The 57671-nt window shown below is 62.3% G+C and carries 50 protein-coding genes and 1 riboswitch (1 of these 51 cut by a window edge); of the genes, 28 read left to right on the forward strand and 22 right to left on the reverse strand.

All coding sequences use genetic code 11. From position 1 onward, the window contains the following. From GR197_RS15415 to GR197_RS15450, 8 genes are all read left to right on the forward strand, one after another. On the forward strand, positions 1 to 1278 hold the 3' portion of the coding sequence (locus GR197_RS15415; protein ID WP_164011002.1) for an LLM class flavin-dependent oxidoreductase. Its footprint begins 120 nt before the window's first position; the window shows 1278 of its 1398 coding nt (coding positions 121–1398); its start codon lies beyond the left edge, outside the window; it ends in the stop codon at positions 1276 to 1278. Between the two features lie 124 nt (positions 1279 to 1402). Next, positions 1403 to 3013, forward strand: a complete 1611-nt coding sequence (locus GR197_RS15420; protein WP_164011004.1) for an ABC transporter substrate-binding protein — start codon at positions 1403 to 1405, stop codon at positions 3011 to 3013. 40 nt (positions 3014 to 3053) lie between these two features. Next, positions 3054 to 4043, forward strand: a complete 990-nt coding sequence (locus GR197_RS15425; protein ID WP_164011006.1) for an ABC transporter permease subunit — start codon at positions 3054 to 3056, stop codon at positions 4041 to 4043. Beyond that, complete coding sequence (locus GR197_RS15430) at positions 4040 to 4873, forward strand: ABC transporter permease (protein WP_164011008.1); 834 nt, start codon at positions 4040 to 4042, stop codon at positions 4871 to 4873. The genes GR197_RS15425 and GR197_RS15430 overlap by 4 nt, the downstream gene beginning before the upstream one ends. Beyond that, entirely contained in the window at positions 4870 to 5664 is a 795-nt protein-coding gene (locus tag GR197_RS15435; RefSeq protein WP_164011010.1) for an ATP-binding cassette domain-containing protein, read from the forward strand. Before GR197_RS15430 ends, GR197_RS15435 begins: the two co-directional genes overlap by 4 nt. Further along, positions 5661 to 6443: an ABC transporter ATP-binding protein gene (locus tag GR197_RS15440; protein WP_164011012.1), complete on the forward strand. Its 783-nt coding sequence runs from the start codon at positions 5661 to 5663 to the stop codon at positions 6441 to 6443. The genes GR197_RS15435 and GR197_RS15440 overlap by 4 nt, the downstream gene beginning before the upstream one ends. Positions 6444 to 6454: 11 nt before the next feature. Then, positions 6455 to 7549, forward strand: a complete 1095-nt coding sequence (locus GR197_RS15445) for a pyridoxal-phosphate-dependent aminotransferase family protein (protein ID WP_164011014.1) — start codon at positions 6455 to 6457, stop codon at positions 7547 to 7549. A gap of 70 nt (positions 7550 to 7619) precedes the next feature. Next, positions 7620 to 8483 carry a glycerophosphodiester phosphodiesterase gene (locus tag GR197_RS15450; protein WP_164011016.1) on the forward strand — a complete coding sequence of 288 codons (864 nt, stop codon included), beginning with the start codon at positions 7620 to 7622 and terminating at the stop codon, positions 8481 to 8483. Here the strand turns inward: GR197_RS15450 and GR197_RS15455 are convergent. From GR197_RS15455 to GR197_RS15485, 7 genes are read right to left on the reverse strand one after another with little or no spacing between them, the layout of a single operon-like run. After that, a complete protein-coding gene (locus GR197_RS15455; protein ID WP_164011018.1) occupies positions 8480 to 9301 on the reverse strand; it encodes an inositol monophosphatase family protein in 822 nt (273 codons plus the stop codon). The genes GR197_RS15450 and GR197_RS15455 overlap by 4 nt on opposite strands. Continuing rightward, entirely contained in the window at positions 9301 to 10305 is a 1005-nt protein-coding gene (locus GR197_RS15460) for a LacI family DNA-binding transcriptional regulator (protein WP_164011020.1), read from the reverse strand. The genes GR197_RS15455 and GR197_RS15460 overlap by 1 nt, the downstream gene beginning before the upstream one ends. Continuing rightward, a complete protein-coding gene (locus tag GR197_RS15465; RefSeq protein ID WP_164011022.1) occupies positions 10289 to 11068 on the reverse strand; it encodes a glycerophosphodiester phosphodiesterase in 780 nt (259 codons plus the stop codon). Before GR197_RS15465 ends, GR197_RS15460 begins: the two co-directional genes overlap by 17 nt. Then, a complete protein-coding gene (locus GR197_RS15470) occupies positions 11068 to 12123 on the reverse strand; it encodes an ABC transporter ATP-binding protein (protein WP_164011024.1) in 1056 nt (351 codons plus the stop codon). The genes GR197_RS15465 and GR197_RS15470 overlap by 1 nt, the downstream gene beginning before the upstream one ends. Further along, a complete protein-coding gene (locus GR197_RS15475) occupies positions 12123 to 12965 on the reverse strand; it encodes a carbohydrate ABC transporter permease (protein ID WP_164011026.1) in 843 nt (280 codons plus the stop codon). The genes GR197_RS15470 and GR197_RS15475 overlap by 1 nt, the downstream gene beginning before the upstream one ends. Positions 12966 to 12967: 2 nt before the next feature. Continuing rightward, positions 12968 to 14269 carry a carbohydrate ABC transporter permease gene (locus GR197_RS15480; protein WP_164011027.1) on the reverse strand — a complete coding sequence of 434 codons (1302 nt, stop codon included), beginning with the start codon at positions 14267 to 14269 and terminating at the stop codon, positions 12968 to 12970. Between the two features lie 58 nt (positions 14270 to 14327). Beyond that, positions 14328 to 15674, reverse strand: coding sequence for an extracellular solute-binding protein (locus tag GR197_RS15485; RefSeq protein ID WP_164011029.1), 1347 nt, complete (start codon positions 15672 to 15674; stop codon positions 14328 to 14330). A 323-nt stretch (positions 15675 to 15997) separates the two neighbouring features. On the opposite strand from GR197_RS15485, the gene GR197_RS15490 reads away from it, so the two are divergent. Together GR197_RS15490 and GR197_RS15495 are read left to right on the forward strand one after the other, a co-directional pair. Further along, positions 15998 to 16456 (forward strand): YbaK/EbsC family protein, encoded by a 459-nt coding sequence (locus GR197_RS15490; RefSeq protein ID WP_164011031.1) that lies wholly within the window; start codon positions 15998 to 16000, stop codon positions 16454 to 16456. 95 nt (positions 16457 to 16551) lie between these two features. Next, positions 16552 to 17571 (forward strand): Tim44 domain-containing protein, encoded by a 1020-nt coding sequence (locus GR197_RS15495; RefSeq protein WP_164011032.1) that lies wholly within the window; start codon positions 16552 to 16554, stop codon positions 17569 to 17571. An 18-nt stretch (positions 17572 to 17589) separates the two neighbouring features. Here the strand turns inward: GR197_RS15495 and GR197_RS15500 are convergent, their stop codons facing one another. After that, positions 17590 to 18621 (reverse strand): hydroxyacid dehydrogenase, encoded by a 1032-nt coding sequence (locus tag GR197_RS15500; RefSeq protein ID WP_164011035.1) that lies wholly within the window; start codon positions 18619 to 18621, stop codon positions 17590 to 17592. A 253-nt stretch (positions 18622 to 18874) separates the two neighbouring features. Here GR197_RS15500 and GR197_RS15505 point away from each other — a divergent pair, with 253 nt between their 5' ends. The 7 genes from GR197_RS15505 (at position 18875) to cydX (ending at position 26707) form a co-directional block, all read left to right on the forward strand. Continuing rightward, complete coding sequence (locus GR197_RS15505; protein ID WP_164011036.1) at positions 18875 to 19474, forward strand: HupE/UreJ family protein; 600 nt, start codon at positions 18875 to 18877, stop codon at positions 19472 to 19474. Between the two features lie 262 nt (positions 19475 to 19736). Beyond that, positions 19737 to 20315, forward strand: coding sequence for a GbsR/MarR family transcriptional regulator (locus GR197_RS15510; RefSeq protein ID WP_164011038.1), 579 nt, complete (start codon positions 19737 to 19739; stop codon positions 20313 to 20315). Between the two features lie 4 nt (positions 20316 to 20319). Continuing rightward, positions 20320 to 22068, forward strand: coding sequence for a thiol reductant ABC exporter subunit CydD (gene cydD, locus GR197_RS15515; protein ID WP_164011041.1), 1749 nt, complete (start codon positions 20320 to 20322; stop codon positions 22066 to 22068). Next, complete coding sequence (locus GR197_RS15520; protein ID WP_164011043.1) at positions 22065 to 23753, forward strand: amino acid ABC transporter ATP-binding/permease protein; 1689 nt, start codon at positions 22065 to 22067, stop codon at positions 23751 to 23753. Before cydD ends, GR197_RS15520 begins: the two co-directional genes overlap by 4 nt. Positions 23754 to 23830: 77 nt before the next feature. After that, positions 23831 to 25411, forward strand: coding sequence for a cytochrome ubiquinol oxidase subunit I (locus GR197_RS15525; protein ID WP_164011045.1), 1581 nt, complete (start codon positions 23831 to 23833; stop codon positions 25409 to 25411). A 5-nt stretch (positions 25412 to 25416) separates the two neighbouring features. Beyond that, complete coding sequence (cydB, locus tag GR197_RS15530) at positions 25417 to 26571, forward strand: cytochrome d ubiquinol oxidase subunit II (RefSeq protein ID WP_164011047.1); 1155 nt, start codon at positions 25417 to 25419, stop codon at positions 26569 to 26571. A gap of 13 nt (positions 26572 to 26584) precedes the next feature. Beyond that, on the forward strand, positions 26585 to 26707 hold the full coding sequence (cydX, locus tag GR197_RS15535) for a cytochrome bd-I oxidase subunit CydX (protein ID WP_063844316.1): 123 nt from the start codon (positions 26585 to 26587) through the stop codon (positions 26705 to 26707). Positions 26708 to 26750: 43 nt separating this feature from the next. Here the strand turns inward: cydX and GR197_RS15540 are convergent, their stop codons facing one another. The 5 genes from GR197_RS15540 to GR197_RS15560 form a co-directional block, all read right to left on the reverse strand. Continuing rightward, positions 26751 to 28754, reverse strand: a complete 2004-nt coding sequence (locus GR197_RS15540) for an aldo/keto reductase (RefSeq protein WP_164011049.1) — start codon at positions 28752 to 28754, stop codon at positions 26751 to 26753. A gap of 35 nt (positions 28755 to 28789) precedes the next feature. Beyond that, the gene (locus GR197_RS15545; protein WP_164011051.1) at positions 28790 to 29872 is read right to left on the reverse strand and encodes an ABC transporter ATP-binding protein; all 1083 of its coding nucleotides are present in this window, start codon (positions 29870 to 29872) and stop codon (positions 28790 to 28792) included. A 12-nt stretch (positions 29873 to 29884) separates the two neighbouring features. Continuing rightward, positions 29885 to 30721 carry a carbohydrate ABC transporter permease gene (locus GR197_RS15550; protein ID WP_164011053.1) on the reverse strand — a complete coding sequence of 279 codons (837 nt, stop codon included), beginning with the start codon at positions 30719 to 30721 and terminating at the stop codon, positions 29885 to 29887. Next, positions 30718 to 31578 (reverse strand): carbohydrate ABC transporter permease, encoded by an 861-nt coding sequence (locus tag GR197_RS15555; RefSeq protein ID WP_007637285.1) that lies wholly within the window; start codon positions 31576 to 31578, stop codon positions 30718 to 30720. Before GR197_RS15555 ends, GR197_RS15550 begins: the two co-directional genes overlap by 4 nt. 82 nt (positions 31579 to 31660) lie before the next feature. Continuing rightward, on the reverse strand, positions 31661 to 32935 hold the full coding sequence (locus GR197_RS15560) for an extracellular solute-binding protein (RefSeq protein ID WP_164011055.1): 1275 nt from the start codon (positions 32933 to 32935) through the stop codon (positions 31661 to 31663). Positions 32936 to 33021: 86 nt separating this feature from the next. Between GR197_RS15560 and GR197_RS15565 the strand changes: the two genes are divergently transcribed. From GR197_RS15565 to atzF, 8 genes are all read left to right on the forward strand, one after another. Beyond that, a complete protein-coding gene (locus tag GR197_RS15565; RefSeq protein ID WP_164011057.1) occupies positions 33022 to 33939 on the forward strand; it encodes a helix-turn-helix domain-containing protein in 918 nt (305 codons plus the stop codon). A 141-nt stretch (positions 33940 to 34080) separates the two neighbouring features. After that, positions 34081 to 34188: riboswitch (guanidine-I (ykkC/yxkD leader) on the forward strand. Between the two features lie 73 nt (positions 34189 to 34261). Beyond that, complete coding sequence (locus tag GR197_RS15570) at positions 34262 to 35335, forward strand: putative urea ABC transporter substrate-binding protein (RefSeq protein WP_164011059.1); 1074 nt, start codon at positions 34262 to 34264, stop codon at positions 35333 to 35335. A gap of 66 nt (positions 35336 to 35401) precedes the next feature. Beyond that, positions 35402 to 36220, forward strand: a complete 819-nt coding sequence (locus GR197_RS15575) for an ABC transporter permease (protein ID WP_164011061.1) — start codon at positions 35402 to 35404, stop codon at positions 36218 to 36220. Then, complete coding sequence (locus GR197_RS15580; protein WP_164011064.1) at positions 36217 to 37014, forward strand: ABC transporter ATP-binding protein; 798 nt, start codon at positions 36217 to 36219, stop codon at positions 37012 to 37014. The genes GR197_RS15575 and GR197_RS15580 overlap by 4 nt, the downstream gene beginning before the upstream one ends. Beyond that, complete coding sequence (locus tag GR197_RS15585) at positions 37011 to 37832, forward strand: urea amidolyase associated protein UAAP1 (protein WP_164011066.1); 822 nt, start codon at positions 37011 to 37013, stop codon at positions 37830 to 37832. The genes GR197_RS15580 and GR197_RS15585 overlap by 4 nt, the downstream gene beginning before the upstream one ends. Positions 37833 to 37844: 12 nt before the next feature. Further along, positions 37845 to 38495: an urea amidolyase associated protein UAAP2 gene (locus GR197_RS15590; RefSeq protein ID WP_164011068.1), complete on the forward strand. Its 651-nt coding sequence runs from the start codon at positions 37845 to 37847 to the stop codon at positions 38493 to 38495. 3 nt (positions 38496 to 38498) lie between these two features. Further along, positions 38499 to 42038 (forward strand): urea carboxylase, encoded by a 3540-nt coding sequence (uca, locus tag GR197_RS15595; RefSeq protein ID WP_164011070.1) that lies wholly within the window; start codon positions 38499 to 38501, stop codon positions 42036 to 42038. Position 42039: 1 nt separating this feature from the next. Further along, entirely contained in the window at positions 42040 to 43845 is a 1806-nt protein-coding gene (atzF, locus tag GR197_RS15600) for an allophanate hydrolase (protein WP_164011072.1), read from the forward strand. 110 nt (positions 43846 to 43955) lie between these two features. Here the strand turns inward: atzF and GR197_RS15605 are convergent, their stop codons facing one another. Genes GR197_RS15605 through GR197_RS15615 form a run of 3 tightly spaced genes read right to left on the reverse strand, consistent with a single transcriptional unit; the run spans position 43956 to position 46485 of the window. Beyond that, positions 43956 to 44351, reverse strand: a complete 396-nt coding sequence (locus tag GR197_RS15605; RefSeq protein ID WP_164011074.1) for a VOC family protein — start codon at positions 44349 to 44351, stop codon at positions 43956 to 43958. An 18-nt stretch (positions 44352 to 44369) separates the two neighbouring features. Continuing rightward, positions 44370 to 45464, reverse strand: a complete 1095-nt coding sequence (locus GR197_RS15610) for a Gfo/Idh/MocA family protein (RefSeq protein ID WP_164011076.1) — start codon at positions 45462 to 45464, stop codon at positions 44370 to 44372. Between the two features lie 10 nt (positions 45465 to 45474). Beyond that, entirely contained in the window at positions 45475 to 46485 is a 1011-nt protein-coding gene (locus GR197_RS15615) for a Gfo/Idh/MocA family protein (RefSeq protein WP_164011078.1), read from the reverse strand. Positions 46486 to 46851: 366 nt separating this feature from the next. Between GR197_RS15615 and GR197_RS15620 the strand changes: the two genes are divergently transcribed. Together GR197_RS15620 and GR197_RS15625 are read left to right on the forward strand one after the other, a co-directional pair. After that, positions 46852 to 48012 (forward strand): fumarylacetoacetate hydrolase family protein, encoded by a 1161-nt coding sequence (locus GR197_RS15620; RefSeq protein WP_164011080.1) that lies wholly within the window; start codon positions 46852 to 46854, stop codon positions 48010 to 48012. Positions 48013 to 48077: 65 nt separating this feature from the next. Further along, positions 48078 to 48833 (forward strand): hypothetical protein, encoded by a 756-nt coding sequence (locus GR197_RS15625; RefSeq protein WP_164011329.1) that lies wholly within the window; start codon positions 48078 to 48080, stop codon positions 48831 to 48833. A 59-nt stretch (positions 48834 to 48892) separates the two neighbouring features. Here GR197_RS15625 and scpA read toward each other — a convergent pair whose 3' ends face one another. Continuing rightward, the gene (gene scpA, locus GR197_RS15630; protein WP_164011082.1) at positions 48893 to 51031 is read right to left on the reverse strand and encodes a methylmalonyl-CoA mutase; all 2139 of its coding nucleotides are present in this window, start codon (positions 51029 to 51031) and stop codon (positions 48893 to 48895) included. A 95-nt stretch (positions 51032 to 51126) separates the two neighbouring features. On the opposite strand from scpA, the gene GR197_RS15635 reads away from it, so the two are divergent. Beyond that, complete coding sequence (locus tag GR197_RS15635) at positions 51127 to 52485, forward strand: LLM class flavin-dependent oxidoreductase (RefSeq protein ID WP_164011084.1); 1359 nt, start codon at positions 51127 to 51129, stop codon at positions 52483 to 52485. Between the two features lies 1 nt (position 52486). Here GR197_RS15635 and GR197_RS15640 read toward each other — a convergent pair whose 3' ends face one another. The 5 genes from GR197_RS15640 to GR197_RS15660 form a co-directional block, all read right to left on the reverse strand. Next, complete coding sequence (locus GR197_RS15640) at positions 52487 to 53140, reverse strand: methionine ABC transporter permease (protein ID WP_164011086.1); 654 nt, start codon at positions 53138 to 53140, stop codon at positions 52487 to 52489. Beyond that, positions 53121 to 54206 (reverse strand): methionine ABC transporter ATP-binding protein, encoded by a 1086-nt coding sequence (locus GR197_RS15645; protein WP_164011089.1) that lies wholly within the window; start codon positions 54204 to 54206, stop codon positions 53121 to 53123. Before GR197_RS15645 ends, GR197_RS15640 begins: the two co-directional genes overlap by 20 nt. A gap of 89 nt (positions 54207 to 54295) precedes the next feature. Further along, positions 54296 to 55129 (reverse strand): MetQ/NlpA family lipoprotein, encoded by an 834-nt coding sequence (locus tag GR197_RS15650; RefSeq protein ID WP_164011091.1) that lies wholly within the window; start codon positions 55127 to 55129, stop codon positions 54296 to 54298. A 243-nt stretch (positions 55130 to 55372) separates the two neighbouring features. After that, complete coding sequence (msuE, locus tag GR197_RS15655; protein WP_164011094.1) at positions 55373 to 55933, reverse strand: FMN reductase; 561 nt, start codon at positions 55931 to 55933, stop codon at positions 55373 to 55375. Positions 55934 to 56141: 208 nt separating this feature from the next. Beyond that, entirely contained in the window at positions 56142 to 57344 is a 1203-nt protein-coding gene (locus GR197_RS15660) for an MFS transporter (RefSeq protein WP_164011096.1), read from the reverse strand. Positions 57345 to 57671 lie beyond the last annotated feature (327 nt).

A 57671-nucleotide genomic window follows, 5' to 3' on the forward strand; every position in this document is an offset into this window, starting at 1 on the left:
CATCTGGCAAAGACGCTGGAGCGCGGCAAGTTCGACGGGCTGTTCATTGCCGACGTGCTCGGCGTCTACGATGTGTTGAACGGCAATGTCGATGCCGCCCTTCGCCATTCGGCGCAGGTGCCGGTCAACGACCCGCTGCAGCTCATCCCGACCATGGCCTACGAGACCCAGCACCTCGGCTTCGGCCTGACGGCGTCGCTCTCCTTCGAGCATCCCTACACCTTCGCCCGCCGCATCTCGACACTCGATCATCTGACCAAAGGCCGCGTCGGCTGGAATATCGTTACCTCCTATCTCAACAGCGGCGCGCTCAACATCGGTCAGCCGGCGCAGACGGGACATGACGATCGCTACGCCCTCGCCGAGGAATATCTCGAAGTCTGCTACAAACTCTGGGAAGGCAGCTGGGAGGACGGCGCCATCGTCCGCGACCAGGAAAGCGGCATCTTCACCCATCCAGAAAAAGTCCACCCGATCCGTCATTCCGGCCGGCATTTCAACGTGCCCGGCATTCATCTGAGCGAACCCTCGCCGCAGCGCACGCCGGTGCTCTACCAGGCCGGCGCCTCCAGCCGCGGCAAGGATTTCGCCGGCGCCCATGCCGAATGCATCTTCGTGGCGTCGCCATCCAAGGCGGTGCTGAAACGTTATGTCGCCAATGTACGCGAGGCGGCCGAGCGTATCGGCCGCAACCCGCGCGACATTCTCGCCTTCAACCTCCAGACAGTGATCCTCGGCGAGACCGATGCCGAGGCGCAGCGCAAATTCAACGAATACCGCAAATATGCCTCCTTCGAGGGCGCGCTGACGCTGATCTCCGGCTGGACCGGTATCGATTTCGGTCAGTTCGGGCCGGATGAGGTGCTGCGCCACCGTCATACCAATGCGGTTCAGTCGGCCGTCGAGACCTTCACCACCATCGATCCAACCAAGGAATGGACGGTGCGTGAAATGGCCGACTGGGTCGGCGTCGGTGGTTTTGGTCCCGTTTTCGTCGGCTCGCCGCAGACGGTCGCCGATCTGATGCAGGAATGGATCGAGGACACCGATGTCGACGGCTTCAACCTTGCCTATGCCGTGACGCCCGAGAGTTTCGAGGATGCTGTGGATCTGCTGGTACCGGAATTGCAGAAGCGCGGCGTCTATAAAACCGAATATGCCGAGGGCACGCTGCGCGAAAAGCTTGGGGGAGTGGGACCGCGGCTTGTTGCGCCGCATCCGGGTGCGACTTATCGCAACCTTTTCGGCGAGCCCGCGCGCATCGCTGCCAGCGGCTAAGCGAATAATGGCTGGCTGACAAAAAATGTCTCGCGGCGCCCGGCCATTTCGAATTTAACCTCTATGCCAATTGGCATTTCGCCCTGAATATGGGTGCTCTAGATTTGATCGATCAGGAGGGGTCATGACTGTACCATCTATCTCACGGCGCACGCTGATGAAGGGCGCGGCCCTGCTCCTCGCTTCTACGTCTCTCTCCCGCCACGCGCTGGCGCAGACGGCGGCGGCCGGCGGCCGGCTGATCGTTGCGGCCGATTCGGAGCCAAAGAACCTCAATCCCGCCATCGTCGCTTCGAACGGCGTCTTTTTCATCGCCAGCAAGGTGATCGAACCGCTGGCCGAAGCCTCGTTCGACGGCAAGGACGGTCTTGCGCCGCGCCTTGCCACCTCCTGGGAGGGCTCGGCCGATGGCCTCTCCGTCACCTTCAAGCTGCGCGACGGCGTTACCTGGCATGACGGCAAGCCGTTCACCTCGCTCGATGTCGCCTTCTCCGCGCTCAATATCTGGAAGCCGCTGCAGAATCTCGGCCGCCTGGTCTTTGCCAATCTCGAAGCCGTCGATACCCCCGACGACTACACCGCCGTGTTCCGCTTCTCCAAGCCGACGCCGTTCCAGCTCATCCGCAATGCCTTGCCCGTCGTTACCAGCGTCGTCGCCAAGCACATCTTCGACGGCAGCGATATCGCCACCAATCCGGCCAACAATACGCTGGTCGGCACCGGTCCGTTCAAATTCGCCGAATACAAGCCCGGCGAATATTACCGGCTGACGCGCAATGAAAACTACTGGGGCGAGGACCAGCCGAAGCTCGACGAGATCGTCTTCCGCGTGTTGCCCGACCGAGCGTCGGCGGGTGCGGCGCTCGAAGCCGACGAAATCCAGCTGGCCGCCTTCTCGGCCGTGCCGCTGGCCGATCTCGACCGCATCTCCAAGGTCGACGGCATCAAGGTGATCTCCAAAGGTTATGAGGCCTTGACCTACCAGCTCGTCGTCGAGATCAATCACCGCCGCAAGGAGCTCGCCGACCTCAGGGTCCGTCAGGCGATCGCGCAGGCGATCGACAAGAAATTCGTGGTCGACACGATCTTCCTCGGATACGCCGCCGCCTCCACAGGCCCGGTGCCGAAGAATGCGCCGGAATTCTATACATCCGATGTCGCGAATTATGATTTCAACCCTGCCGCCGCCAACGATATTCTCGACAAGGCGGGGTACAAACAGGGAGCGGACGGCAACCGCTTCAAGCTGAAGCTTCGCCCCGCACCCTATTTCAACGAGACCCGCCAATTCGGCGATTACCTTCGCCAGGCGCTTGCCGTGATCGGCATCGATGCCGAGATCGTTAATGCCGACGCGGCCGCCCACCAGAAGGCTGTTTATACCGAGCACGATTTCGATCTTGGCGTCGGCCCGCCGGTCTTCCGTGGCGATCCGGCGATCTCCACCACCATTCTCGTCCAATCCGGCACGCCTGACGGTGTGCCCTTTTCCAACCAGGGCGGCTACGTCAATCCAGAGCTCGACAAGATCATCCATCAGGCCTCCGAAACCGTCGACACGGCGGCGCGCACCGATCTCTATCGCAAGTTCCAGCAGCTCGTCGCCGCCGATCTGCCGCTGATCAACGTCGCGGAATGGGGCTTCATCACGGTCGCGCGCGACACCGTGCTCAACGTCTCCGACAATCCGCGCTGGGCCGTCTCGAACTGGGGCGATACAGCGCTGCAGTCGTGATAGGATCGGCGGCAATGCTCTTCCAGAGGCCCTGTCCGGCGTGAAACGTGCAATCATCCTCCTCAGGCGCAGGGCGATCAGCAGCATTCCGGTGCTGCTGATCGTGGTGATTTTCACCTTTTTCCTGCTCGAATCCGCCTCTGGCGATGCCGTTGACGCCTATCTCGGTTCGATCGGCGGTGGCGATGCGGCACTCAGGCAGTCGCTGCGTGAGAGTTACGGCCTCGACCAGTCCATGTTTGCCCGGCTTTGGCTCTATCTTTCCTCGCTGGCGCGGCTCGATCTCGGCTGGTCGGTCGCCTTCGGCCGGCCGGTCGGTGCACTGATTGCCGAACGGCTGCCCAATACGCTGCTGTTGATGGGCAGTGCCACCGCGCTGTCTTTCGGCTTGGGCTCGGCGCTCGGTATTGTTGCCGGCGCCCAGCCGGGCGCCCTTCGCGACCGATTGCTGTCGATCGGTTCGCTGATCGTCTACGCCATTCCGAGCTTCTGGCTCGGTCTGGTTCTGAGCATCGCCTTTTCGGTGAAGCTGCGCTGGTTTCCGATCGCCGGCATCGAGACGATCGCTTCCGGCAAGACGGGATTTTCGCGCGCGCTCGATATTGCCGATCATCTGGTCCTGCCGGTCGGCGCACTTGCGTTGATCTATCTCGCCTTGTTCCTGCGGGTGATGCGAGCCGGCATGGCCGAGGCTTGGAAGCTGGATTTCGTCCTCTTTGCCCGCGCCAAAGGCCTGTCGCGCAGCCGCATCGTGCTGCGCCACGTGGCGCGCAATGCGTTGCTGCCGCTCGTCACCATGCTCGGGCTGCAATCGGCAGCCATGCTCGGTGGCAGCGTGGTGATCGAGAGCGTCTTTGCTATTCCCGGGTTCGGGCGGCTGGCGCAGGACGCGGTCAACGGCCGCGATGCGCCCTTGTTGATGGGCATTATCGTCACCAGCGCCGTCCTCGTCATTTCGGTCAACTTCCTCGTCGATCTCGTCTATGCCGCGCTCGATCCGCGCATCGGCACTTCGGAGGGCCGCGCATGAGCCGTCTCCGGCGCCTCCTCAGTACGCCGGAAGGCACGGTCGGGCTTGCGATCCTTGCGCTCCTGCTTTTAGCCGGGCTCGCTGCTCCGATCATCTCGCCGGGTGATCCGCTGAGGATCGCCGGCCGGGCGCTGCTGCCGCCATTCACCGATCCGGCCTTTCCGCTCGGTACGGACCGCCTTGGCCGCGATGTGCTCGCCGGCCTCATTTATGGCGCACGCACCTCGCTCGCCGTCGGCCTCGCCGCGGCTTTTTCGGCGATGATCCTCGGCGTCTGTGTCGGCATGGCCGCCGGTTTTGCCGGCGGGATCGTCGACGAGGCGCTGATGCGTGTGGTCGACGCCTTCCAGATCGTACCAGGCTTCCTGCTTGCGCTTGCCTTCGTCAGCACCATCGGCGTCTCGACGCCGGTCGTCGTCCTTGCCATCGCGCTCGGCACCTGGGCCGATCCGGCGCGGCTGACGCGGGCGCAGGTGCTGGCGATCCGCGAGCAGGATTACGTCGCCTCTGCAAGGGTGATCGGCATGCATCCGGCCGAGATCGCCTTCCGGGAAATCCTGCCGAACGCTTTGCCGCCGGTGCTGGCGCTCTCGGCCACTATCGTCGCCGGCGCAATTCTCACTGAGGCAGCACTTTCCTTCCTTGGTCTTGGCAATCCCAATATCGCCACCTGGGGCTCGATGATCGCCGAGGGCCGCAGTGTGCTGCGTTCGGCCTCCTATCTCTCGGTCATACCGGGCGCGGCACTCGCCGTCACCGTGCTCGGCGTCCATCTGTTCAGCGAGGGTCTCGGCAAGATGCTTGGCGATGCCGGCGGGAGGGCGTCATGAGCGGCACCTTATGCAGCCTGCGGCAGCTTTCGGTCACCTACGGGCGCGGCAGGAGCAGTGCCGTCGCGCTCGACCATATCGATCTCGATATTGCCACCGGCGAAAGGCTGGCGATCATCGGCGAAAGCGGCTCCGGCAAAAGTACGCTCGCCCGGGCGCTCGCCGCTCTGCTGCCCGATGGGGCGAAGGTCGGCGGCGAGATGCTCTGGCCCGCCCTCGGCCACCCGCCCCGCCCGGGCCGCGATTTCGGCTTCGTCTTCCAAGATCCGGGCACAAGCCTCAATCCCGTCCTGACGATCGGTGAGCAGATCGCCGAAGGCGCCAGGCGCCATCTCGGCTTCAGCTGGAAACAGGCCTATACCAGGGCAGAAGAGCTGCTTGGGCGGGTGCGGATGTCTGAGCCCGGCAAGGCGATGCTGGCCTATCCGCACCAGCTTTCCGGCGGTCAGCGCCAGCGCGTGGCGATGGCTGCGGCCATCGCCGCGAAACCAGCGCTGCTGATCGCCGACGAGGCGACCAGCGCGCTCGATGTCGTCGTCCAGGCCGAGATCGTCCGCCTGCTCGACGGGCTGGTGCGCGAGGACGGCATGACGCTGCTTTTCATCACCCACGACATTGCGCTTGCCTCCGGCTTCGTCGACCGCATTGCCGTTTTCCGCGACGGGAAGCTGGTCGAGGCGGGACCGGTCCGTTCGGTGATTTCGGCGCCGAAAAGCGGCTATACCGCCGCCCTCATCGCCAGCCACCGCGACCTCGCGACGCCACCGCTGATAGCGGAGGTGCCGTCATGAATAAAATGCTGCTGTCCGTCGAAAATCTGTCAAAAGGGTTTTCTTCCGCAGGGCGTCAGGTTGCCGCCCTTGACAGCGTGTCCCTGACGATTGCGGCCGGCGAAACACTTGGGCTCGTCGGCGCTTCCGGCAGCGGGAAATCGACGCTGTCGCGCATCCTGCTGCGGCTTCTCCCGGCCGATGGCGGATCGATCCGCTTCGAGGGGGAGAATTGGCTAACGCTGAACGGCGCGTCCTTGCGCCGCCGGCGCGCGCGCATACAGATGGTATTCCAAGATCCGCTTTCTGCCTTCAATCCTCTGGCGAGCGTCGGCACTGTTCTCGACGATCCGATTCGCATCCACGGCGTCGTCGCAAGAGACCAGCGCCCCGGCGAGATCGCCATGCTTCTCGAACGGGTCGGTCTGCATGCCGATTTCGCCGGCCGGCCGCTCCGCACGCTCTCCGGCGGCCAGCGCCAGCGCGTGGCGATCGCCCGGGCAATTGCGACACGGCCCTCGCTGCTCGTGCTCGACGAGGCGGTCTCGGCGCTCGACGTCACCGTGCGCGGCAGGATCCTCGAACTTCTGGTCGATCTGCAGAGAGAACAGGGCATTGCCTGCCTGTTCATTTCGCACGATCTTGCTGTGGTCCGCGCCGTCTCCCACCGCATTGCCGTCATGGAAGGCGGGCGGATCGTCGAGATCGGCCCGGCAGCGGCGGTGGTTGACGCGCCGCAATCCGATGCCGCCCGTGCGCTTGTTGCCGCCGTCCCCCGTCTCGTCATCGATCCATCGTGAAGGAAGTATCCATGTCCGATCCTGGTTGGAATCCCTTACATGGCGCGCCACCCTATCCGGCAGAGCGCTATGCCGTTCTTGCCGACAGAATTGGCAGCATCCTGCGCAGCCGCAACGACATATTGCTGGTGCAGGCGGAGGCGGTGGTGGCGCTGGAGGCGGCGGCAATCAGTCTTGCCCGTCCCGGGCTCTCGGTGCTTAACATCGTCACCAGCCTCTATGGCGGCTGGTTCGGGCAGTGGCTGCGGCGAGGTGGTGCTACGGTAAGGGATATCTCCGCCGAACCGGGGCGGCCGGTGGAGATCGAGGCGATCGCTAAGGCGTTGGACGCCGGTCCTCCTATCGATGTACTCGCCCTGGTTCATGCGGAATCAGCAAGCGGCATTCTCAACCCGCTCCCCGAGATACTGGCGCTTGCACGCGCCCGGGGCATCGTTACCGTCGTCGATGCGGTCGCTTCGATCGGCGGTCATCGGCTCGACGTCGACGATCTCGGCATCGACATCGCGGTGATCGGCCCGCAGAAGGCGTTTGGCGGTCCGGCCGGCGTGTCGGCGCTCTCGGTCAGCCGGCGCGCCTGGGACCTCATTCTGAGTGATGGTGCGCCGCGCGATTCGATCCTGTCGCTGGCCGATCTGAAATCATGGATCGACGGTGGCCGGCGGGCTCTGCCGGGAACGCCGGCGCCGTTGGAATTCTTCGCGCTCGAGACCGCACTCGACCGCATCGAGGCCGAAGGTCTGGAGAACATCGTCGCCCGCCATGCGCTGGCAGCATCGGCGACACGGGCAGGGCTTGCAGCGCTCGGCATAGGGGTCTGGGTGCCGGCAACCAAGGCCTCGAGCCTGGTGACAGCGGTGCCGGTGCCGAAGGCATTGGCGCCTGATGCGCTGATCGCCGCTGCGGGGCGGCTGGGGGTGGAGTTGACGGAAGGTGTCGGAACTGCGCCGGCCCGTCTCCTGCGGCTGAACCATACGGGTCCGCGCGCCGCATTCCAGACGGTGCTGTCGAATGTGGTGGCCTATGGCGCGGCCCTCAGGCAGGCCGGTTATCCCTGCGATATCGCCGCCGCTGCGGAGGCGATATCTGCGGCCTACAGCCGCTGAAAGCCGGATACGGCCCTTGATAATCTCGGCTTCTCAAGGCAGGAGAGTAGCATCGCGGAGATTTGTGCAGATGACGAGATTGCTGGATGCGCAGGGCCTGGAGATTTCCCATGAGGGACATCGCACCCGCCTGAAATGGCACCGGCTGCGTAAACGCTTTGCCGATCCGCTGTTCTCAGCCGAAGTGATGGCAGAGGGATTTGCAGCGGGCGCCTCGATGGAACTCGATCTGCGCGTGCGCGCCGACGGCGGTTTCGTCGTTCTGCACGACGAGGACTTCGAAGGGGAAACGACCGGTCATGGACCGATCACCGAAAAGCGCCGCAGCGACCTCAGCGATATCAGGATGCGGGAGGGCGACCGACCGCTGATCCTCAGCGAGGACCTCGCTGCCATGTTGCAATCGGCCCACCCGGCCGCATTGCTGCAATTCGACATGAAGGACGACTACGAGGCGGTCGGCGCCGGCGGCATTACGCATCTTGCCGCGCATTTCCAGGATATCGCCGCTTCTGTGATCGTCAGTGCCGGCAGCCTGGACCTCATCGTCGCGGTCAAGGAGAAGCTTCCGCATCTCTTGCGCGGCATCGATCCGACCGACAAGCTATACAATATCTGGCAGGCCAGCGGCTGGAAGGCCGTCGAGATGGAATTGCGCGCCGACCTGCGCGGCCCGACCGAACCGGACACGATCTATCTCCACTGGCGGCTGATCCTTGACGCGGCCAGGGAAGGTTTCGATATGATCGGGCTCTGCCAGGACGAAGGCAAACGGGTCGACGCCTGGACCTTTACCCTGAAGGATCCGGAGGCCGGTTTCAGCGAAGAGGAATGGAAAAACTTCCAGGCATTGATGGCCCTGAAGCCGCATCAGATCACCACAGACGAGGCGCCGGCAACCGAACGCTCCTGGCGCCAACGCATGGCGGGTTAACCGTTGAGTGTGAGCCCCTCGATGGCGAGGATAAAGGCGAATTCGCCGGCAAGCCCCGGCGCGTGGGCGATGACCGGTCCGCCATCGGCAAGCAGCCTGTCGACATCCGGCATTGCCACCGTGGCGCCCGCCTCTTCGGCGATCAGCGAGCCGGCGAGCATGTCCCAGGCATTGAGGTGGCGTTCGTAATAGAGATCGGCAGCACCCTCGGCGACGCGAACGAGATCGATCGCCGCCGCGCCTGTGCGGCGATAGTCCATGCCGCGTTCGTGGAGCCGCTTGGAGAGCGCCAGATGGTCGTCGAAACTGGTCTTGCGGGAATGGCCGAGAATGACGAGCGCATTGACCGGATCGGTGGTTGCGGCCGCATGGATCGGCAGCCCGTCCTTGAAGGCGCCGCCGCCGCGGATCGCGTGAAAGACCTTGTCCTCGGTGGCATCGTAGACCACGCCGATCTCGACCCTGCCGCCGGCGACGAAGGCGATCGAGACAGCCCAATGCCGGAAGCCCCTGATATAGTTGGTCGTGCCGTCGATCGGATCGACGACCCAGGTGCCGCCCTCGCCCGATCGCCCGCCACTTTCTTCGCCCATGAACATATCGCCCGGAAAGCGTAAGAGCAGCCCGTCACGGATCGCCTGTTCGGCCTTCCGGTCGGCGATAGTGACGAAGTCCTGCAATCCCTTGTTCTCGACGGCCAGCGCGCCGGGGTTCGAGTCGCGCCGAAACCGGGCCGCTTCCCGTCCGACCTCGAGGGCGACTGACATCGCGACCTCTGCACGAGCGTGGATGGCAGCGGCGTCGAATGCGGAATCCATCAGGCAGTCCTTCTTTTTATCAGTGTCACCGGCGTGAATTCGACACGCGCCGTCAAATCCGGCTCGGCCATCCGGCTGATCAGCAGGTCGATCGTCTGTTCGGCCTGAATGTCGCAGGGCTGGCGGATGGTCGTGAGGTCGTAGGCGGCCCAGCTTGCCTGTGGAATGTCGTCGTGACCGATGATGGAGAGCGGCGGTGCATCATCGCGGCCGCGGCCCTGCATGACACGGTCGACTACGCCGCAGGCCATGTAGTCATTGGCGCAGAACAACCCATCGATACCGGATGCGGCAAGGTCGGCTGCGGCATCATAGCCGCTCTTGTAGTCGTTGACCCTGAGCTGCAGGAACTGCGTCTCGGCCCCGAGTTGCTTGCAGCGCGCAAGGAACGCTTCGCTGCGCCGCCGCGCCGTGTAGGAGATAGCAGGAGCCGACATGACGGCGGGCCTTTGCACGCCGTTGCCGATCAGATGGTTGGCGGCGAGATGGCCGGCCATACGATCGTCGGAGATGATGCGGTCGACGAACGGGATGTCATTGCCCTTGTTGATCAGCACGATCGGCACGCCCTCGGCCGCACATTGCTCGCAGATTTCGGTCGGCGGCGCATCCGAGGTGACGATGACGCCCGAGACGGCGTAGTGCAGCAACTGGCCAATGACCGTCGACGTATCTGCCTCCTGCGAGGTCGGCAGCAGGATGGGCCGGAAATTGCGGGCGATCAGCACCCTTGCCAGGTTCTCGATCTGCAGCGTGCGGAACGGATTGTCGAGGCCGGCGGCGACGAGGCCGACGAGATCGGAGCGTTTGTTGGTGAGGCTTCGGGCAAGATAGTTCACCCGGTAGCCGAGTTTCTTGGCGGCCTCAAACACCTTCTCGCGCGTCTTCGGCGAGACGCTGGCATCGGGCGTGAAGGCGCGCGACACGGCGGCGCGTGAGACACCGGCCACACGCGCCACGTCGAAGGAGGTTACCTTGCGCGGTCCCTTATCCCTGTCTGCCAACTGCTTTTTCCCTCTCCGCCGGCGGCCGCATCAGATCGGGCAGATCCGTGCAGATGCCGAGAACCGGAAGCTTCATGATGTCATTGAGAATGGTCCGCCGCTCCTCGTGCCAGAGCACAATCTCGCGGCCCGCCTCGAAAGCGCGATGCATCAGCGCTTCGGTCACCAGTGCCTGTGGCCGCTCACCTGCCCTCTCCCAGCAGAGATGCAGGATATCGGCGCCGGCCTCGTCGCCGAGCGCATGTGGATCGTGGCCGACGCGGATCAGTACCGAAAGCGGGAAGTCGCAGCCCGCGTCGCGGAGTTCGTACACCTGCGCCGTATCGAAGGAGCCGAGGCAGGCAAAACGCTGGTTCATCTCGGCAAGATGCCGCCAGCAGAGCAGGCCGGTTCCAGGCGCCTTAAGCTCGATATAGAGGCCGGTGCCGGTCTCGCGGCCGAGGGCCGCGACCTCCGTAAAACTTGGGACATCGACGCCGTCGAGGGCGGCGAGTTCGGACGCCGTCATTTCTGAAATGCGGCGGTCGATGCCGAAAACACGCTCGAGATGGTCGTCATGGGAGACGACGACCACGCCGTCGCGGGTCAGCTGCGTGTCGAGCTCCCACATTTCAGCGCCGAGTTCGGCGGCGCGGCGGAAGGCAGCGATCGTGTTCTCGCGCTCGTGGCCGCTGGCGCCGCGATGGCCGATGCAGAAGGGAAGCCGGCCCTTTCCCGTCGGCCAGCCGTAGCGGGTGAAAAATGCCTGGAAATCACGGGTCATCAGAGCCTCCTGCCATGTTCGTCGAAGACGAAGACGCCGCGGCTGTCGATCGCCCAGCGGACATCGTCGCCGACGTGAACATCATTGCGCACCGGCTGGATCGAGCGCAGCAGCGGCCCGCCGGCAAGCGCCACGTCGTAGAGGTTCTCGCGGCCTTGCGTTTCGGCGAAGGTGACCTTGCCGGAGACGGGGACGTCACCCGCAGGCGTAAAATGCTCCGGCCGGACGCCGAGCATCAGCTTCGTGCCCTCGGCGGCACCGACGGAGCCTGGCAAGGGCACCCGGATCTCGCTTTCCGGGATTGCGAAGGCACCCTTGTCGACGATGCCGCGCAGGAAGGTGATCGGCGGATTGCCGAGGAAGCCGGCGACGAAGGCGGTTTTCGGATCATTGTACATCTCGGCCGGCGTGGCGATCTGGACGATCTCGCCTTCCTTCATGATGGCGATGCGGTCGCACATGCTCATCGCTTCCACCTGGTCATGGGTAACGAGAATGGCGGTAATGCCGGTTTGGCGCTGCAGGCGGCGGATCTCCGAGCGCATTTCGAGACGCAGCTTGGCGTCGAGATTGGCGAGCGGCTCGTCGAGCAGCAACACGTCGGGCTTACGGATCAGCGCTCGCGCCAGCGCAACGCGCTGCTGCTGGCCGCCAGAAAGCTGCGCCGGACGGCGTTCCATGAGATTGCTGATATGTACGAGCCCGCAAATGCGCTCGACCTCCTTGCGGATTTCGGCGGCGTTGACGCCCTTCACCTTCAGGGGGAAACCGATGTTCTCGGCAACCGTCATGTGCGGATAGAGCGCATAGGACTGGAAGACGACGCCGACATTGCGGGCCTGGCTCGGCAGGTCCGTAACGTCCCGGTCGCCGAAGAGGATGCGTCCGCTGGTCGGCCGGTGAATGCCGCAGACCGAAAAAAGTGTCGTCGATTTGCCGCAGCCGGAAGGACCGAGCAGCGCCAGCATCTCGCCATCGCCGACTTCGAGCTGCATGTTCTCGATGACTTTGGTGGAGCCGAAGCTCTTCGAAAAATTGTCGAGGAGGATGCGCATCAGCCTTTGCTCCCGCCGCCGTAGATGTTCATGAGATATTTGTTGAAGAGTGCGTAAGCGATCAGCACCGGAATGAGATAGAAGAGGCCGACCGCCTTGAACATATTGAAATCGTAATTGTTATCGTCGGCGAGGAAGCCCGCGAGATAGACCGACAGCACCTGCACCTGATTGCCCGGCGCCAGCACCTGCGGCAGGATGAATTCGCCCCAGCCGGCGAGGAAGGAGAACAGGCCGAGCGCCATGATGCCGGGTTTGACCTGCGGCAGCACGAGGCTGCGCCAGACGCGGAAACGCGAGGCGCCGTCGACGACACCGGCCATTTCGATTTCCCACGGCACGGTGTCGTAAAAGCCCTTCATCAGCCAGATGCCGAGCGGCAGGTCGATTGCCGCCTTCACCAGAATGACGCCGATCAGCGAGTTGTAGAGGCCGATCATCTGCAGCACGATGAAGATGGCGATGATCAGTGTCACCGACGGGAAGGCGTGCAGCACCATGACGCCGGCAAGGAAAAAGCCGCGCGCCGGCACGTTGAGCCGCGACAGCACGTAACCGGCCATCGACGAGACGATCAGCACCAGGCTGGTGGTGCAGGCCGAAAACAGCAGCGTATTCAGCGTCACCTGCCAGATATTCGCCTTGCCTGCCGTCGTCTGCCACAGGAAGCGCCAGTGATTAAGCGTCAAGCCGGAGGGCAGCAAGGCATCCGGCTGCCTCACCGTCACAGTGTCGAGAAAGAGATAGACATACATCAGGAGCAGCGGCAGGCTGACGATGGTCAGCGCCGTTATGACAGGCCAGCTGCGGTAGTTTGCCGAGGGCTGCGAGCGTTCGGCCATGGTCAATCCTCGATCAGGGGCTTGGCGACAAGCGTGCCGTAGTTGAAGACGCGCAGATAGAGGAGCGACAGCGTCACGCCGATGACGACGAGCACCAGCGCCATGGCGGCGCCCAGCCCGTATTCGAGATTGCCGGCATAATTCCGGAGCGCGGTGTGATAGGCGGCGAGCGCCCAGACCTCGGTGGCGTTGCCCGGCCCGCCATTGGTGGCAAGCAGGATTTCATTGAAGGAGGCGAGCAGCGACAGCGTCTGGTAGCAGGTGACGAAGAGGATCGGCCAGCGCATTTGCGGCAGGATGATGTAGCGGATCTGCTGCCAGCGCGAGGCGCCGTCGACCTCGCTCGCGTGGAACTGGCTCTTCGGAATGGCTTTCATTGCCGAGGAAAACACCAGCATGCCCATCGAAGCGCCGATGAAGCCGTTGATCAGCACGACGAAGAACCAGGCATTATAGGCGGTATCGAGCAGGTAGTTCTTCGGGAGGTAGCCGAACTTGCCCATCAGAATAGAGATGAAGCCGCTGTCCCATGCGAGCCACTTCCATAGCAGGACGTAGATGACGACGGGCGTGATGCGCGGCAGGAGCCAGATGCCGCGAAAGATCGAGGCAGGCGTCGGCGGCATATAATGTGTCCAGATGGCAAGCAGCAGGGCATAACCGACATTGAAGAGCGTCAGCACCAGCGCGACATAGAGCACGGTATTGAAAAGCACACGCGCCATGTCGGGCGAACTGGCCATGCGTGAGAAATTCTCGGTCGTCCAGGTCCAGCCGGTATAGGTGGTCTTGGCGACAATTTCCTTCTGCTCCGGCGTCAGCTTGAAACCCAGACCGTCCAGCGCTGAAAACAGCTGCTCCTTGCTGGCGAAGCGGGTGTTGAGGACGGAGCGGTTGAACTGTTCGGAGATCTGCTTGACCTCACGTGTCGAAGGTCGCTCGGCGAGATCCTTGATCATGCGCTCGACATCGCGGCGTGCCGGGAAGACCTCGCCTATGTGTTTAGCGCGCAATTCCGCGGCAATCCCCGGCGCAAGCCTAAGGCCCTCGACGGCCGTGAGGCCTGCCTCGTCGATCGTGTAGCGCGGTTCGGCCATCTCAGTGGCGATCTCCGGCATCGCCGATTTCAGAGCGATCAGGGAGTTGGGCGCGATCTGATAGACGCCGCCGGAAATGCCGGTCGCCGTCGTCATATTGGTCATCGCGAAGACTGCCGTCAGAACCACCGGCATCAGGAAGAACAGGATGATCATGACCGCCGCAGGCGCGATCATCACCAGTCCAAGCGTTCTGGACGATTTCATGGAAGGCCTCCTCGCGAAACCGACCGGGCGGCGGGGTGCTGCCGCCCGGTGGAATGCTTCAGCGGATGACGATCTTGTCGCCGAGCGTGCTTTTCAGCTCGCTCTCGGCATCGCCGACGGCGGCGTCGACGGTCTTGGCCCCGGTCCAGGACGCTTCGAGGTTCTTCCACATGATGTTCCAATATTTGCCGAAATCGGAATTGTTCGGCATCGCATTGGCATACGGGAGCAGGCGCTCGGTGGCTTCGCGGGTCCAGCGGTCGGCCGAGTAAAAGTCGACGGTGGATTCCGACTTGGAGATGCCGAGATGGGCCGATTTGACCGCATGCAGCGCATTGGTGCGCGGCTCGGAGGCGATCTTGATCAGTTGGGCGGCGATCTCCGTGTCTTCCTTGTCGTGACCTGCGGTCAAGAGGTAGACGAGCGGATGGGTCAGCGTGTTGGCCTTGCCGCCTTCGCCGGCGGGGATCAGCGTGAAGATCACGTTGCCGAAGAAGTCCTTGAGGCCTTCCTGGTTGACGAGGCGGGCATAGTGCCAGGTGCCGCCGTCCCAGATGCCGGCCTTGCCGGTAGCGACTTCCTTCCACCACTGATCACCAGGCATGCCGATATGGTTCTTCTTGGTGACGCCTGATTTAACTGCGTCGGCGAAGAACTGATAGGTGCGGGTCATCGCGGCCTTGTCGAAAACAAGCTTGCCGCCTTCTTCCATCGTGCCGCCGAAGCTTGTGTAGAACTGCCAGTAGTCAGGTCCATTGCTGGTGCGCGGATAGAAACCATAGCCGGGCTGGACGAGGCCCTTGTCCTGCATCTTCTTGGCGTCTTCGAGCAGGTTTTTCATGGTGTATTTGCCGTCCTGGACACTCTGCGGCAGCGCATCCAGATCGGCATCGCTATAGCCGATCGCCTTCATGTAAGGCTTCCAGAAGAACATCGGGCGGGACTCGGCATCCTGCGGAATGCCGTAGACGGCGCCGTTGTAAGAGGCGATCTTCAACAGGTTTTCATAGATGTCGCTGAGCGGCCAGGAATCCAGATCGACGTAATCCTCGATCGGAACGATGAGGCCTGCCTGCGACCAGGGTGCGATGTCTTCATGGCCGCTGACGACGATGTTCGGGGCAGTCTTGGCTTCCGCAGCAAGGGTCAGCGCCTGTTTGAAATCCTCCCAGGCTGCATAGGGCTTCTTCTCGACGGTGATCTTCAGGTCTTCGCCCTTGAGGGCAGCCTCGCGCTGCAACTGCTGGGCTGCGATCTCGATGGCGTCCAGGCGATAGACGTCGTTCGGGCCGGTGCCGCCGGCCCAGACGCTGATGTGAACGTCCTTGGCGAGCGCAATGGCAGAGCTCGAGGCCAGGATGGCGGCCGCGATGGCAAGGGATTTCAGTGTCGGCAAGATGGTCATTTTCTTCGTCTCCCTGGAAGAGCAGTGTGAAGCCTCTTGGCGGGTCAGCACTGCTGATGATGGCCGCTCCGAAACCCCACGAAAACGTGACGATGTCCGCTCTAAGGGTTCGATGTAACGGCCGAATGACAAAATTGAGCACGTGTGCAAAATTATTATGACGATGTCCGGGCGACTTGCAAGCGGCGGTTTTCGACGGGCGTCTTTTCCGCAGCGCCGCGCGTCTTTTGAGGCGGGCAAAGGAGGCAGCGACACCTTCAATCCGCGCATTGCGCTTTTCGAAACCAGTTCCGATTTTCGGGCCGATGCGCTAGCATAACCTCATGAGCCTTGAATCCGTCCGCGCCTTCCTGCGTGCGCATGCACCCGATATCGACATCATCGAAACCGCCGAGAGTTCCTCGACGGTGGCGCTTGCCGCTGAAGCCCATGGCGTTGAGCCCGCCCAGATCGCCAAGACGATCTGCCTGCGTGTCGGCGGGCAGATGATGCTGGTCGTTGCCGCCGGCACGGCGCGGCTCGACAATCGTAAATTCAAGGAGACTTTCGGAGGAAAGGGGCGCATGCTCGACGCTGAAGGGGTCGTCATGGTCACCAGCCATCCAGTCGGCGGCGTCTGCCCTTTCGGCCTGCCCTCGCCGTTGCCGATCTATTGCGATATCTCCCTGAAGCGCTTCGACGAAGTCGTGCCGGCGGCCGGCTCGACGAATTCGGCCGTGCGCATCGACACCGGACGGCTGGCGGAGCTTACCGGCGCCAGATGGGTCGATGTCTGCCAGTAAGCGGCAGTAATGGTGGCCGAAGAACTTCACACTGGGAAAAGAGTACCTATATGAGGTCTCGACATGCCGTCATTGCGCATGACAGGAGATCAGGAATGCCGGGTGCCGTTTCGCGTTTTGCCAAGATTGCGGCGATTGCCGTACTGACGAGCGCCACGATTTTTGCTTCCCTCGGCGATGCCGAGGCGCGCCGCGCCGGCGGCGGTTTCGGGAGCCGCGGTACGCGGACCTTCCAGGCTCCGCCTGTCACCCAAACTGCGCCCGCTCCCGCCGCACCGATCGAACGATCGATGACGCCGCGCCCGCAAACGACTGCACCTGCTAGCGCGCAGCAGCCCTTCGGCGCCCAGCGCCCCGGTCTTTTCGGCGGCTTTGGCCGTTCGATGATCGGCGGCCTGATTGCCGGCGGCCTCCTCGGCATGCTGCTCGGTCACGGTTTTGGCGGCGGCTTCGGCTTCCTCGGCATGCTGCTGCAGGTCGCCTTGATCGGCGGCGCCATCATGCTCGCCATGCGTTATTTCGCCAATCGCCGCCAGCCCTCCTATGGCGTCGGCGGCCAGAATCGATCCAACGCTCAGTCTTATGGCCAGCAGTCGTATGGGATGTCGTCCGCAAACAATTCGTCTTTCCAGATCCCGGCGATCGGTTCGGGTGCCGGCTCAGCTTCGCCCTCGCGCGGCAATCGCCCGAGCGACGAGATCGGGCTGGCGCAAGCCGATCTCGATCAGTTCGAGGAGTTGCTGACCGACGTTCAGACCGCTTACGGTGCCGAAGACTACGCCACGTTGCGCAAGCTGACGACGCCTGAGGCGATGTCTTATCTTGCAGAGGAACTCGGCGAAAACGCCACCAACGGCGTGCGTAACCGCGTCTCTGACGTCAAGCTGCTGCAGGGTGATATCGCCGAGGCCTGGCGCGAAGATGGCGGGGACTATGCGACACTCGCCATGCGTTACTCCTCGGTCGATGCCATGGTCGAACGCGACAGCGGCCGTGTCGTTTCCGGCGACGACCGCCGCCCGAGCGAAAGCACCGAAGTGTGGACCTTCGTGCGCAAGCCCGGCGCCGACTGGAAGCTCGCGGCGATCCAGGGAAGCGAGCAGCGCGCCGCCTGAGGCGGCGCCTCTGCTGGCTTAATTGACCGCCACCGGTTTAGAACGCATGCGCGAAACCGTTTCGCGTTCTGCCCGCTTGCAGCGCATTGGCGGCAGGCCGCGGTCCATCAGGTCCATATCTTCGAGCACCATGTCGCCCATCTTCTTGAAGGCGCTGTCGAGCGCTCCGGCCCGGTGCGCCGAGCGGATGAAGCCTTTCAGGCTCCGCACCGGGTGGTCGGGCGCCAGCGGCTCCTCGGGATAGACGTCGCTTGCCGCGACGATATGGCCTGCCGAGACGGCCGCCATCAGCGCGTCGAAATCGACGACATCGGCGCGGCTGAGCAGGATGAAGGCAGCACCCCTGCGCATGCCGGCGAAGGCCTCCGCGCCGAGAAAAGCCTTGTTTTCGCTGGTGACGGCAGCGACGACGAAGATGAAATCGCTCTTTGTCAGCACATCTTCCAGGCTTGCCGGCTCAACGCCGTTTTCCTCGAGGATCGAGCGGGGCAGCCAGGGATCGAACACCCTGATGCGCGCCCTGAAGCCGGACAGCAGCCGGCGCAGCGCCTTGCCGAGATCGCCAAAGCCGACAATGCCGATCTCGGATCCGGCGATCAGCCGTGCACTCGCATTGCCCTCCCCGCCCCAGAGTTCGGTGCCCTGGCGGAACGCGACATCCGCATCGACGATGCCGCGCGCCAAGGCCAGCGCGAAGCCGAGACCGATTTCGGCGACCGGCTCGGCAAACACCTGGCCTGTCGTCACGACATGAATGCCGCGCTCAAAAAGCAGCTCATAGGGCATGTTGTTCAAGAGATTGCTTTCGACGTTGAGGATCGAGCGCAAGGCCGGCATTCTGCCCAGCGTTTCCACTGAGAGCGGCGGTTGGCCGATAATGTAACGGGTCCTGGCAAGGATCTCGTCGCCGAGCCCGGCGATATTGTCGGGATCGGCCTCGACGATCTCGTATTTTGCGTGCAGTTCGGCGCGCGCCTTGTTGCTGAAAATCAGATCGAGCGAGCGCGGCTCGGGCGCGCTGATCGCCAGCGGCCGTTCGGTGTTCGTCATGGGCATCTCCTCCATCGCGGCGATGCGCCGCCTCGGCTCGATTGATAGCCGCTGTGCCGGGCCGTTTCCAGGTGGATCTTCGGGCAATGGGAAAAGCTCGCGAAAACGGCATTTGCCTATCAGATAAGCAATTGAATTGCCTTGCTATTTCATGGCATTTTCGTTGACGGCGCGAGTTCGTTGAATTAGCCTGATGCAAGTGGCGCTCGGTGGCCGCCGCGGAATTACTCGAAAATTCACGAGGGGAAGAGCAATGAAATCAGCACTCAAGAGCGGCCTGCTTGCCTTGGTTGCCGCAGCGCTTCCGGCCGTTGCCTCCGCCCATCCTGCCATCGGTGAAGCCGCAGGCTTCGGCCATGGCTTTGCCCATCCCATGTCTGGCCTTGATCATATCCTCGCCATGGTGATGGTCGGCCTCTTCGCATTTCAGCTTGGTGGCCGTGCCACCTGGCTGGTGCCGACGACCTTCGTTCTGGTGATGGCGCTTGGCGGTGCTCTCGGCGTGGCCGGCGTCAATGTTCCCTTCGTTGAAACTGGCATTGCGCTGTCCGTCATCGTACTTGGCGCGATCGTTGCGCACAACGTCAAGGCGCCGACCGCCGTTGCGATGGGTGTCGTCGGCCTCTTCGCAATCTTCCACGGGCATGCCCACGGCGCGGAGATGCCGGACGACGCCGCCGGAGCCGCCTATGCCGCCGGTTTCATGATCGCGACTGCGGTTCTGCATGCCGCCGGCCTCGGTCTCGGCTTTTTGATCGCCCGTGTTGGCGAGCGGCGGGCGCCCTTCGTCGCCCGGACTGCTGGCGGTCTTGCCGCTGTTGCCGGTGTCGGCATCCTTGCCGGCGTGCTTTAAGTCCAACAGCATTCTCAAACCGAAAATCGTGACGCCCGGCATGCGTAGCGCATTGCCGGGCGTTTTTGCATTGCGGCGATAAAGCGCCGCGGACTTGACCCAAATCAAATCCAGCCATGTTGCGTCGGGCTATATCTGACGCACGATCAACGAACGGACATCCAAATTGACGCAGGGCGGCCTTGCCGGTTGTCGGTGAGGTGTAGCGGTGAGTATAGTAATTTCAGAAATTTCTGAAATCACAGACGCAACGGAAACAATGATGAACCTTCCGCCTCTCGTCCAGTCCTTCGTTCTTCACTTCGGCGAAATGGGATCGCGCTGGGGAATAAACCGCACGGTCGGCCAGATCTACGCCTTGCTCTTCGTTTCCCCCGGATCGCTCTGCGCCGAGGAGATCGCTGAGTCGCTCGGCATTTCGCGCTCCAACGTGTCTATGAGCCTGCGGGAACTGCAGGCCTGGAACCTCGTCATCCTCAAACACAAGCCGGACGATCGCCGCGATTTCTTCACCACGCCTGATGATGTCTGGCTGATACTGAGGACGCTTGCCGAGGAACGAAAGAAGCGCGAAGTCGATCCGACGCTGTCGGTTCTGCGCGAAATCCTGATGCAGCGCCCCGCCAGCGAGGCCGAACGCCACGCGCAGCAGCGCATGAGCGAAATGCATACGCTGATCGAGCAACTGACCCATTGGTATGAAGACGTAAAACAACTTGAAACCGAAAGGCTCGCAACGCTACTCTCGCTGGGCGCGAAAGTGACAAAGTTTCTGGAGGCCAAGGACCGGGTCGTTTCGCTCGGCCGCAGCCGCCGGCCGAATCCTGCGAACAAGAGTTAGCGCCATGGGCACTGCTTTCTTCGACGCGAAGGACAGGGGAGAAACCGAACCGGTGCCGGACGGCGATACCGTCCCGTCCATCACCGGCCCGAATGACGCGAAAAGCGGGCTGCGCAGAGCGGCGATGCTGCAGGCATTGGCGGCCGCGCTCTGGATTCCGCAGGCCGGGCTGCTGGCAGTCTCGATCGGGCGCATCGCCGATGGCGGCGCATTGCAGGACGTCCTCTGGCCAGCCTTGGGTATTCTCTTGCTCGGATTGGCAAGGAGTTGTCTCGACGCGGCTGGCGGCCGCCTGGCTTTTCATGTCGCGCGCGCTGAACTCAGCCGCAGGCGGCGGGTCGCAGCTGCGGCCCTCTCGATATCATCGCCGATCGACCGCGGCAGGCCGCCTTCCGGCAAAGCCGCAAGCGTGCTTGGCGAGCAGGCCGAACTCATCGTGCCCTATCTCGCCCGGTTCCAGCCGGCGCGCATGAAGGCGAGCCTTGTGCCGCTCATCATTCTTGCTGTGATCTTTCCGGTCTCTTGGATCGCCGCGCTGGTGTTGCTGTTTGCCGCGCCGCTGATCCCGATCTTCATGGCATTGATCGGCTGGCGCGCCCAAGCCGCCAGCGAAAAACAACTCGTTGCGACCGGTGGCCTCAACGGTTTCCTGCTCGATCGGCTGCGTGGACTGGCGACGATCCGTGGGCTCGATGCGGTGGATTCAACGGCGCTGCGGCTGCGCCGCGAGGCGCAATCGCTGCGCGTGCGCACCATGGCGGTGCTGAAGATCGCCTTTCTCTCCTCGGCGGTGCTCGAACTTTTCGCAGCACTCGGTGTGGCGATGATTGCCGTCTATGTCGGCTTCAGCCTGCTCGGCGAAATCCGCTTCGGCACTTGGTCCGGCCGGCTAGACCTGACCGAGGGACTGTTCATCCTGCTGCTGGCGCCGGTCTTCTTCGAGCCTCTGCGTGAACTCTCGGCCGTCTGGCACGATCGGGCTGCCGGCGAAGCGGCGCTGAAAGCGCTGGATGCTCTGGCTGCAGAAGGCAGCCTGTCTGTTCGAGGAGCAGCCGAAATCGCACCAGCGGTACCAGCCGTCGCCGAAGCACCGGCCATTCGCCTTGAAAATCTTGCCTTTCGCTATGGCGTCGACGAACCGTTGATCTTTGGCGATTTCGACCTCGATATCGCTGCCGGCGAACATCTGGCGCTTCTCGGGGCCAGCGGTTCCGGCAAGTCGACGCTGCTTTCGCTGATGGCGGGACTGGCGTCCTGCACCGGCGGCCGCATCGTCATCGGTGGCCTCGAACTTACGGATGAGACTGCCGCCCTCTTGCGCGGCGGCATGGCGTGGATCGGCCAGAAGCCGCATATCTTTGCCGGCACCATAACGGGGAATATCGTGCTCGGCAGACCCGGCGTGCTGCGCGGCGATGTGGCCGACGCACTGGATGCCGCGAGACTCGGGAAGGTGGCCGCAGCTTATGGCAATCGGCCGCTCGGCGAGGGCGGGATCGGGTTTTCCGGTGGCGAGGCGCTGCGGCTGGCGATCGCGCGGGCGGCCTGCAATCCGCATCTGAAGATTATCCTTGCCGACGAGCCGACCGCGCATCTCGATGCCGCGACCGCTGCCGAGGTCACCGAGAGCCTGCTTTCGCTCGCCAACGGCCGCATTTTGATCGTTGCCACCCATGATCCGCAGCTCGCCGCACGCATGCATCGCACCATGCGCATCGACGCCGATATCATGATGAGGGAGGCCGCAGAATGAGCAGATTTGCTGCTGATCTCAAGCCGATCCTGGGCCTGTTCTTTGCCGAGCGCCGGCGAGCGCTGCTGCTCGGCGCCGCACTTTCGGCCGTGACGGTGACAGCCGGCATAGCCCTCCTCGGCCTGTCCGGCTGGTTCATCACCGCCACGTCGCTTGCCGGTCTTTCGGCCGCGGCGATCACCTTCGACGTCTTTGCGCCGTCGGCCGGCATCCGCCTGCTCGCCATTGTCCGGACCGCAGCACGTTACGGGGAAAGGCTTGCGACCCATGACGCGACGCTCGGCGTGCTCGCCGCTCTTCGCGAAAGGCTGTTTCGCGGCTTCGCCGAACCGGGTGCGGCGCGCGTCCTTTTGCACCGTCCGGCAAGGCTGCTTTTTCGGCTGACGGCCGATATCGATGCGCTTGACTCCCTGTATCTCCGCATCCTCGTGCCCGCCGCGGTGGCAATCGGCGCAACCCTTGCGTCAAGCCTCGTGCTGGGGCTGATGCATCTGTTGTTCGGCCTGTGCTTCGGCCTTTTTCTCGCCGGTGCCGGCCTCGGCCTGCCTTTGATCGCCGCTCGGGCGGCGCGCAAACATGCCCGCCGGCGTGCCCATGGCATCGAGGCGCTGCGGTCGCGGACGATCGATTTCATTGCCGGTCAGACCGATATCCTGATGGCCGGCCGGCTTGGCGCGCAGAGAGAGGCAATCGCTGCCGCCGATGATTATGCCGCCTGCGCCGACGACCGATTAAACCGTATCGAGACCGGCCTGACATTCGGCTTCGGCCTGGCCGCCACCCTGCTGTTGACGGCATCGTTGCTTGCTGTCGCGGCCCTTGCGGAAACCAAGGTGATCACCGCGCCGGTCGCAGCCCTCGGCTTGCTCGTTGCCTTCGCGGCCGTCGAGCCCTTTGCGGCGTTGCGCCGCGGTGCTCTGGAACTTGGGCGGACGCTGCTTGCGGCAAGGCGCATCGCGCCACGGCTTACCGTCACGGCCGCTTCCGAACCATTGGCGCCGTCATTGCCGGGATACGCCTTTTCGCTGATGGATGTGTCCGCCTTCCATGAAAACTCCTCCGTGCCGGCCCTTCAAGGCGTCGAACTGACGCTCCGGCAGGGCGAGCACCTTGCCGTTGTCGGCAGCAGCGGCGCCGGCAAGTCGAGCCTGCTTGCCGTGCTCTCGGGTGAATTGCCGGCAAAGACGGGAAGCGTCGCCCCGGTAGTGGCGACCTTGCTGACGCAGCGGACGGAACTCTTCGAGGACAGCCTGCGCGGCAATCTCAACCTTGCCAACCCGGAAGCAAGCGAGGCCCGCCTTCGCGAGGCTCTCCTCGCGGCCGGTCTGCTGGCCGATGTCGAGGCGATGTCGCGGGGGATCGATACGCCGCTCGGCGAAGGCGGGCTCGGCCTTTCCGGCGGCCAGTCGCGCCGGCTGGCGCTTGCCCGGCTCTTCCTGCGCGACACCCCGCTCTGGCTGCTCGATGAACCCACGGAGGGCCTCGACGGCGCCACCGCCCGGGATGTCATGCAACGTCTCTCGGCAATGGCGGCAGGCCGCTCGTTGGTCATTTCAACGCATATCCGCCGCGAGGCAGCGATTGCAGACCGCATCGCCGTCATCGAAGGCGGCCGCATTCTAGAGGTTTTGCGCCGCGGAGAGGCGGCGTTCGAAAAGGCGCTCGACCGGCTTCGGCCGGACTGAGCGAGATCGCTTGCCCTCAGGCGCCGGCCGGCGCTGAGGAATGCTCCGTACCCCGTGGGACCGTGGGAGAAAGACAAATGGAACTAGATATCGTCGCACTTTCGCGCTTTCAATTCGCGCTGACGGCGCTTTACCACTTCCTGTTCGTGCCGCTGACGCTCGGCCTGTCCGTGCTCTTGGCGATCATGGAAACCGTCTATGTCATGACCGGCCGCCAGATCTGGCGGCAGATGACGAAATTCTGGGGCACGCTGTTCGGCATCAATTTCGTTATCGGCGTCGCCACCGGCATCGTCATGGAATTCCAGTTCGGCATGAACTGGAGCTATTACAGCTATTATGTCGGCGACATCTTCGGTGCGCCGCTGGCGATCGAAGGCCTGATGGCCTTCTTTCTCGAGGCGACCTTCGTCGGCCTGTTCTTCTTCGGCTGGGACAAGCTGTCGAAGGTCGGCCATCTCGTCGCCACCTGGGCGGTGGCGCTCGGCTCGAACTTCTCCGCTCTCTGGATCCTCATCGCCAATGGCTGGATGCAAAACCCGATTGGATCGGCGCTCAATCCGCAGACGATGCGCATGGAGATCACAAGCTTCTTCGACGTGGTCTTCAATCCGGTCGCCCAGGCGAAATTCGTCCACACCGTATCGGCAGGTTATGTCTGCGCCTCGATTTTCGTGCTCGGCGTCTCGGCCTGGTATGTGCTGAAGGGCCGGCATATCGAACTTGCCAAGCGCTCGATGACGGTCGCCGCCTCTTTCGGTCTCGCCTCGGCGCTCTCCGTCGTCGTGCTCGGCGACGAGAGCGGTTATCTTGCCACCGAGAACCAGAAGATGAAGCTTGCCGCGATCGAAGGCATGTGGACGACGGAGCCGGCACCGGCCGCCTTCACCGCCTTCGGCTTCCCGGATCAGGAAGCGCGCGAGACGCATTTCGCCGTGCACATCCCCTGGGTCATGGGCTTGATCGGCACACGGTCGTTGACAACAGAGATTCCCGGCATCGACAAGCTCGAACAGCAGGCCGAAACCCGAATCCGCGATGGCATCAAGGCTTACGATGCGCTGATGCAGATCCGTGCGGCGCCGGCGCAGGATCAGGTGGCGCAGGAAGTGCGCAGCTCCTTCGAGGATCTCGGCCATGATCTCGGTTACGGGCTTCTTTTGAAGCGCTATGTCGACGATCCGCGCCAGGCGACCGAGGAGCAGATCGCTCAGGCCGCGCGGGATACGATCCCGCACGTGCCGACGCTCTTCTGGTCCTTCCGCATCATGGTCGGCCTCGGTATGTTCTTCATCCTGCTGACATCAACCTTCTTCTGGCTGTCGGCGCGCCGCCGTCTCGACAAATATCCATTGCTTCTCAGGATTGCCGTGCTGGCGATCCCCCTGCCCTTTGTCGCCATCGAACTCGGCTGGGTCGTCGCTGAATTCGGCCGCCAGCCCTGGGTAATCGAAGGCGTGCTGCCAACGGCTGCCGCCGTCTCCAGCCTCGGCGCCGGCACCGTGCTTCTGACCATCATCGGTTTTGCCGCACTTTATACGGTGCTGATCGTCATCGAGATGAGCCTGATGATCAAGGCGATCCGCCAAGGCCCTGAACCGGATGACGAGCCGGAAGCCGTGCTGATTTCCGAAACCCTCGTCCCGGCCGCGGAGTGACCGCCATGATCCTTCACGAACTCATCGACTATGAAACCCTGCGTCTCATCTGGTGGCTGCTCCTCGGCGTGCTGCTGATCGCCTTTGCGACGACGGGCGGCTTCGATCTCGGCGTCGGCACGCTTCTGCCTTTTGTCGCCAGGACCGATACGGAACGGCGCGTGGCGATCAACACCGTCGGCGCCACCTGGGAAGGCAACCAAGTCTGGCTGATCCTCGCCGGTGGCTCCATCTTCGCCGCCTGGCCGCCGCTTTATGCGGTCTCCTTCTCGGGCTTCTATCTGGCGATGTTCGCGATCCTCTTCGCGCTCATCCTGCGCCCGGTTGGATTCAAGTACCGGTCGAAGCGCGAAAGCACCAATTGGCGGACCGGCTGGGATTGGGCGCTTTTCATCGGTGGCTTCGTGCCGTCGCTGATCTTTGGCGTTGCTGTCGGCAATGTGCTGCAGGGCGTGCCCTTCCGCTTTGCCGACGACATGCGGATATTCTACGAAGGCTCGTTCTTTGCCCTGCTCAACCCCTATGCGCTGCTCTGCGGCCTGCTTTCCCTCGCCATGCTGACGATGCATGGCGCGGCCTGGCTGATACTGAAGGCAAGTGGTCCGGTTGCCGAGCGTGCCAGACGCTATGGCAGCATCGCCGCCCTTGCCGCCATCGTGCTTTTCGCGCTTGGCGGCCTCTTACTATGGATCGGCGTTGGCGGTTATCGCATCACCAGCGATATCAGTCCGATCGGCCCTTCCAATCCGCTGCTGAAAACGGTGGCGCTGGAGAAAGGCGCGTGGCTTGCCAATTACACCGCCCATTCGTGGATGATCGCCGCACCCGTCCTCGGCTTCGCGGGCGCGGCTCTGGCCTTCGTTGCCATGCGGGCAAGGCGCGAGGTGATGACGCTGCTTTTCAGCAAGGTGGCAATCTTCGGCATCATCTCGACGGTCGGCCTCTCGATGTTCCCGTTCATCCTGCCCTCCTCGCTCGATCCGCGATCGAGCCTGACGGTCTGGGATGCATCCTCCAGCCATATGACGCTGTTCATCATGCTGGTGGTGTCGGCGATCTTCCTGCCGATCATTTTTGCCTACACGGCCTGGGTCTATAAGGTTCTGTGGGGCAAGGTCGACGAGAAGTCCATCACCGACAAAAACAGCCACGCCTACTGAGGGAGACGACACAATGTGGTATTTTGCATGGATCCTCGGCCTGCCGTTGGCCGCCGCCTTCGCCGTCCTCAACGCCATGTGGTATGAGCTGATGGACGACGCCGCCAGGAAGAAGGCGTCCGAGACGCTGAAGTAGAAAAGCAAAGGGCGCGGGTTCGAGCCGCGCCCTTCTCTCATTGTCAGCCTTCCAGCCACTTCACCTGATCGGGCGTCAGCTTGATGTCGAGCGCCGAAAGACTGTCTTCCAATTCGGCGACGGTGCGCGGCCCGATCAGCGGAACGACCGGGAAGGGCTGGGCGATGACATAGGCAAGCGCAATGTGGATCGGATTGCGGCCGAGCGTGTTGGCCAGTTCGATGGCGCGGTCGCGGCGACCGAAATTCCGTTCGGAATACCAGACCCGCACGACCTCTTCATCGTCTCGCTTGTCGCGGCCCGCGCGATCGGTAAAGAAGCCGCGGCCCTGGCTCGACCAGGCAAAGTTCGGGATCTGCTTGTCGTTCAGCCATTTCTTCCAATCGTCATCGGAGGCGGCGACGCAGCCGGCCCAGATCGGGTCAAGCATCTCGGCGAGCGAGAAGTTGTTGGAAAGCGCCGCCGGCGGCGCCTTGCCGGTCTTTTCGGCATAGGCGATCGCCTCGTCGAAACGCGCCCGCGTCCAGTTCGATCCGCCGAAGATGCCGCGGATGCGGCCGCGTTTGACCTCGGCATCCATGGCATCGACGAATTCGCCGACCGGAACGTCGGTATTGTCGCGATGCATGAAGTAGATGTCAACATAGTCGGTCTTCAGGCGGGAGAGCGACTGGTCGAGCTGTTTTGCGATCATATCGGGATAGCAGAGCGGCGAATGCGCGCCTTTGCCGATCAGCACGATCTCCTCGCGCGGCACGTTGCGGCTCGTGTGCCAGTCGCCGAAGATCGCTTCCGTCTTGCCGGCTCCGTAGACATAGGCGGTATCGAAGACATTGCCGCCGGCCTCATAGAAGGCGTCGAGCGTCAGCGAGGCAGCGGCGAAGTTCGGGAAGAACTCGAAGCCGAGGGTCACGACCGAGGCCGGCTTGGAAATGCCGGGTATCTGGCGCCGCGGAATGCTGTTGCCACGCGTTACCGCGCCGCCGGCAATGTTGGTCGTGCGTTTCGACGCTTTCTCGACCCCATATTCGAGACCGACAGAGGCGCGCCACTGGTCGAGCACGCGCAGGTTTCCGATCGAATCCGCCCAGCTCATGCCGGGTGAACTGAATTCGGTTCTGCCGGCCCGGATGGCATCACCCGCTGCATCCGCCTCGAAGGAATAGAGCCAGCGATCTTCCTTGACCTCGACGGTTTCCTGCTTTCCGCCCTTGAAGATCTCGATCTTGCCGACGCCGCCCTTGTGGCCGGAGGCGAACCAGAAGTCGGCGACTTCGATCCGGCCCTCGGAGCCGATGATGCGCAAGACGTTATCCTGTTGCGCCATGATCGAGCAGGAGACTTCTGCAATGATCTCGTTTGGGAATTTGAGCACGGCGGACGCCCATTCATCGACGCCGCTTTGTCCGAGATGAGCGACACCCGAAACCTTCTCCGGCTCGAGGAAGGCCTTGCCCTCTGCAGCGCCGGCGATCAGTCTCGCCATCGAGACCGGATAGCCACCGACATCGAGAATGCCGCCGCCGGCGGTCTCGTTGGCAAACAGCCGGTGCTCCGGCTTATAGCTGCCCATATTGAAGCCGAAGCTCGAGCGGATGATGCGGACAGTGCCGATGACGCCGCTCTTGATGAGTTCGATCAGCTTCTCCGTCTGCGGATGCACGCGGTACATAAAGGCTTCGCCGGCAAAGACGCCGGCCTTCCTGGCTTCGTAGTAAACGGCTTCGGCATCATAGGCCGAAAGTGCGATCGGCTTCTCGACGAGGATATGTTTACCGGCGCGCGCGGCCTTGATCGCCCATTCGGCATGGCCGGTATGGGGCACAGAGATATAGACGGCATCAACCTCGGGGTCGGAAAGCAGGGCCTCATAACCGTTGACGATGCGGGCGCCGGGGAAGTTTTCTGCAAGTCCCGGCTTGGATGGATTGCGGGTAGCGATCGCCACCAATTTACCGGTGCGCGAATGGGCGACGCCGTCGGCAAAGGTGCGAGCGATGGTGCCGGGGCCGATGATGCCCCAGCGGATCGGTTGATCGGAAGTCATGGAAACCTCTTTCGTCTTTCTGCCTTGGGAGGGGTTTAGCGAAGCCGTTTGCCGGCTCCGTCGAAAAGGAACGTGCGGCTGGCGGGAAGCCCGACCGTCAGCGTCTCGCGATTGCCGACGACGCGCGATTCCGGCCGCTCGATAATCAGCTGCTCGGACCCGATCGCGGCATAGATGTAGCTCGTATTGCCGAGATGTTCGGCGACGTCGATCGCGACGGTGAGATCGGCATCGCCCATGCCCGCATCGACGAAATGTTCGGGACGGATGCCAAGCGTCACCTTCGCACCGGCGTCGATCGGATCGGCGACGGGCAGCGGCAAGCGCATGTTGGTGTCGCTTTCCAGCGCGATCACCGCCCTGCCCGGCTGCGTCTCGACTACTACGGCCTGCAGGAAATTCATCTTCGGCGATCCGACGAAGCCGGCGACGAACTGGTTGGCGGGATCGTCGTAGAGATCGAGCGGTGCGCCGATCTGCTCGATATTGCCGGCGCGCAACACGACGATCCGGTCGGCGAGTGTCATCGCCTCCGTCTGGTCGTGGGTGACGTAGATCATCGTCGTGCCGAGTTTCTTGTGCAGCCTTGATATTTCGACACGCATTTGCACGCGCAGTTCGGCATCGAGGTTCGACAAGGGCTCGTCGAACAGGAAGACCTCCGGTTCGCGGACGATGGCGCGGCCGATGGCAACGCGCTGGCGCTGACCGCCGGAAAGCTGCTTCGGCCGCCGCTTCATCAGCTCGGTGATCTGCAGGATCTCGGCGACATGGCTCACGCGCCGCTCGGTATCGGCCTTCGGATTGCCATTCATCCGCAGGCCGAAGCTCAGGTTTTCCTCGACGGTCAGATGCGGATAGAGCGCATAGGACTGAAAGACCATGGCGATGCCGCGATCGGCGGGCTCGACGTCATTGACGACCCTGCCACCGATCTGAAGCTCGCCCGAAGTAATGTCCTCGAGACCGGCGATCATCCGCAGCAGCGTGGATTTGCCGCAGCCGGACGGGCCGACGAAGACGACGAATTCGCCGTCCTTGACCTCCAAATTGGCGCCATGGATGATCTCAAAGCCGCCGAAGCGCTTGACGATATTGCTGAGTGAAAGCTCTGCCATGCAGCTCCCCGTTTACTTGATTGCGCCGGCCGCGATGCCGGCGATGAAGTGGCGCTGGAGAGCCACGAAGATGACGAGGATCGGCGCCGTTAGCAGCACCGCTCCAGCCATGATGCCGCCCCAGGAGACCTTGGTGAGGCCGATCAGCGTTCCCAATGCCACCGGCGCCGTCATCATTCCCGGTCTGGAATTGATGAGGAGCGGCCAGAGGTAGTTGTTCCACGAAGCGAGGAAGAGGATGATCGCCAGGGCCGCCATGGTCGGGCGCGCCAGCGGCAAGGCGATGCGCAGGAAGATCTGCCATTCCTTGACGCCCTCGACGCGGGCCGCATCGAAAAGCTCACCCGGCATCATCGAGAAGGATTGCCGCATGAACAGCACGCCGAGCGAGTTGAACAGTGGCGGCACGATCAGCGCCACCCAGGTGTTGGCGAGCCGGAATTCGCGCGCAACCATGATGAATTGCGGGATGACCACCACGGAAAAAGGCAGCGTGATCGTACCGATGATGATGGCGATGACGATGGAGCGGCCGACGAAACGGTAACGCGCCAGCGCCCAACCGGCCATCGCGGTCAGCATCACCGACAGGAAAGTATAGATCATCGCGACGCCGACGGAAATCACCATGGCGCCGACGAAATCGGTATCGGCCTGGAGGTTCTTGAAATTCTCGATGAAGTTGGTGGATGGCCAGAGCACGATGTCGGGACTGAAGATGCCGTTGTCGGGCATTGTGGAGAAGACGAACATCATCCAGAGCGGAAACAGCCAGATCACCGCAAGCGGCGCCAGTGCGGCGTGCAACGCGATCCGGCGCATGAGAAGGGATTGCGACCTGGATTTCATTTCGGATCCCTCCCGACCCAGAGATTGAGAAGCGAGATCACCACGGCCAGGGCCGCCATCGTATAGGCGATTGCCGAGGCATAGCCGAAGTTCAGCGAGGTAAAGCCCTGGCGGTAGAGCAACAGGCCAAGGGTCTCCGTGCCGCCGCCCGGACCACCGCGATTGGTAATCAGGAAGGGCTCGGTGAAGAGCTGCATCGTGCCGATCACCGAGAGCACCACGCAGAAGAGGATGATCGGTTTCAGGAGCGGCAGGGTGATATGAAAGAACTGCTGTACCTTGCTCACCCGGTCGAGCGTCGCTGCCTCGTAGACATCGTCCGGAATCGACTGCAGGCCGGCAAGGATGATGATGGCGTTGTAGCCGGCCCAGCGCCATGTGACGGCGAGGATGATCAGCGCCATGGCGGCATTGGCATTGTCGAACCAGGACACCGGGCTGAGGCCGACGGCGGAGATCAGCTTGTTGATGATGCCGAAATCGAGGCTGAACATCAGCCGGAATACCGCTGCATAGGCGACCTCGCCGACGACGACAGGCGCGAAGAAAGCAAAGCGGAAGAGTGGGCGCGCTTTCAAGAGCGGCGAATTGAGCATCACGGCCATGACGGTCGCAAGGCCGATCATGACAGGCACCTGGATCACCAGGATGATCAGCGTGTTATAAAGGGCGTTGTAAAAGGCCGGGTCGTAGAACAGCCGCCCCCAATTGGCTTGGAAACTGTATTTCCACGGGTTGATGCGGGTGTTCTGAAAGGAAATCAGGAACGAATTGATGATCGGCCAGACCCAGAAGGTGGCAAAGACCAGCAGATAGGGTGCAAGGAACGCATAGGCGCTCCGGGTTCTGAATGGCATCGAGCCTCCTCCTCACGAACGAATGACCGGCCGCCTTGCAAGCCGGGAGAATGCCGGGCGCCGAAGCGCCCGGCATCGTCATTCATTGTGCCACTGGAAGCCCGGTCGCCGAAGCGATCTGCTTGGCGGCATCGTCGAGGGCTGCCTTCGCATCGGGATAACCGCCGGCGAAGAATTTCGTCTGCGTTGCCTTGAAGATCGCTTCGGCATCGCTCTGGAAAGCGGTGCCGCGGCTCGGCACGATCTTCGGCAGCGTCGCCAGGATATCGGCCCAGACCTTCTGGCCGCCCCAATAGGGCTGCGGTTCGCTGATGAAGGGGTCCTTTTCAGCCGAAAGCAGTGATGGCACCAGACCGAATTCCTTCAGCATGGTGATCTGGCCCTCATTCGTGCCGAGGGCGTAGTTGACGAATTTCCAGGCTGCTTCCTTGTTTGCCGAGGTCGCCGAAATGGCGAGCGACGAACCGCCGAGATTGGCCGCATGCGGGCCGTCGGCCGTCAGGCTCGGCATCTTGTAGACGCCCCACTTGCCCTTGAGATCGGGAGAGGTCGAGCGCACGGTGCCCTCATACCAGCCGCCATACAACTGGCTTGCGGACTTGCCGGCGGTATTGGCCTGGATCTTTTCGTCCCAGTTGGCCGCCGTCAACGTGCCGGCGTCCTTCATTTCCTTCACCTTCTGAAGCGAGGCGACGCAGGCCGGCTGGTTGATGGTGATATTCTGACCGTCGGTCGAGTAATAGCCGCAGCCCTGTTCGTTGGCGATCATGCGAAACCATTCGCTGTCGCCGTTGAAATCGGCCTGGGCCATGACGACGCCGGGATTGGCGGCGGAAATCTTCTTGCCGGCGGCGATGAAATCGTCCCAGGTGCTGATCGTGCTTGGATCGACGCCCGCCTTTTCGTAGAGATCGCGGCGGTAGAAGACGGCAACGGGACCGGAATCCCACGGCATGGCATAGGCGACGTCGCCGACCTCAAGCTCGGTGCGCTTGAAGTCAGGGAATTTCGCCTGGATCTCGGGCGTGTAGCCGAGTTCCTTCAGATTGGCAAAGCAGTCCGGGAAACGGCTCCAGAAAATTTCAGCCTCGAAATTCTCGATGCTGACGATGTCGGGCAGGCCGTCGCCGCCGGCGGCGCAGGCAGCGAGCGTCTTGTCGAAAACCTGGCTGTTTCCAAGGTCCTCGACGGTGATCTTGATATCGGGGAACTGTTTGTTGAAGCCTGGAATCGTGGACTTCAATGCCGACGCGGCGACATTCCAGCTCCAGATGGTGAGATTGGCCGACTGCGCGAATGCGGAGCCGGAAGCAAGCAGTGCGACAGCTGCGGTGGCAGCCAGAAGTTTGAAGCGCATTGAAAATCCTCCCTTTTCAATTGCCGATCTTTCACGAACCCGGTTAAACTAACTGTCAGGGAGCGGCTGTCTCCTAAAAAGGGAATATGGATTTGGCGGAAAGTAAGATGGGCACACGTGCGATCTATCAGCCCGGGGCTAGCAGCATCGAGGGATTGCCGACGGCGCTGCAAATGTTTCATGATCATCCGCCAATCATGGCCATGCCGCACTGGCACGCGCAGGTCGAGGTTAACTACGTGATTCGCGGAAGCGTGCACTATCGCATGAGCGACCACGAGTTCCGACTGAACGCCGGTGAAATGTGTCTCTTCTGGGGTGGGCAGCCGCATCAGATGGACGAATCCTCCGATGATTCGCTCTATGCCGGCGCGCATCTGCCGCTCGTCTATTTCTTCCGGCTGCGCCTGCCCATCAGCATTTCCAGTCGGCTGATGAAGGGCGAGACGCTGCTGACTTCGGCAACGGATGCCGCAGACGTCGACAACTTTGCCCGCTGGTTCCGTTATGCCAACTCAGGCAATCCCGCTAAGGCCCAGCATGCCGTCGACGAACTGCTGCTGCGCATCGAGCGCATCGCGCTCGAACCCTATTCGATGACGTCGCAGGCGGCCATCCATCTCGACGGCGATCACCCGCATTCGCATTCCTCGCGCAGCGTCGCCCGCATGTGCGATTTCATCGCCGCCAATTTCCTGCACGACATCGATTCGGTCGATATCGCCCGCGCCGCCGACCTGCATCCGAAATATGCGATGAACCTGTTCAAGCGATCGACCGGCATGACGCTCAGCAAATATGTGACGCTGTTGCGGCTGTCGCGCGCCCAGGCGATGCTGATGAGCGAGGGCGCCAACGTGCTGCAGGTGGCAATGGACAGCGGCTTCGGCTCGATCAGCGCCTTCAACAAATCCTTCCGCCACATCGCCGGCATGTCGCCATCGGACTTCCGCCGCGATATTCGGCTGGTGACGACGATCCCCGCCGGCGCCTTCCGAAACTAGCAGCGCCTAAGGCGGCGGCAGAATGCGCACATTTTCTGTGCAAGTGCATGCACTACGCATTTGCAATGAGAGCTGATGCCAGAAAACCCTCAATAAAATCAATTATTTACAGTTTGGCACGCACTTTGCTTCGATAGTTGCAGAGTTGGTGGCTAGGGTTCCGGCGTCGCAGGACGTGCTGGTCCGAGAGCTACCACCGGCGGGGGAGACATCCCGTCGGGTGCACGGCGGGATAAAAGCCCGGGAGACCTCGTAAGCCAAGGGATTGGCGGCACGATGGTCATTGCCGATCCCTTTTGAAGAAAAGCAAAGGGGAATTTCAATGCAGACTTTTTCGAAGATCCTATCGATGGCCGCGCTGACGGCATCCCTGACGCTCGGGCTCAGCGCCATCGCGAAGGCCGAACAGAAGACCGATTTCAAGGTCGCCTGGTCGATCTATGTCGGCTGGATGCCGTGGGGTTACGCAGCCGATCACGGCATCGTCAAGAAATGGGCCGACAAATACGGCATCAAGATCGAGGTTACCCAGTTCAACGACTACGTCGAATCGATGAACCAGTATACCGCCGGCGCCTTCGATGCCGTGACGCTGACCAATATGGACGGCCTGTCGATCCCGGCGGCCGGCGGCGTCGACACAACAGCCGTGATCGTCGGGGACTTCTCGAACGGCAATGATGCCGTCATCCTCAAGGACAAGACGAGCCTTGCCGACGTCAAAGGCCAGAACGTCAATCTCGTCGAATTCTCCGTTTCGCACTATCTGCTGGCCCGTGCGCTGGAGAGCATCAAGATGACCGAGCGCGATGTGAAAGTGGTCAACACCTCCGATGCCGACATGGTCGCCGCCTACAAAACGGCTGACGTGACGGCGGTCGTCACCTGGAACCCGCTGGTTTCGACCATACTCGAGGACCCCACGGCCAAGAAGGTCTTCGACAGCTCGCAGGTGCCGGGCGAAATCATCGACCTGATGGTCGCCAACACAGGCGTGCTGAAGGACAATCCGAATTTCGGCAAGGCGCTCGCCGGCATCTGGTATGAAACCGCGGCACTGCTGACCGCTGACAGCGCCGACGGCAAGGCCGCGCGCGAGGCGATGGGCCAGGCATCAGGCACCGATCTCAAGGGTTTCGAATCCCAGCTTGCAGCCACCAAGCTGTTCGCCAAGCCGGCCGATGCCGTCGCTTTTACAGCCTCGGGCAGCCTGCCGAAGACGATGGATCTCGTCCGCAGCTTCCTGTTCGAAAAGGGCCTGCTCGGCAGCGGCGCGCCGTCGGCCGACGTTATCGGCATCGAAATGCCCGACGGCAAGGTTCTGGGCGACAGCGGCAACATCAAGCTGCGCTTCACCGAGACCTACATGAAGGCGGCCGCCGACAGTTCGCTCTGAGCGATGTCCAAGCAGCGGTGCGGTCCTGACCGCGCCGCCCAACCTTTCATCAGCGGAGCTTTGCCCATGCGCTGGATCAACACGAGGCCGAGCCGGGGCGCGCAGCTTGCCTTGACGCTGCTGCCCTTCGTGCTGCTGATCGTTGCCTACACTTTCGGCTCGGCGGCACGACTGGCGGAAAACGCCAACGACAAGCTGTTGCCCGGTCTTGCCGGTTTTGCCGACGCGATCGACCGTCTTGCCTTCATCGCCGATCCGCGTACCGGCCAATATCTGCTGTGGTCCGATAGCGGTGCGAGCCTGATCCGGCTGTTTGCCGGCCTCGGCATCTCGACGATCACTGCGCTCGTCATCGGCATGTTGATCGGCATGCTGCCTTATCTCAGGGCGCTGCTCTCCCCCTTCGTCGCCGTCATCTCGATGGTGCCGCCGCTGGCGCTGCTGCCGATCCTCTTCATCGCCATGGGGCTTGGCGAAGCCTCGAAGATCGCGCTGATCGTCATCGGCGTCGCGCCGACGATGATCCGCGACCTTGCGCTGAAGGCACTGGAACTGCCGCGCGAACAGATCGTCAAGGCGGAAACGCTCGGCGGCTCCTCCTGGCAGATCGGCCTTCGCGTCGTGCTGCCGCAGATCCTGCCCCGGCTGATCACCTGCCTCAGACTTCAGCTCGGTCCGGCCTGGCTGTTCCTGATCGCAGCCGAGGCGATCTCGTCGGATTCCGGCCTCGGCTACCGCATCTTCCTCGTGCGCCGCTATCTCTCGATGGACATCATCTTTCCCTATGTCGTCTGGATCACGCTGCTCGCCGTGGTCATGAACTACATCCTCGATCACATCCGCATCGCCGTCTTCCCCTGGTCGGAACTGGAGAAGCAGGCATGAGCGAACTGGTGATCGAGAAGGTCTGGAAGGAGTATGGCGACCAGATCGTACTCGAAGACGTGTCGCTGACCGTCGCCTCGCGTGCCTTCGTCGCCCTTGTCGGCCCGTCCGGCTGCGGCAAGACGACGTTTCTGCGCATGCTGCTCGGCCAGGAACGGCCGACACGGGGCGCAATCCGGCTTGACGGCGAAGCGCTGCCGCAAGAGCCGGGGCCGGACCGCGGCGTCGTCTTCCAGCGTTATTCGGTCTTTCCGCATCTGACCGTGCTCGGTAACGTGCTGCTCGGCCGCGAGCTTTCCACTTCGCGCTACAAGGCAAAGCTCTTCGGTGCTGCCCGACGCAGCGCCGTCGATGAGGCACGGCGGCTGATTGCCGAAGTCGGCCTTTCCGGCGCCGAGGACAAATATCCGGCACAGCTTTCCGGCGGCATGCAGCAGCGCCTAGCGCTGGCGCAGGCGCTGATCATGAAGCCGAAAGTGCTGCTGCTCGACGAGCCTTTCGGCGCGCTCGATCCCGGCATCCGCGCCGAGATTCACACCTTGATGAAGCGGCTCTGGCACGAAACGCAGATGACCGTCGTCATGGTGACCCACGACATGCGCGAGGCCTTCACGCTGGCAACACGCGTCGTCGCCTTCGAGCGCCGGCGTGACCGCCCGGAGGAGAAGCAGCGCTACGGCGCGACGATCACCAAGGATATTTCGATTTGGCCGCCGAGACTTGCCGGCGCGCCGCCCGTCTTCAGCCCCGACCGGGACGGCCCGGCTTCCAGTCCGTCAGGAGAAAAACCATGATGCATGTCAGGCGTTCGCCCGAAGAGATTGCCGCTAACCGGCAGCGTTACGAGGAACATCAGAAGAAGGGGCTGGAATTCGCACCGAAAGCCCTGCCGGCGCCGAGCCCCCTACCCGCCCCTGCAATCGAAGCTGCTGTGATCATCCATCAGGAAACCATCCCCGGCGGCTGGTACTGGTCAACCGCGCTGAAGCGCGGCGAGGCGCTCCGCATCGATCAGGGCGAAGGCGCATCGACCGTTGCGCTCGTCGCCTGGAACGCTGCCGACACCAGCGAGCGGCTCAATCTCGTCGACACGGTCAAGGTGCAGTGGACGACTGCCCTCGGAAAGGGCCGCGTTATCTTCTCGGATATGGGCCGGGTGATGTTTTCGCTGATCGAGGACAGTTCGGGCGCCCATGATTGCCTGATGGGCGGCTCGACGGCAGCTTCGAATGCTGCGAAATATCCGGGCGCCAAGACGCGCAACACCCGCGACAATCTCGTGCTCGCCGCCGGCAAGCTCGGCCTCGCCAGGCGCGACATTCCCGCGGTTCTCAATCTCTTCGCCCCCGTCCGCGTCGATGATGACGGCGGCTTCCACTGGCACGGCAAGCGCTCCAACAGCGGCGATTATGCCGAGCTGCGCGCTGAGATGGACATGATCGTCGGCTTTTCGAATTGCCCGCATCCGCTCGATCCCGACCCGGTCTATCAGCCGAAGCCTGTTATCGTCACGCGCTTTCGAGCAGCAGCGCCTGCAGTCGACGACCTGTCCCGCACGGCGACCGCCGAAGCTCTTCGCGGCTTCGAAAACAACGCTTCGATGCTGGCCTGAGGGAGGATGACAATGACCGATTTCATCAAGACTTCAGCTTCGCGCAGCCTCGACAACGCCGTGCAGGACCATTTCATCGCAGCCGAGGCGCCGTGGTCCGGTTTCGTCCGCAAGGGCCAGACGATCCGCATCGAGGACAGCTACGGCCAGCAGGCAATCGACACGCTGTTCTACCGTGCCGATGACTTTGCCGAGCGTTATTCCAACCAGGATACGATGCGGGCGCAGGCAGGCGCCTATATCGGCACCGGTACGAGGATCATCTCAAACGAAGGCAACGTCATGCTTGTCATGACAGCCGACAGCTGCGGCCGTCATGATACGTCAGCCGGCGCCTGCTCCTGCGAGAGCAATACCGTGCGCTTCGGCCACGGCGCGAAATATCTGCATGCCTGCCGCGACAATTTTGTGCTCGAGGTGACCAGGCACGGCATGAGCAAGCGCGACATCGTGCCGAACATCAACTTCTTCATGAACGTTCCGATCAAGCCGAGCGGCGAGATGACCATCGTCGACGGCATTTCCGCACCGGGTGATTACGTCGAGCTAGTGGCGGAAATGGACGTGCTCTGCGTCATCTCAAACTGCCCGCAGATCAACAATCCCTGCAACGGCTTCGATCCGACGCCAATCCGGGTGCTGATCTGGGACGGCGAGGACTGATCGATGTTTACCAAGGTCCTTATCGCCAATCGTGGCGAAATCGCCGTCCGGGTCATCCGGACATTGAAGAGGATGGGCATCGCCTCGGTTGCCGTCTATTCCGATGCCGATCGCTTCTCGAAGCCGGCGCTGCTCGCCGACGAAGCCGTGCGCCTCGGCCAGGCGCCTGCTGCCGAAAGCTATCTTGATGTCGATGCCGTCATCGCCGCATGCAAGGCGACCGGTGCTGAGGCCGTTCACCCGGGCTACGGTTTCCTCTCGGAGAATATCGGCTTTGCCGAACGGCTCGCCGCCGAAGGCATCGCCTTCATTGGTCCGCGGCCGCAACATCTGTCGGCCTTCGGCCTGAAGCATACGGCGCGCCAACTGGCGAAAGCGAGCGGCGTGCCGCTGCTGCCCGGCACCGATCTGTTGCAAAGCGTCGAAGAGGCGCTTTCGGCGGCCGAGACCGTTGGTTACCCCGTCATGCTGAAAAGCACAGCCGGCGGCGGCGGCATCGGCATGCAGCTTTGCGCCGATGCGGCAAGCCTTACGGCCTCCTTCGAAAGCGTGCAGCGGACCGCCCGTGCCAGCTTCGGCGATGCGCGCGTCTATATCGAGCGCTTCGTTGCAGAAGCGCGCCATGTCGAGGTGCAGATCTTCGGCGACGGCAAGGGCAGAGTGATCGCGCTCGGCGAACGCGACTGCTCGCTGCAGCGGCGGAACCAGAAAGTCGTCGAAGAAACCCCTGCTCCGGGCCTTTCCGCCGAAACTCGGGCGCGGCTGCACAAGGCGGCGGTCGATTTGGGAAGCTCGGTCTCCTATGAATCGGCCGGCACCGTCGAATTTATCTATGATCCCCAGCGCGAGGAATTCTATTTCCTTGAGGTCAATACCCGTCTGCAGGTCGAGCATCCCGTCACGGAATCCGTCTTCGGCATCGATCTCGTCGAATGGATGATCCGGCAGGCGGCAGGCGAGGACGTGCTCTCCGGCGCTAGGGATCTGACGCCGAAGGGTGCAGCGATCGAAATGCGGATCTATGCCGAAATGCCGCATGCCGATTTCCGCCCGAGCGCCGGCTTGCTGACCGAAGTCATCTTCCCCGACAATGCCCGGGTCGACGGCTGGATCGAGACGGGAACCGAGGTGACGCCCTTCTACGACCCGATGCTTGCTAAGCTGATCGTGGCGGCGGAAGACCGGCCGGCGGCGATCGAGAAACTGAAGGCAGCACTTGCTGCGACATCGATATCAGGCATCGAGACCAATCTCGATTATCTCAAGGCCATTGCCGCTTCCGAACTGCTTGCCGGCGCCAAGGTGGCGACGACGGCGCTGCGCGATTTCGCCTTCGTTCCTGATGTCGTCGAAGTATTGGCGCCAGGCGCGCAATCGAGCATTCAGGAACTGCCGGGCCGGCTTGGCCTCTGGCATGTCGGCGTACCGCCGAGCGGTCCGATGGACGAACGCTCGTTCCGCCATGCCAACCGGCTGGTCGGCAATGCCGATGTGACGGCTGCGCTCGAATTGACGGTTTCCGGCCCGACGCTGCGGTTTTATGCCGACCAGACGATCGCATTGGCCGGTGCCCGCATGCCAATGTCATGCGATGGCATAAGGCTGCCGCATGACGAGCCGGTCATGATCCGGGCCGGTCAGGTTCTGTCGATCGGCACGATCGAAGGACCGGGGCAGCGCGCCTATCTTGCCGTTGCGGGCGGTTTTGCCGCGCCGGTCGTGCTCGGCTCGCGGGCGACGTTTGGCCTTGGCCAATTCGGCGGCAATGCCACCGGCACGCTGAAGACGGGGCATGTGCTGCATTTCGCACGGCAGGCGCCGGCCGAACTGGTGAGACCGGCGACGGAGCCTGCCGCCTTGACGCGCGAATGGGATGTCGGCGTCGTCTACGGCCCGCACGGTGCGCCTGACTTTTTCGAGGATAGCGATATCGAGACGTTGTTCTCGACGGCTTACGAGGTGCATTTCAACAGCGCCCGCACCGGTGTGCGCCTTATCGGCCCGGCGCCGGTTTGGGCGCGCCGCGATGGCGGCGAGGCGGGGCTGCACCCCTCCAACCTCCACGACAATGCCTATGCGATCGGAGCGATCGATTTCACCGGCGATATGCCGATCATTCTCGGCCCTGACGGTCCGAGCCTCGGCGGCTTCGTCTGCCCCGCGGTGATCGCCCGCGATGAGCAGTGGAAGATGGGTCAGTTCAAGCCCGGCGACCGCATCCGTTTTCACGCCGTTGCGCGCCCGCAAGACCCGATCGCCGACCCGGCTGTGCGTCGGGGCGTGGAAGAGACGGGTTCGCCGATCGTCGGTACCAGCGAGGATGGCCCGGTTTCCGTCGTCTACCGCCGCCAGGGGGATGACAATCTGCTTGTCGAATATGGGCCGATGACGCTCGATATCGCGCTTCGTCTGCGGGTGCATCTGTTGATGCAGGCGGTCGTCGAGGCGCGTCTTCCCGGCCTCGTCGATCTGACCCCCGGTATCCGTTCGCTGCAGATCCATTACGACGGCACGCAGCTGACACGAAAGCGGCTACTCGGGTTGCTCTTCGAAATCGAAGCGATGCTGCCGGCGGCGCAGGATGTCACGGTGCCGAGCCGCATCGTGCATCTGCCGCTCTCCTGGAACGATCCGGATGCGGAGCTTGCGATGCGGAAGTATCAGGAGCTCGTGCGCCCGAACGCGCCGTGGTGCCCGTCGAATATCGAGTTCATCCGCCGCATCAACGGTCTGCCCGACGAGCAGGCGGTGCGCGACATCGTCTTCGATGCAAGTTACCTGGTGCTCGGTCTCGGTGACGTCTACCTCGGGGCGCCGGTTGCAACACCGACCGATCCGCGCCATCGCCTGGTGACGACGAAATACAATCCGGCCCGCACCTGGACACCGGAAAATGCCGTCGGCATCGGCGGCGCCTATATGTGCATTTACGGCATGGAGGGACCGGGCGGTTACCAGCTCTTCGGCCGGACCATCCAGGTGTGGAACACGTGGCGGGAGACGCCGGCCTTTGCCAGGGGCAAGCCCTGGCTTCTCAACTTCTTCGACCAGATCCGTTTCTTCCCGGTGAGCAACGGGGAATTGACGGAGGCGCGCGCCGCCTTCCCGCATGGCGGCTATCCCATCAGGATCGAGGAGACGGAATTCTCCTATGCGGCTTATGAGAAGGAATTGCAGGCGAACTCGGCATCGATCGGCCGCTTCAAGACGATGCAGCAGGCTGCCTTCGATGCCGAACGCCAGCGCTGGAAGGAAGCCGGTCTCGACAGCTTCGTCACCGACGAAGGAGCGGCCGAAAGTCCGGACGGGGATATTCCCGATGGTTGCTTCGGTGTTGCCAGCGCCGTGCCCGGCAATATCTGGAAACTGCTGGTCGAGCCGGGCGCCCCGGTTGCGGCCGGCGATACACTTGCCATCATCGAATCGATGAAAATGGAAATCAACGTCACCGCCCATGCGGCAGGCCACGTCCGTGAGCTGCGGGCCGGGCCGGGAAGAAACGTCAAAGCCGGCGACATCATCGTCGTCCTGGAGGAATGCTGACATGCTGCCGACCATTCTCGATCTCTCAAGCCTTCGCGCTGCCTATCAATCCGGCCTGACGCCGCTCGATGCCATAGAAGAGGTGATCGCCCGCCGCGCCGCGTCGAAAGATCCGGCGATCTTCATCACCCCGGTGCCGGACGAGGAGCTGCGCGCTGCCGCCCGGGCGCTGATGGCACGCGCGCCTGAGCCAAACAGTCTGCCGCTCTGGGGCGTGCCCTTCGCCGTGAAAGACAATATTGATGCCGCCGGCCTGCCAACGACCGCCGCCTGCCCGGCCTATGCGTATCGGCCGGAGGCGGACTCGACCGTCGTCGCACGGTTGAAGGCAGCCGGTGCCATCATCATCGGCAAGACCAATCTCGACCAGTTCGCAACCGGCCTCAACGGCACGCGCTCGCCCTATGGCGCGCCGCGTTCGGTTTTCGATGCGGCTTATATCTCCGGCGGTTCGAGTTCCGGATCTGCCGTCACGGTAGCATCCGGCCTCGCCGCCTTCGCGCTCGGTACGGATACGGCGGGCTCCGGCCGCGTGCCGGCGGCCTTCAACAATCTGGTCGGCATCAAGCCGACCCCAGGCCTTCTGCCGAACACCGGCGTCGTTCCGGCCTGCAAGAGTGTCGACTGCATTACGATTTTTGCCGCGACCGTCGGTGACGGCGTTGCGATCCGCAAGGTCGCCGAAGGCCTCGACGCCGCCGATCCTTTCTCCCGTCGCGCCAAGCCGGCAAACCTGCCGGTGTCGAGGTTGCGCATCGGCGTCCTCACCGTCGCCGAGCGTGAGTTCTTCGGCGACAAGGAGGTAGAGGCGCTTTACGACCAGGCGATCGAGCGGGCCAGAGTGCTCGGCGCGACCATCGTGCCTTTCGATTACGCGCCATTCCGCGAGGCCGCCGCTCTCCTTTATGACGGGCCGTGGGTCGCCGAACGTCTGGCGGCGGTCGAGACCTTCCTCGCGACGAACGCTGCCGATTTCGACCCGACGGTCAGAGGGATCATCGAGGGTGCCAGGGGCAAGACCGCGGTCGAGGCCTTCAACGGCCGCTACCGGCTGGAGGAACTGCGCCGCAAGACCGAAGCCGAATGGGAAAAGGCGGACGTGCTTCTGCTGCCGACCGCACCGACCACCTGCACGGTCGCTGACATGCTCGCCAATCCTGTGGTGCTGAACGGTCGTCTCGGCCGTTACACCAATTTCGTCAACCTGCTCGATTGCGCGGCGATCGCCGTTCCTGCCGGCTTCGGAAAAGACGGTTTGCCGGGCGGCGTTACCGTGATCGCGCCTGCTTTCACCGATGATGCGCTGGCGCCGCTGGCCGATGCGCTGCATCGCGCAGCAAGCTCCGGCATGGGCATCGACAGGCAGGCTGCCATCCCCGAAGCCAGCCGCGTTGCGGCTGTCGATGACGGCTTCGTCGAGATCGTCGTTGTCGGTGCGCATCTGACCGGCATGCCGCTCAATCATGAGCTGACCGGCGCCGGCGGGCGGCTGATCAGGACCTGCAACACGACTGGCGAATACCGTCTCTTCGTGCTGCCGGATACGGTGCCGCCGAAGCCAGGCCTCGTTCGCGAACCCGGCCACACGGGTCGCGGTCTGGAGGTTGAGGTCTGGGCGCTGCCGGCTGATGCTTTCGGCCGTTTCGTCCAGAAGATCCCGGCACCGCTCGGTATCGGAAAGGTGGCGCTCGACGATGGCACGAGGGTTTCCGGCTTTCTTTGCGAGGCACATGCGGTGAACGGCGCCGAAGACGTTACCTCGCTTGGCGGCTGGCGAAGCTATATCAGCGCCAAGTTGGCAAGCTGAGCGTAAGGAGGTAAAAATGGCGACGATGTTCAAGCGGCTGGGCGCGCTTCTGCTGATGGGGCTGGTTGCGCGAACCAAGGCGATCGGCAGACGGGGCCTGCGCTGACGACTTACCGTTTCTCGGCAAGTTCGATCTGGATACCGTCGGGATCGCGCAGGAAGGCAACCTTGTGCAGCACCTCGGCGTTGATTGCCAGGCGCGGCCGCTCCTTGACCTCGACGCCCGCCTTTTCCAGCCGGGCGAAGGTCTCTTCGACGCTGTCGAACAGGAAGGTCAGGTGACGCAGGCCGGCCGTACCCTCCGGCACATCAACCGCCCTTGCCGCACCACCCGCCGGTGCACCGATTTCGAGCATGCCCCCGCCGGCATCGAGAAAGGCGATCTCTCCGCCGTCGGCCATGACCTTGCGCAGACGCAAGCGCAGGCCGAGCAGGCCGCAGTAGAAATCGATCGTGCGGTCCATGTCGCTGACCGTCATGCCGACATGCTCGAAAGATTTCAGCATGGAGCGCCCTCCCCCCGGTCAGCCGGCAGCCTGGCGCCGTTCTTCTTCCGGAAGCCAGGATCGATAAAGCGGATGATCGGCGGCGATCGGCATCGGCGTCGGCCGGCCGGTACGCTGCGAGAAATAGGCCGCCGTCACCAGCTCCAGCGAATTGCGGGCATCCTGCAGCGTCACCGGCGGCTCGCTATCCTCGACGATCGCCTTGTGGAAGAGTTCGAACTGACGGGTGTAACCGTCCTCGCCAGGCACATAGGCGGCGAGCGCCGCATCGATTTTCGCCTGGTGCTCCTCCGTTCCTGCGGTAAAGACCCAGGGATCGCGGCCCATCGTATAGGGTTCGAGGATGCTTTCGGCGACGAGATCGCTGAAGCAGAAGCGCAGCCGCGAGATCTCCGTGCGCGAGCCGAGCGTCATCGACAGCGTCGCCAGCGAGCCGTTCTGCATTTTCACCGAAAGGGCTGCCGTATCCTCGACCTGGATCGGGTTGACCAGCGTCGCGCCATAGGAAAACACTTCGGCGCAGGGACCATGCACATAGTTCAGCATGTCATGGGCGTGGATTGCATGACCGAGAAGGCCGCCGCCGAGCTCGGTCGCCCATTTGCCGCGCCACGGCACGGCATAATAATCCGGGCCGCGCCACCAATGGGTTTCGATCGTCGTCAGGAACGGCTTGCCGGCGAGGCCGCTTTCGATCAGCAACTTCAGCTTCTGCAGGCCGGAGCCGTAGCGATACTGGAAGATCGGCATCAGCTTCCTGCCGGGGAAACGCGCCAGGATGCGGCCCATCTCGTCGACCTCGGCGATCGAGCCGAACAGCGGCTTCTCGCAGATCACATGCTTGCCGGATTCGATGCCCTTGCGGCAGAGTTCGAAATGCGAGCTCGGCGGCGTCGAAATGTCGATGATATCGAGGTCGTCACGGGCAAACAGCGAATCCGCGTCCTGTGTATATTCGCGGATGCCATATTCCTCGCACAGCGCCCTGCCGCGTTCCTCGTCGAGCGAGCAGAGCACGGGAACCTCGAAAAGCGCCTTGTTCCAGCCGAAGCCGGCCAGATGCCGCGCGGCAATGCCTGCGCCGATGACACCGACGCGCAATTTCCTGGTCATGATATCCTCCTCAGCGAGCGCCGATGCGCGCGGCTTTCGTCTGGGCTTCGAGCGAAAGGCGGCAGACTTCGAAAACGTGATCCTGCGTCATCGCCGTCTGCGTTCGGTTGCCGACATCGGCGGTGAAAGCATCGAAATAGTCGAGCTTTTCATCGCTGCAATCGATGTGGGTCATTTCCTTGCCGTTGACCAGGAACAGGTGATCCTTGCCCGGCCGGCCGGCAATATCGATATATTTGCGCAGCTCGATGTAACCTTCGGTGCCGAGGATGGTCAGGCGGCCGTCGCCCCAGGTCGGCAACCCCTCCGGGGTGAACCAATCGACGCGGACATAACCCGCCGCCCTGTCGGAGCGCAGCAGCACCTCGCCAAAATCCTGGAAATCAGGTTTGTCGGGCATGCCGAAATTGCCGATCGAGCTGGCAATGACCTCGCCTGTGGTCGAGCCGGTGTAGAACAGGAACTGGTCGACCTGATGCGAGGCGATATCGACGATGATGCCGCCGAAGGCTTCGGGATCGAAGAACCAGTCCGGCCGGGTTGGCAGCTGCAGCCGGTGCGGGCCGACGCCGAGCGTCTGGATCACTTTGCCGATCGCGCCGTCGGCGACGAGTTTGCCGGCCTTGACGGCGGAGCGCACGCAATGCCGCTCGGAAAAGCAGATCGAGAAGATCTTGCCGGTCTCGGCAACGGTGCGCCTGACCTCCTCAAGCTGGGCGAAGGTCGTCACCCCGGGCTTGTCGGTCATCACATCCTTGCCCGCTTTCATCGCCCGGACGGCAAGCCCGGCGCGGTCGCGCGGGATCGCGGCAATGCAAATGACATCGATCGACGGATCGTCGAACAGCTTTTCCCGGTCAATCTGCGGCGCATCGGGATAGGTCTTCTCGAAGGCCTCGCGCAATGCCGGCACCGAAGTCTGCGGGCAATAGCCGACGAACTCGCCGCCTGCGGCAAGCAATCCCTTCACGTGATCGAACGTATGCCCATGGTCGATTCCGACGACGGCAAATCTCAACATCGCTGCAATATCCTCCTGGGATGTTCATCCGGCCCGCCGGGGCCAGCCTCCTCCATGTCTAGGCAAAACAGATAACGAAAGGCGGCGCCTGTCAAGGCGAGATAAGGGGTGAAAACGTTCGCGCCGAATATTAAGTATATGAAACAAAACGATGAATTTGTATCTAAATAGTTATTTTCGGGCTTTTGCGGTGGGGATTCCGGGCCAAACAAGCCGCTTGCGCAGATCGGGCAAAACTCTTTTTCCCTGGCGCATCTTGCCCCGTCCGCATGAATGTGATCGATTTTGGCCGCCGCCGGGTCGGAGGGCGGCACCACCCCGCAATTCCAAAAGAGTGCTCCCCGCTCGCTGTGACGGAAGATCGCAATGTCTCAACCTTTTTTCGATGCTGCCGCTTCGGCAGGTCTTTTTGTCGGCCGCATCTGGAATCCCGAGGTTGGCGGGCCGAGTGTCGTGGTGCTTCGAGAGGGCGCGCTGGTCGACATCACGTCGCGCGAATCGCCGACGCTGAGCGCCCTGCTCGAGAGACAGGATGCCGCCGGCTTTGTCCGCGCTGCAAGCGGCAAGGCGATCGGCTCCCTGGAGGAGATCGCCGCCAACAGCTCCGGAGCACCGGATGAAGCGCGTCCCTATCTGCTTGCGCCTGTTGACCTGCAGGCAGTCAAAGCCTGTGGCGTCACTTTCGCTCAGTCGATGATCGAGCGCGTCATCGAAGAAAAGGCCGCCGGCAATCCGGAACGCGCCGCCTCGATCCGTGAGCGCGTCAGCACGCTCATCGGCGGCAGCCTCACCAATCTGAAGGCTGGTTCGCAGGACGCCGCCAAGGTCAAGCAGGCGCTGATCGACGAGGGCATGTGGTCGCAATATCTCGAGGTCGGCATCGGCCCGGATGCCGAAGTCTTTACCAAGGCGCCGGTGCTCTCCTCCGTCGGCTGGGGCGCAGATGTCGGCCTGCATCCGATTTCGACCTGGAACAATCCCGAGCCGGAAATCGTGCTCGCCGTCAACAGCCGCGGCGAAATCAAAGGGGCAACGCTCGGCAACGACGTCAACCTGCGCGACGTCGAGGGGCGCTCGGCACTGCTGCTCGGCAAGGCCAAAGACAACAACGCCTCCTGCTCGATCGGTCCTTTCATCCGCCTGTTCGATGCCGGTTACGGCCTCGATGATGTGCGCAAGGCCGAACTCGACCTGAAGGTGTCAGGCAAGGACGGTTTCGTGCTGCGCGGCAAAAGTTCGATGTCGCAGATCAGCCGCGACCCCACCGATCTCGTCAAACAGACACTTGGGCCTCATCATCAGTATCCGGATGGTTTCATGCTTTTCCTCGGCACACTGTTTGCGCCGACACAGGACCGCGACGCGCCGAAGCAGGGCTTCACCCACAAGATCGGCGATGTCGTCGAGATTTCCTCAGCCGGCCTGGGCGCGCTCGTCAATACGGTACGCCTCTCCACCGAATGCCCGCCCTGGACCTTCGGCATCTCGGCGCTAATGCGCAATCTGGCAAAGCGCGGATTGCTATAAATTATTGAGCGCACAGCTGTCGCGAAACCGGCTTGGGGTTAGCCGCTCTGATCAATAGGTTTCTTATGACAAATAGCTCATTACAAGCCGGTAAACGCTCAGATGAAGAAAAAATGCGGCTTTGTGCTGCTAACAATGCCGACTTGTACCAGACAATATTCCGTGCCCATGGATTGCCTGATCAGCGAACCAGTGCGTTTTGGTCAAGCGATGCAATTGCACCTCCATACTATTCCAACATGACGACACTCGACAGGGATGCAACACAGGAGCAGCTGATTGAAATCGATCGGCTGACAGATCGGCTAGGACGGCGACCTGGTATCAAAGACGGCTTTTCCAAGCTAGATCTCAATAACAACGGGTTCCGGTTGTTGTTTTCCGCATCATGGATTTGGGCTGAACCTCATAAAAGTTCATCGAGCGCGCCTCAAGGTTGGGTGCGCGTTCGCGAGGCGGCGGCGCTGGATCGCTGGGAGCGCTCCTGGAAAGAGTCTGGTAGCCCGACCGATGCCAACGTCTTCACACCGGCCCTTCTTTCCGATCCCGACATGCACATCTACGGTCGATTGGCCGGCGACCGCTTTGATGCGGGATGCGTCGCAAATCGATCGCCGCAGGTTGTCGGCGTCTCCAATATTTTTAGGTTGGCTGGTACGCCGCAAGCCTCCCGCGATGCAATTTCATTGGCCACTGTCGCCTTTTCAGCCGATTTGCCCCTTGTCGGATATGATCGCGGTGAAGCGCTAGCCGAAATGAAAAAGCTGGGTTTCAAGTCCGTCGGCCAATTGCGGATCTGGCTATCTGATGAGGGCGCATAAACGCTCTCCCCTTTGTTCTCCATTAGGGTTGTTTAGCGGGAAAACAACGCTACGCCCTCTTACTGATTCCGGCGCGTGCCTTGCAGCAAGTCGAGAACGGAGTGTGCCGCTTCGAGGACGTTGGTGCCCGGACCGAAGACGGCCGCAACGCCGTGTTCGTGCAGGAATTCATAATCCTGCCGGGGGATGACGCCGCCGCAAACGACGATGATATCGTCACCGCCCTCCGCTCTCAGCCTGTTGATCAGCTGCGGCAGCAGCGTCCTGTGCCCGGCCGCTAACGACGAGACGCCGACGACATTGACCTTTTCGCCGAGCGCCATCTCGACGGCCTCGTCAGGTGTTTGGAACAGCGGACCGGCGAGCACGTCGAAACCGATATCGCCGAAAGCTGAGGCTATCACCTTGGCGCCCCGGTCATGCCCGTCCTGGCCGAGCTTGGCGACCATGATCTTCGGCCGGTGTCCCATCGCTTCCGTCACCTCCGTCATGCGGGCCTTCAGCACGGCGAGTTCCGGCTCGTTGCTATAGGCCTCGCCATAGACGCCGGTGATGACCTCCGGCGTGGCGGCATGATCGCCGAAGGCCTCGCGCATCGCATCCGATATCTCACCGACCGTAGCACGGGCTCGCGCCGCTTCGATCGCGGCTTCGAGCAGGTTGCCGCTGCCGCTGCGCGCGGTCTCCACCAGCCTGGCCAGCGTCTCGCGCACGGCATTGCCATCACGCCGCCGCTTGGTTTCGTCGATACGCTTGATCTGGGCGGTGCGCACCGCGCTGTTATCGATCTCCAGAATGTCGATCGGCTGTTCGTTGTCGAGCCTGTAACGGTTGACGCCGACGATGACCTCCTCGCCCTTGTCGACGGCCGCTTGGCGCCGCGCGGCTGCTTCCTCGATCAGACGTTTCGGCAGACCCTCGTTGACGGCCTTGGTCATGCCGCCGAGCGCTTCGACCTCATCGATCAGCGCCCAGGCCTTGTCGGCGAGCTCCTTTGTCAGGCTCTCGACGTAATAGGAGCCGGCCAGCGGATCGACCACCTTGGTGACGCCGGTTTCATGCTGCAGGATAAGCTGCGTGTTGCGGGCAATGCGGGCGGAAAATTCGGTCGGCAGCGCGATCGCTTCGTCGAAGGAATTGGTGTGCAACGACTGCGTGCCGCCGAGCACCGCCGACATCGCCTCGAAGGCGGTGCGAATGATGTTGTTATAGGGGTCCTGTTCCTGCAGCGAAACGCCGGAGGTCTGGCAATGGGTGCGCAGCATCAGTGAGGACGCCTTCTTCGGCTGGAACTCCTCCATGATCCGGGTCCAGAGCAGCCGGGCGGCGCGAAGCTTGGCCGCCTCCATGAAGAAGTTCATACCGATGGCGAAAAAGAAGGACAGCCTTCCGGCGAAATCGTCGACACTCAGCCCCTTGGCGATTGCCGCCCTGACATATTCCCGACCGTCGGCCAGCGTGAAGGCGAGTTCCTGGACGAGCGTCGCGCCAGCCTCCTGCATGTGATAGCCGGAGATCGAGATCGAGTTGAATTTCGGCATCTCCCTTGCCGTATATTCGATGATGTCGGCAACGATCCGCATCGAGGGTTCCGGCGGGTAGATATAGGTGTTTCGGACCATGAATTCCTTGAGGATGTCGTTCTGAATGGTGCCTGACAGATCGGCCTTCGAAACGCCCTGCTCTTCGCCGGCGACGATGAAGGAGGCAAGGATCGGGATGACGGCGCCGTTCATGGTCATCGAGACGGACATGTCGGCAAGCGGAATGCCGTCGAACAGGATTTTCATGTCTTCGACACTGTCGATTGCGACGCCGGCCTTGCCGACATCGCCCTCGACGCGCGGATGGTCGCTGTCGTAACCGCGGTGGGTGGCAAGATCGAAGGCGACGGACAGGCCCTTCTGACCGGCGGCCAGATTCTTCCGGTAAAAAGCGTTCGATGCCTCTGCCGTCGAGAAGCCGGCATATTGGCGGATCGTCCAGGGCCGGCCGGCATACATCGTCGCGCGCGGGCCGCGGGTGAAGGGCGAAAAGCCGGGAAGCGAGCCAAGATGATCGGCGCCCTCGAGATCCTCGGCCGTATAGAGCGGCTTGACGGCGATACCCTCCGGCGTCTGCCAGGTCAGGGTTTCTGGCGAGGCGCGCGATTCCTTCTGCGCAAGCTCCGTCCAATCCGACAGCGTCTTCTTCGTCATGCGTTTCCTCCGCTTTTCATCGGGACCCTACCATTCCATAGGATCGCCGTGCGATACAAATCCTTGATTTTTATTTCCGGCTGAGGAGCCGTCTCATGAAGACAATGCAGATCTATGCCTTCGATATGAATTGCGTCGGGCATATTAATCACGGCCTGTGGACGCATCCGCGCGACCGGTCGGTGGGTTATACCGATCTCGATTACTGGACGGATTTCGCCAGGACGGCTGAACACGGTAAGCTGGACGGCGTCTTCCTCGCCGATATCGTCGGCCTCTATGACGTCTACAAGGGCAGCCCGGCGCCGGTGATCGAGACGGCGGCGCAGGTCCCGGTCAATGATCCGATGATCCCGATTTCGGCGATGGCGTATGTCACCAAGCATCTGGGTTTCGGCGTCACCGTCAACACCACCTACGAGCCGCCTTTTTTGCTGGCGCGGCGCATGTCGACGCTCGATCACCTGACCAAGGGGCGGATCGGCTGGAATATCGTCACCGGATACCTCGACAGCGCTGCCCGCAGCATGGGTTTCGACAAGCTGCCGGAACATGATGCGCGTTACGACACCGCCGAGGAATATCTCGAGATCGTCTACAAGCTCTGGGAGGGCAGTTGGGATGACGATGCGGTTTTGCGCGACAAAGCGGGCGGCATCTACGCCGATCCCTCGAAAGTGCGAGCTGTCAGTCACGCCGGCAAATATTACCGGATGGAGGGCATCCATCTCTGCGAGCCGTCTCTGCAGCGCACGCCCCTGCTCTTCCAGGCCGGCGCTTCGGCCCGCGGGCAGGATTTCGCTGCACGCCACGCCGAATGTGTCTTCATCGCCAGCCCGATGCCAAGGGCGGCGAGATCGACCGTTGATGCGCTGCGGGCGAAGACAGAGGCATTCGGCCGCGGCGCCGACGCGTTGAAGATCCTGAACCTGATCAGCGTCGTCGTCGGGCGAACGGAGAAGGAAGCACACGACAAGCTTGAGGATTATCGCCGGCATGCGAGCGTCGAGGCTTCGCTTGCGCATTACTCCGCCTCTATCGGCATCGACCTGTCGAAATACGGACTGGATGACGTCATCGACCAGAGTTCAACAAATGCCAATCAATCGGCACTTGCTTCAATCACCAAACAGGCGGCAAAGCCGGTGACACCACGCGATATTATCGACCAGATGGTCCTCGGCAGCCGGATGAAGCCGATGGTGGGCTCGCCGGAGCAGATCGCCGATTATCTGCAGACATGGATCGAGGAAGGCGGCATTGATGGCTTCAATCTGGCACGGACGGTGGCGCCGGAGAGCCTGCGCGACTTCGTCGCTCTGGTGGTGCCAGTGTTGCAGGAGCGCGGCCTCTTCAAGGCGGATTATACCGAAGGGCCGCTGCGGCAGAAGCTCTTCGGCGGGGGGAACGGCAGATTGCCCGCCGCGCATCCCGCCGCCGGGTACCGGCGCTGATCTATCGATGATCCAACTTGGCGACAAGCCGGTCGCCGAGCCACTGGATGCCGCAGACCAGGACGATGAGGACGACCACTACGGCGATCATCACGTTGGTTTCGAAACGTTGATAGCCATAGCGGATGGCGAGATCGCCGAGGCCGCCGGCGCCGATCGCGCCGGCCATCGCCGAGGCGCCGATTAGCGTCACCAGCGTGACGGTGAAACCGGCAACGATGCCCGGCAGCGCTTCAGGCACCAGCACCTCTCCAATGATCGTCCAGCGATCGCCGCCCATGGCGCGCACGGCATCGATCAGCCCACGGTCGACCTCGCGCAGCGACACTTCGGCGATACGCGCGTAATAGGGCGTAGCGGCGATGGCGAGGGGCACGATGGCTGCCCATGTCCCGAGGGCTGTGCCGACGATCAGCCGCGTCAGCGGGATCAGCGCCACCAGCAGGATGATGAAGGGGACAGAGCGGAAGCCATTTATGATGCCGCCGAGCCCGCGATTGATCCAGAGGTTTTCGGCGATGCCGCCGCGTGCCGTTGCGACCAGCGCAAGGCCGAGCGGCAGGCCGGCCACGAGCGAGATCACTCCCGAGGCGACAGTCATCAGCATTGTCTCCCAAAGAGAGCGAACAAGCAGTTCAAGCATGATCGGTGTCATAGCCAAGCACCTCCACCCGGGCGGACCGGGCCGTCAAGAATAGTTCGACCTTTCCGGCAAGCGCAGGGTCACGCGTCGGAATGGCGATGAAAAACCGCGCCACCGGCTGGTTCTGAATATGATCGATGCCGCCATGGACGAGGCGGAAGGAATGCGGCAACGCCACCGAGAGTTCGGCAAACAGCGCACCTTGTGCTTCAGGTCCGGCAAGATCGACGCTGAGGATCGCCTCTCTGCCCGATATCGCCGACAGCCGGCTGGCGATATGATCAGGAAGCTGCGGGCGGATGCCGCCGAGCAGGCTCGCGGTGATATCAGCGTGCGGGTTGGCAAAGACCGACCAGACCTGCCCTTCCTCAACGATCCGCCCGGCATCGATGACCGCGACGCGATCGGCAATGCCGCGCACCACTTCCATCTCATGGGTGATCAGCAGGATGGTCAGTCCAAGCTTACGATTGATGTTCTTGAGGAGCGTCAAGATCGACCGGGTCGTTTCCGGATCGAGCGCCGATGTCGCTTCGTCGGACAACAGCAGCGCTGGGCGTGCTGCAAGCGCTCGGGCAATGCCGACGCGTTGTTTCTGACCACCCGACAGCGATGAGGGGTAGGCTTTCGCCTTGTCGGCAAGGCCGACGAGGTCAAGCAGCTCACGCGCCCGTTTTAAGCGCTGGTGCTTTGCAGTGCCCTCGATCTTCAGCGGTAGCGCGACGTTTTCCTCGACGGTTTTGGCCGAAAGCAGGTTGAAATGCTGGAAGATCATGCCGATACGGCGGCGCAGCGGCTGCAGTTCCCTTTCCGCAAGTCCGGTGATGTCACGGCCTTCGATCAGGATCTCGCCGCTATCGGCGCGCTCCAGGCCGTTCAGACAGCGGATCAGCGTCGATTTGCCGGCACCGCTACGGCCGATGATACCGAGGATCTCGCCCTTATTGACCGTCAGTGAAATACCGTCGAGTGCGGCCGTGGTTCCGAACCGCCGCTTGACGTCGGTTAGCCTCACCACTTCCTCGGCCGCCGCTTGCGGCTGCGCTTCGATCACCGTGGTGGAAACAAAGGAATTCATGTGTTTATCCTTGCAAACACGGAAGGCGGCCCGAGCAAGGAAAGCCCGGACCGCCTCTCGGCAGGCCTTAACCCTGGCCTAATTTCGGATCAATAGGCGCTGAGACCCGTTCCCTTGTAGACCTTGTCGAACTCGGCCTTGACGGTATCGTTCTGATAGGAAGAGACAAGTGTCTTGACCCACTCGGCGTCCTTGTTCTCGTCTTTGACGGCAATGAAGTTGCGGTAGGGATTGTCAGCGATCGGCTCCTGGGCAATACGCTCGGCCGGCGAGAGACCGCTCTTCAGCGCCCAGTCGGTGTTGACGATCCCGGCATCCAGATCATCGATCGAACGGCCGACGATGCCGGCGTCAAGTTCCTTGATCTCGATTTTCTTCGGATTGTCGCTGACATCGGCGACGGTCGCGAGAATGCCTGTGCCGTCGTTCAGTTTGATCAGCCCTTCGCTCTGGAGAACGCGTAGCGCCCGGCCTTCGTTCGAGGGATCGTTTGGCACGCCGATGACGGCACCTTCCGGAATTTCGGCAACGGACTTGTACTTCTTGGTGTAGAGGCCGATCGGCCAAACCCCGGTATAGCCGACCCGAACGATATGATAGCCGTGCTGCTTGATCTGGTTGTCGAGATAGGGCTGGTGCTGGAAAGCGTTGGCGTCAAGTTCGCCACGCTCCAGCGCTTCATTCGGCTGCGTATAGTCGTTGAAGGTGATGGTCTCGATCTTGAGGCCATTCTTGGCCGCCTCGCTGGTGACAACGCCCCAGATGTCTTCCTCTTCGCCCGCCATGATGCCGACCTTGATCGACTTATCCTCGGCAAAGGAAGGAGCGGGTGCTCCAAAGGCAAAGAGCGCGGCAGCGGAACCCGCGGCAAGGACCGCCCGGCGCGAAAACTGGAATCCATGATGATTTTTGTTCTTGGTCATTTTATATCCCGTCTGACTGGATGAGGCCAAGCGCCCCAAGCTGATCGATCATGGCAAATGCCCGCCACGGGCGCGAAGCACGAATGTCTGATGTGGTGGAAGGCTCGGAAAAACTCTTGCACTGCTGTCGATATCGGCAGGATAAATTTCCATCAAATTTGTGAACTATGACGACTTTCCCAACGGCTCCTAAAAGCGAAAAGGCGCCTCGGGGGCGCCGTTTCAGACCCGTTTCGACACTCTTCATTCGGCAGCGATAAGAGCGTGACCCCGGCTGGGAAAGAAGGCCGCGAGCTCACTGATAACCTCGGTGATGCGGTTGGAAAGCGGTTCTGATGAGACACGGTAATCGGTGAAGTCCCGGTCAGACGCGTAGACGGCCGTCGGCAGCGTGTGCGACATGAAGAAGCCGAAGAGCGGGCGCAGTTGATGCTCGACCATCAGCGCATGGCGGTCGCCGCCGCCGGTCGCGGTGATGATGATCGGTTTGGCGCGCAGCTCATGCGGGTCGATCAGGTCGATCAGATGTTTGAAGAGGCCGGGATAGCTGCCCTTGTAGGTCGGCGCGCCGATGACCAGCAGATCGGCATTGACGATGTCGTCGATGACCTCCTTTGCGCGATTGTCAAGATCGTCACGGCGCAGCGCCTGGCCAAGCGAGGGGCCGACATCGGTCAGATCGTAGAGAGTGTTGTCGAAGCCGTATTTTTCACCGGCAAGGCCGGCGATGTTTTCGACCAGCGTGAAGGTCTTCGAGGGGCGGTTGAAGCTACCCGCCAGGCCGACCAGTTTGTAAGCAGACATGCCAATTTCCTTCCGATATCGTGCCGCGACCGGACAGATAATATCTATAAAAATAGTGGATTAAAGGAAGCCTATCCCTCTTCATCGTGATGAGGAGAAAAATACATTCTCATCTGCAGGTGATCGCCTGCCTGCGACACCGCATCAGTATCGACCCGGAATATGGCGGATATTCCGGGCCGATGCGTTGTCGAAGCGCGATATCGCCTCAGACTGGTTTTGGCTTCGGGATGCGTGGCAGGAAGACCGTCAGGAGGCCGAGCAGCGGCAGGTAGGAGCAAATGCGGTAGACGAAATCGATGCCGTGAGTATCGGCGAAACTGCCGAGCAATGCTGCACCCAGCCCCCCTGCCCCGAATGCAAAGCCGAAAAAGACGCCGGCAATCAGGCCGACGCGCCCGGGCACCAATTCCTGGGCGAAGACCACGATCGCCGAGAAGGCCGAAGCGAAGATCAGGCCGATGACGACGCTGAGGATGCCGGTCCAGAAAAGGTTCGCATAGGGCAGGAGAAGCGCGAAAGGAATGACGCCGAGGATAGAGAACCAGATGACGAAACGGGCGCCGAAGCGATCGCCGATCGGCCCGCCGAGGAACGTGCCGACGGCGACCGAGCCGAGGAACAGAAAGAGCATCAGCTGTGCCTGCTGTATGCTCAGCGCAAACTTGTCGATGACATAGAAGGTGAAATAGCTCGACACGCTCGCCATGTAAACATTCTTTGTTGCCGTCAGCAGGACGAGAATCAGCAGCGCCCAGACGACCCTGTTCTGCGGCAGCGGCAGGGTCCGGCTTGCGGGCGGCTTGCTGGCGTTCTGGCGCCTGTGGCTCATGTACCAGTTGCCGACCCAGCTCAGCACGACCATGCCGACCATGGCGATGCCCGCGAACCAGGAGACGCTGTGCTGGCCGAGCGGCAGCACGATGAAGGCGGCAAGCAGCGGGCCGATCGCCTGGCCGGCATTACCGCCGACCTGGAAGAACGACTGCGCAAAACCGTGGCGACCGCCGGAGGCAAGACGGGCGACCCGCGAGGATTCCGGATGGAAGACCGCCGAACCGAAACCGATCAGGCTAGCGGCGGCAAGCAGCAATGCGAAGCTTCCGGCGTTGCCAAGCAGGATGAGGCCGCAGAAGGTGCTCGCCATGCCGACCGGCAGGGAATAGGGCATCGGCCAGCGGTCGGTGACGATGCCGACCAGTGGCTGCAGCAGTGAAGCGGTGACCTGGAAGGTCATCGTCAGGAGGCCGATTTGAACAAAATCGAGATCGTAATTCGCCTTGAACAGCGGGTAGAGCGAGGCGAGCAGCGACTGCATGATGTCATTCAGCATATGGCAGAAGCTGACCGCCACCAGGATGGACATCGTTGTTTTTTGGAAACGGGGCGCGGTCTCGGCAACTGTTGCCATGGACATTCCTCCTGAACGGCCCGGTTGGTTGCCGTGCCGCGTCGCTTTGATTCGATGGATTTCGGGCGACCGGGGCTGGGAGAGATGATCAAGCGACGGTCGCTGAAGTGCATTTAGCGTAAGCTTGGGGTCAATCACAGCCCAGTTTCATCGGGATCGGTACGGGTTTTGTTCGATTTGCCCTTTTGTCGCCAAGGCCTGCGTCGCGTCACCTCTGACATGAGGGGCTTTCATACCACAATTGATCGCCATCGCGGCGTATATAGCCTACGATGTAAAAACAACCATGGAAAACTGTGGCGCGGGATACTACAGCTGCGAAGATGG

The sequence above is a fragment of the Rhizobium phaseoli genome (genome assembly GCF_010668805.1).
GTDB lineage: Bacteria > Pseudomonadota > Alphaproteobacteria > Rhizobiales > Rhizobiaceae > Rhizobium > Rhizobium phaseoli_A.

Coding starts and splice junctions, on each gene's coding strand:
- GR197_RS15420 (WP_164011004.1), top strand. CDS start 1,403: ATGACTGTACCATCTATCTCACGGCGCACGCTGATGAAGGGCGCGGCC.
- GR197_RS15430 (WP_164011008.1), top strand. CDS start 4,040: ATGAGCCGTCTCCGGCGCCTCCTCAGTACGCCGGAAGGCACGGTCGGG.
- GR197_RS15435 (WP_164011010.1), top strand. CDS start 4,870: ATGAGCGGCACCTTATGCAGCCTGCGGCAGCTTTCGGTCACCTACGGG.
- GR197_RS15440 (WP_164011012.1), top strand. CDS start 5,661: ATGAATAAAATGCTGCTGTCCGTCGAAAATCTGTCAAAAGGGTTTTCT.
- GR197_RS15445 (WP_164011014.1), top strand. CDS start 6,455: ATGTCCGATCCTGGTTGGAATCCCTTACATGGCGCGCCACCCTATCCG.
- GR197_RS15450 (WP_164011016.1), top strand. CDS start 7,620: ATGACGAGATTGCTGGATGCGCAGGGCCTGGAGATTTCCCATGAGGGA.
- GR197_RS15455 (WP_164011018.1), bottom strand. CDS start 9,301: ATGGATTCCGCATTCGACGCCGCTGCCATCCACGCTCGTGCAGAGGTC.
- GR197_RS15465 (WP_164011022.1), bottom strand. CDS start 11,068: ATGACCCGTGATTTCCAGGCATTTTTCACCCGCTACGGCTGGCCGACG.
- GR197_RS15470 (WP_164011024.1), bottom strand. CDS start 12,123: ATGCGCATCCTCCTCGACAATTTTTCGAAGAGCTTCGGCTCCACCAAA.
- GR197_RS15475 (WP_164011026.1), bottom strand. CDS start 12,965: ATGGCCGAACGCTCGCAGCCCTCGGCAAACTACCGCAGCTGGCCTGTC.
- GR197_RS15480 (WP_164011027.1), bottom strand. CDS start 14,269: ATGAAATCGTCCAGAACGCTTGGACTGGTGATGATCGCGCCTGCGGCG.
- GR197_RS15485 (WP_164011029.1), bottom strand. CDS start 15,674: ATGACCATCTTGCCGACACTGAAATCCCTTGCCATCGCGGCCGCCATC.
- GR197_RS15490 (WP_164011031.1), top strand. CDS start 15,998: ATGAGCCTTGAATCCGTCCGCGCCTTCCTGCGTGCGCATGCACCCGAT.
- GR197_RS15495 (WP_164011032.1), top strand. CDS start 16,552: ATGCCGGGTGCCGTTTCGCGTTTTGCCAAGATTGCGGCGATTGCCGTA.
- GR197_RS15500 (WP_164011035.1), bottom strand. CDS start 18,621: ATGACGAACACCGAACGGCCGCTGGCGATCAGCGCGCCCGAGCCGCGC.
- GR197_RS15505 (WP_164011036.1), top strand. CDS start 18,875: ATGAAATCAGCACTCAAGAGCGGCCTGCTTGCCTTGGTTGCCGCAGCG.
- GR197_RS15510 (WP_164011038.1), top strand. CDS start 19,737: ATGAACCTTCCGCCTCTCGTCCAGTCCTTCGTTCTTCACTTCGGCGAA.
- cydD (WP_164011041.1), top strand. CDS start 20,320: ATGGGCACTGCTTTCTTCGACGCGAAGGACAGGGGAGAAACCGAACCG.
- GR197_RS15520 (WP_164011043.1), top strand. CDS start 22,065: ATGAGCAGATTTGCTGCTGATCTCAAGCCGATCCTGGGCCTGTTCTTT.
- GR197_RS15525 (WP_164011045.1), top strand. CDS start 23,831: ATGGAACTAGATATCGTCGCACTTTCGCGCTTTCAATTCGCGCTGACG.
- cydB (WP_164011047.1), top strand. CDS start 25,417: ATGATCCTTCACGAACTCATCGACTATGAAACCCTGCGTCTCATCTGG.
- cydX (WP_063844316.1), top strand. CDS start 26,585: ATGTGGTATTTTGCATGGATCCTCGGCCTGCCGTTGGCCGCCGCCTTC.
- GR197_RS15540 (WP_164011049.1), bottom strand. CDS start 28,754: ATGACTTCCGATCAACCGATCCGCTGGGGCATCATCGGCCCCGGCACC.
- GR197_RS15545 (WP_164011051.1), bottom strand. CDS start 29,872: ATGGCAGAGCTTTCACTCAGCAATATCGTCAAGCGCTTCGGCGGCTTT.
- GR197_RS15550 (WP_164011053.1), bottom strand. CDS start 30,721: ATGAAATCCAGGTCGCAATCCCTTCTCATGCGCCGGATCGCGTTGCAC.
- GR197_RS15555 (WP_007637285.1), bottom strand. CDS start 31,578: ATGCCATTCAGAACCCGGAGCGCCTATGCGTTCCTTGCACCCTATCTG.
- GR197_RS15560 (WP_164011055.1), bottom strand. CDS start 32,935: ATGCGCTTCAAACTTCTGGCTGCCACCGCAGCTGTCGCACTGCTTGCT.
- GR197_RS15565 (WP_164011057.1), top strand. CDS start 33,022: ATGGATTTGGCGGAAAGTAAGATGGGCACACGTGCGATCTATCAGCCC.
- GR197_RS15570 (WP_164011059.1), top strand. CDS start 34,262: ATGCAGACTTTTTCGAAGATCCTATCGATGGCCGCGCTGACGGCATCC.
- GR197_RS15575 (WP_164011061.1), top strand. CDS start 35,402: ATGCGCTGGATCAACACGAGGCCGAGCCGGGGCGCGCAGCTTGCCTTG.
- GR197_RS15580 (WP_164011064.1), top strand. CDS start 36,217: ATGAGCGAACTGGTGATCGAGAAGGTCTGGAAGGAGTATGGCGACCAG.
- GR197_RS15585 (WP_164011066.1), top strand. CDS start 37,011: ATGATGCATGTCAGGCGTTCGCCCGAAGAGATTGCCGCTAACCGGCAG.
- GR197_RS15590 (WP_164011068.1), top strand. CDS start 37,845: ATGACCGATTTCATCAAGACTTCAGCTTCGCGCAGCCTCGACAACGCC.
- uca (WP_164011070.1), top strand. CDS start 38,499: ATGTTTACCAAGGTCCTTATCGCCAATCGTGGCGAAATCGCCGTCCGG.
- atzF (WP_164011072.1), top strand. CDS start 42,040: ATGCTGCCGACCATTCTCGATCTCTCAAGCCTTCGCGCTGCCTATCAA.
- GR197_RS15605 (WP_164011074.1), bottom strand. CDS start 44,351: ATGCTGAAATCTTTCGAGCATGTCGGCATGACGGTCAGCGACATGGAC.
- GR197_RS15610 (WP_164011076.1), bottom strand. CDS start 45,464: ATGACCAGGAAATTGCGCGTCGGTGTCATCGGCGCAGGCATTGCCGCG.
- GR197_RS15615 (WP_164011078.1), bottom strand. CDS start 46,485: ATGTTGAGATTTGCCGTCGTCGGAATCGACCATGGGCATACGTTCGAT.
- GR197_RS15620 (WP_164011080.1), top strand. CDS start 46,852: ATGTCTCAACCTTTTTTCGATGCTGCCGCTTCGGCAGGTCTTTTTGTC.
- GR197_RS15625 (WP_164011329.1), top strand. CDS start 48,078: ATGACAAATAGCTCATTACAAGCCGGTAAACGCTCAGATGAAGAAAAA.
- scpA (WP_164011082.1), bottom strand. CDS start 51,031: ATGACGAAGAAGACGCTGTCGGATTGGACGGAGCTTGCGCAGAAGGAA.
- GR197_RS15635 (WP_164011084.1), top strand. CDS start 51,127: ATGAAGACAATGCAGATCTATGCCTTCGATATGAATTGCGTCGGGCAT.
- GR197_RS15640 (WP_164011086.1), bottom strand. CDS start 53,140: ATGACACCGATCATGCTTGAACTGCTTGTTCGCTCTCTTTGGGAGACA.
- GR197_RS15645 (WP_164011089.1), bottom strand. CDS start 54,206: ATGAATTCCTTTGTTTCCACCACGGTGATCGAAGCGCAGCCGCAAGCG.
- GR197_RS15650 (WP_164011091.1), bottom strand. CDS start 55,129: ATGACCAAGAACAAAAATCATCATGGATTCCAGTTTTCGCGCCGGGCG.
- msuE (WP_164011094.1), bottom strand. CDS start 55,933: ATGTCTGCTTACAAACTGGTCGGCCTGGCGGGTAGCTTCAACCGCCCC.
- GR197_RS15660 (WP_164011096.1), bottom strand. CDS start 57,344: ATGGCAACAGTTGCCGAGACCGCGCCCCGTTTCCAAAAAACAACGATG.